This window comes from Lysinibacillus sp. NPDC047702 (genome assembly GCF_050272555.1).
Classification (GTDB): Bacteria; Bacillota; Bacilli; order Bacillales_A; family Planococcaceae; genus Lysinibacillus.
In genome coordinates, this window is record NZ_JBNNMG010000033.1 from 1 (window position 1) to 52,952 (window position 52,952).

Consider the following 52,952-nt stretch of genomic DNA (forward strand, 5'->3'; position numbering starts at 1 on the left):
TCATCGGACGCCCCCAGGAAAGCACTCAGTCGGAACGGAGATCAACCCCTCGTTTTGAAAAAGGGCTATACTTTTTAATTTGTCACCTTGATTTCGTTGACATAATAGTATTTCAACAACATGACCATAGCTCTTGCTGCTATGGTTCTTTTAAATGGGAAATTATGTTTGTAGAAATAACGCGAATTTTGTTGACAGATTATGCAAGCGGAAGGCATAATGCATAAGTACACGAACATTTACATCTATGTTACTGAGGTTGATTGGGAAATTGTGTGTAAGAGTATTAGGATAATTCACTTTTATAACACTTTATTGCCATGAAACGTTCACAATCAGGAAGGGCGCATTTTACAGTGATTTTTGGTACGATGGAGGCAGTAACTGTAAGGAGCGAATGAGAAAATATGGGAACTGATATTAACGTATTTTTAGCTTTCGGTGCAGGGTTTTTAAGCTTTATATCACCATGTACCCTTCCACTGTATCCAGCATTTTTATCATACATAACGGGTATGACTTTAGATGAGCTAAAATCTGAACGAGGCATGATGCAAAAACGTGCTGTTTTTCACACCTTGTTCTTTTTACTAGGATTTTCAATTATCTTTATTATGATAGGACTAGGAGCATCATTAGCAGCAGAGTTCTTCCTTAATTATCAAACCTTATTACGTCAGGTTGGTGCTATTTTAATCGTCGTATTTGGTTTAATGATTGTAGGTTTACTACAAATTGACCTTTTAATGAGGGATCGTAAATTCCAATTTAAAAATCGACCATCTGGTTATCTGGGGTCTGTTCTAATCGGGATAGCCTTTGCGGCTGGCTGGACACCATGTACAGGTCCAATTTTAGCGTCGATTATTATGTTAGCTAGTACAAACCCTGGTGCAGGCTTTAGCTATATGCTTGCTTATTATTTAGGCTTTGCGATTCCATTCTTCGTGTTATCGTTCTTTATTTCACGTATGACTTGGATTCGTACACACAGTCAAAAAATAGTTAAAATCGGTGGTTATATAATGATTGCCGTTGGAATATTGTTATTCTTTGATGGGTTAACGTATATTACACGCTTGTTACAGCCTATTTTCGGTGGATTTACAGGCTTCTAATCTGCTAAACTAAAGAGGCATACCGTACTTTAACGTGGAGGGAGATGAACAGATGCCTACAGTTTTGGTAGTGGATGATACGCTATTTATGCGTGTTGCAATAAGTAATATGTTTACCGAGTGGGGTTATGAGGTAGTCGGTAAGGCAGCCAATGGTAAGGAAGCTGTAGCGATGTATCGAGAGTTGCAACCAGATCTTGTCACGATGGATGTAACGATGCCCGTTATGACAGGTATTGCGGCAGTAAAAAAAATCATCCCTGAATTTCCAAATGCAAAAATAATTATGATTACTGCTTTAGGTCAACAAAAGTTAATTGTGGAAGCGATTGAAAGTGGTGCGAAAGATTTTATTACAAAACCATTTGAGCCAGAAAGATTGAAAGCTGTAGTAGATCAATTGCTTGGACAAAATTGTTAAATTGACATTAGAGGAGGATTTTTTATGTTAAGCAATATCCCTTCTCACTATTATGTTATAGGTTCGACCATAATGGCCATTTTAATGGGTAGCTTTGTCATGGTAATACGTATGAGAGCATCCAAAAAACCAACAAATGAGAAGAAAATTATCATTCCACCTATCGCAATGTCTTCAGGTGCGTTAATGTTTTTATTTGAACAATTCCGTGTGCCGCCTATGCAAATTTTAGAGGCATCAGCAGTCGGGATGGTGTTCTCAACAATACTAATCGCCACTTCAAAATTTGAAGTAAAGGGACAAGATATTTATTTAAAACGTTCAAAAGCCTTCGTTTTTATTTTAATTGGGCTATTAGTGTTCCGAGTTGTGGCGAAAATGATATTAAGTAGCTCCATTGATGTTGGTGAGCTAGCAGGAATGTTTTGGATTTTGGCCTTTGCTATGTTAGTTCCTTGGCGAATTGCCATGCTTGTTCAATTTATCAAAGTTAAAAAAACCATTCCTTTTAAAAATTTGTAATGGAAAGCCTACACTAGTGTTTAGTGCAGGCTTTTTATCGTTTTTGGGGGACGGATAGAATCATTGAAATGTTTGATAGCACTACCGATACATAGGATAGAACATCAAAAGTGATGGATAGCTCCACTAATCTTTATAGGTGAAGTCTAAGAAACCTTTTTTCTTTTGTAATCATCGTTTTTTCCTCGATTCCTTCAAATAATACAATATATGAATTCTTCGCATAGAGAGAAGTTTGTTACAAAATGAATATTAATAATTGCAAGTAAAGCATAGATGAAACGTCCTTTTCAATACACTGTATAATGGAAAGAGATTGCTTCATCATTGTACAGCATTTAATCAACGAAGTGTCTGGTATACGTGCCATTTTCCAGACACCTTTTTATGTTTGAGTGGAAAACTAGTTAATTTTGTTGACCGTAGATAAAAAATGAGTTTTCAAAAAAGTTACTTGTATGTTATTCTCGAAACAGAACGTATATTCTTATCGAGGTGGGAATTGTGAGTTATGATTTAATGGTTTTTGATAAAGAGAAAAATCCGAGCAACAAAGAAGTATTTTTGCAATGGTTTGATAAATCATTAAATCATATGTCGAGAGGTGGATGGAGAAATGACAGAAAATCTTATGGCACAGTGGCGAGTACAAAGAAAAGCATTTGATGTGAAGAATGCCAAAGCAATTAATGCCATGCATGAATTAAAGGAGCAAGTTCAACAAGCAGAACCAACAGAGATAAATTTACGCTTGCTTGTCGAAATCTTCTGTATGTTGCACATGTATGATGAGGCATACAAAATTTTTATATCTGTTATGGACATGCACAGTAAAAAAGACAAGAAAAAATACAGTACAATTCTCTATTGGATGGACAATCCACAAAATGTAAAGCCTTTATTACCATGTCTTATTCAGGAAAAAGTTCAGATGAAAACACCATTACCAACATTTAAATATATGCCAAACCCAATCCAAGCCAACATTTTTGAAACAGGCGAAATCGTTGTTTGTGATTGCTGTGAGCAGGAAGTGGAGATTTATTATACAGGTGGAATTTATGCGGTGACAGAAGTAGAGTATCTTTGCCCAAGCTGTATTCATAGCGGGCAGGCTGCCGAAAAATTCGATGGCGAGTTTCAGCAAGATTTGCTCAATTCAGAGCTTGTTAACAATGAGACCTACACGGATGAGATATTACATCGAACACCAGGTTATGCTAGTTGGCAAGGCAATAATTGGGTAGCCCATTGTACGGATTACTGTGCGTTTATTGGCTATGTCGGGTGGGATGAGCTTGTGGAAATGGGTGTTACGGAGAAGTTGGCGCATTTTGATGGTGATACAAATGAAGAGTTAGCTGCTACTTTACGCAATAATGGTTCACATCAAGGCTATTTGTTCCAATGCTTAGAATGCCAGCAATACATTGTTTATTCTGATTTAGATTAAAGAGAGTTGGAAAATCAAAAAGTTCTAAATGACAATATAGGGGGCGTCTAGTTACGCCAATCATTGAAGATTGCTCAGAAGAATTACGAGCTTTGCTTGAATCGATCTCCATTCCTTTTGTTGAGAAGGACAGTTTTTTTGTGATTTATGGACATGCGAAAGAGGTTGATTTTTAGAAGATAAAATGTCGTGTCTATCCTTTGAGCAGGGAATATATTGCTAGTATTCTACAAGTGGGTTATCGCAAAAATAGGGGGGAATGCGTTGGTTAAATGGGAATTAAAAAATTTACATTTACAAGGTTTTATTGAATATCCTGATAGTTTGGAGCAAGTTTTCTTTCAAGTGGCATTGGAGCTTGGATTTGTAGGCGAAGCACGCTCTATTATAGGTCAGAATGTTGTAATGGTTGCTACCCCTGAGGCATTGAGAAATAGTTTTCGTCAATATAATCATTATATGATAAAGAGAATTTTAGTTATTGATGAATTTGATTTCAAAAAGATCAATGATACCATTAAAGAAATATTGCAAATTTGTTCTAAATCATCAAAGGAAGAATCATATAGTTACTTGAGAAGATTGGTTCAATGGGAGTATGAAGGTTACGATATAGAGGAAGGCAATAAAGTGGTTGAGCTAGAATTAAGAGATTTTTCCTCATCAAATTTTGCCTCTATTGACAAGTGGCGTCCTGATAGTTTGGAGCAAGTTTTCTTTTCTTTGGATTTGGAGATTGGACTAAAAGGCGAGACAGCTTCCAATATGTTTTACGTTAAGGTAGCTACTCCAGAGGCATTGAGAAGTCGCCAACATGAATTTGTCATTGCAAGAAATAGAACATTAATTATAGATGAGTTTGATATTAAAAAATTAAGAGAAGCCATCCAAGAAATTGTGCAAAACTGTTCCAAGCAGACTTGGGAAGAATCGTGTATATGTTTGCAACGATTTTTTCAGTGGGAATATGAGGATTATAGATGAAAACGAGGCATGTAAAAATTGATATGATGAAGTGTTTGGGTATAAAAAGATTTTATCTTTTCGACAGGAAACATTGTTCGTCATACGAGATATTTGTATGGAAAAAGGACTAGCAAAGGTGAGTGCAATATTTCATTATATTTATTCGTAGCTTACAATGATTAATAAAAATAAACTGTACAATGGCTTAGTATATATAGGGGAATTTGAGACATATTTCATTTAGTAGCTTTCTTACCATTGATAATCATAGATGGCAATATGTATTATTCAGGAAGAAGTTGAGATGAAAACACCATTACCAACATTTAAATATATGCCCAACCCAATCCAAGCCAACATTTTTGAAACAGGCGAAATCGTTGCTTGTGATTGTTGTGAGCAGGAAGTGGAGATTTTTTATAATGGATATAACACAAGATTTCATTGATGAGAACTTTAAAACGTATGTACTTGAAACGTTTTGTAACAATCGTAAAACTATTTTATTTAGCGATGTGAATCAAATTGAATCCTTACAACTGAGGAATCGCAATTACACTAGTCTACAAGGTATTGAGCATTTTATAGCGCTCAAAGAACTAGATTGTGCATTCAATGATTTAACTGAACTGGATACTCGTTATAACTATCATTTGCAAACTCTTATTTGTTGTACAAACAAAATAACGTCACTAGATATAAGTAATCAGTCAAAATTAGAAGAATTGTCTTGTAGAAATAATGAGCTAACGCAACTAGATGTAAGCTATAACCCTCTCTTGAAAATACTAAATTGTACTGTAAACCAAATCACGTCTTTGAATTTGATGAACAATTCTTTCTTGGAAAAGGTCGATTGTGGCTTTAACCGAATGCGAGAGTTGGATGTCAGTCACAATGTCAAACTTGTTTCTTTGGTGTGTTATCAGAATATGCTTTCGGCGTTGCATTTGGAGCAAAATCACCATCTGCAAGAACTAAACTGTGGGTATAATTCTTTATTAACACTACATTTAGAGCATCATGCCGAGCTCACCCACCTTGACTGTGGAAACAATTATTTACTTCTTTTAGATATAACGAGTTGTCTAAAATTAGAGAGTGTTCGTTGCAATCATAACCACCTTAACTATTTGGATGTCAGTCAAAATCCAATGTTGCAACGATTAAGATGTTTCAACAATCATATTACAGAGCTAGATATTCGCCATAATGTGCAATTGGTCGAGCTATATTGTTCAGAAAATAAACTAACTCAGTTAGATACGACATATAATCTATTGCTAGAAGAGTTGAATTACGCTGACAATCTAATGATGGAGCCAATGTACGTTATTCAAGGTGTTGGAACGTTTCAATATGATAATGGGGCAACTTTTTATCGGTCGACATGGAGTTATAAGGAACAGGAAATTTTTGTTCAAACGACAGCAAGAACAGAAGCAATGATTAAACGGTTATCGCCCACTATCAAAAAAGTGTGGAATCACTTGGATACACTAAACAGCAGTGCGCTAGACTTGATTACTGAAATACATGCTGAGGAAGATAAAAGCAATTTACTATTAGTTGAATTGATTTTTAACACAGATGATACAACAATACAATTAGGCTATGATGTAGGTGACTCTCCAGCGGGACAACTTTATATTTATGTATCTTTTGATGAGAAATTCAATATAGACAGCAAACTGGTTTATGAAACATATTAGGGCTGTTAGAATCCATTCTTAACAGCCACGACAAAAGCCAAGGGAGAAAAGTTCAAGTTTGTCGTGAACTAGAAAAAAGAGGTGAATGTTTAGATGACTTTAGCGGAATTGGCTGCTTTTTTGAAAACCAAACCCACTTTCCTAGATTATAAAGATGAATTGGTACTGATTAAAGCATTACCGAAACTATCCACCCAGTCAGTACATGAACAAAAGGAACTCTTTTTACAAGTGCTCGATACGTTGATGGACTCGCATACGTTTGGCGGTGATTACTTGGAAAAGGAAGCAAAAGACCAGCCTTATTTTGATACGTGTTTGGCTTTTCTTGAAAAATTAGATGTGCCAGTTGTGATAGAAGATTTGCGTTTGTGAGGGATAGAAAATGACTTTACAACGACTTATGGCTTTGCGAGATACTTTAGATGACATTGGATGGATGATTATAGAACCAGCATCCAATCCTTTTCGTATACATCATAATTGTATAGAGTTATTACTAGAACAAGATACGACGCAATTGCAGATACGGTTTTCAACTATATTTCAGTTTGGGCGATACATGATGGAAGATTGATGTTGGTCAGTAAAATTGAACTGAATCGCAATTTCATTGTTCTCATGAATCTAAATTGTATCAATCAGCTCAACCAATAAACCTCCGTCAAGTACTTGAATATTTTATGCTTTAAAAATGTTTTATCACGAATAATTGGACAAAAAGTTTATATGTAGCACCCGATTTTTTAATTTTTAGACACGGCCTAGTAGAAATGTTCAATTTATTACCTGAATCCGAACAAGATTTAACATATTATATAATATAACGTCTTGTACTTGCTTGGGATAATGATTATACCAAACTAACACCTGTAGAACGTACAAGTCTTGAAGAATCAATTCAAGATTTAGAGCTTGGTGAAGTAAGTAAGTAATTATACAGACATTGTTTGGAACTGAATAATGACATAAAGAAGCACCCATTCAACTAAATAGGTGCTTTTTTCATAAATTTCAAATTGGTATCATATGAAATTATTGATTTTTCTTTACTTTCTATAAGGTGGTGTACTCTACTTCCAAACTCTACATGAGAATTATTTACTTGTGAAACATTTTGGTTTTGAAATGATTGATTGCTGTTACCTGTTATAAATATTGGCACAATACATAACGGACAACTACCATCATTTTCAATCATAGAACCACATAGCGAGCAATACTTGTCTTCAAGCTCAACTGTTTGATTAACTTTGTCTTCCAGAAGATCTAATTCCAATGAAGACTTCAAATCGCTAGGATTAGTTATTGCTAATGATTTTTCTTTCAAAAAGTCATTAAATACGGTTGCAAATAAAGAGGTTTTTATTGGAACAGTAACTACATTATTCATTTTGCGATTTGTAATAGTATTAAATGTACTGAGATCATTAATGTCCATAAAATCCTCCCAATAATTTTATTTTCATGGTGCAACTAAGAACGATTGTCATTAGATTGGTTATGGCATCTCCATAGCTTTGTATAACTCGTCACTACAATCCACCTCATATTCCGCACCCTTGAAGTAAATTTTGGATGCATATAAAGCCATGGTATCATTCAGATTGACATACGTGAAAATACGATATTTTTGGTAAAAATCCAGTTTTGAAAACCTCAGATGCTGATGCTTTCCCCATGATCACGTGATTTTTCAACAATACCTCTCAATAAAGTCTTATAAAGTGCAGTATATATTGCCAGTTAATAGTAAAGTATGCTCTTTTCTAAATTGAAAAACGGTGTGTTCTCAACTGCTCAATCCAATCTGTTCTCCCTGTTCCATAGCTTTCGCGTTGTCCTACATCATGGAAAGAGCCATTTTCATAGTCAATAGACAAGATTAAATCAGGTATCGAGTCAAATCCCTGTTTAGCAAGGTCTGCTAACTGTGAACCGTAATGACTATTCCGTACTCCTCGTTCCCAATCCGATACATAGGAATTTTTTTTCAAATTGTTTTGGTAAATTTCAAAAATATCTGTTCCATCCTCCGTTACAAACTTGTTATCTACTACCTGTAAATCTTTCAAATTATAACCCGTCACATTTTGAATCTCACGGACAAGGTTATATTTGTCATATTTTTTTTGTGTAAATTGTGTCGAATCATCGGAACGGCTTTTGATAATATGGGCAAATAGTTGCTTGGCATTGTTCGCGGAATTGAGTGCTTCTTCTAATAATCGAGCAAATTCTGAATCCTTTGTCCCGCTAACACCCAATTTATAAGTGTTAGGGTCAATGGTAAATGTTAATTTTGCATCTTTAGGTATCGTCAGTTGATACTGACTCAATAGTTGTTGGAATTGCCCATTTATTTGTTGGCGATTAAATGCTTTTTTGGTCGCTACCTCAACATCGTCATAAATGGGTGGCTTGTCACGAAAGATTGCATCAAGGTGTGACATATTTGCCTTACCAGCCCTTAGCCAAGTCAATTCGGTACTAGAAGCAATATCCCTTTCTTGAGCAGTCAAGTCATGTCTAAAGTAAGATGAGAGAGGATTATGATACTTATCCATGATATGTTGTTTGGGATCTTGAAACATTTTATTTTGCTCCGTTACTTTTTGATAATGTTCTGTGTGTAATTGTCTACGTCTATCTGACTCGCTTTCATACTCATTTCGGCTTTGAATAACCGTTGTATCTTTTTCAATTGGAGTTGTTTTAGTAGCCGTATTTGTTGGGACAAATGGTGGATTTGAACTTATTTTCATACAAATCACTCCTGTTTTTATTTTATAGTGTTAGTATCGGCTGGATATAAAAATAAATAATGGGTTTATTAACCTTTTTCAAAAATAAACTTTACATAAAATTCAATTTATATGAAAATAATAGGTAAAATAACAAAAGGAGGATTTGTTATGTTGAAAAATATATCAAAGCATTTACTAGGATTCACCGTAGCTTTGTTTGTTGTCTTGTCCTTAGCTACAACTACATCAGCAGCGGGTACAATTACAGGAAATAATAGTTTTGCCACTGCTTATTCGGTGGGTTATTGGAAATATAGTAATATAGATACAACTATTTTACCAGAAGACGAGGAGGCAGCTTATTTTAAATTTACACTAAATGCTGGTGAAAAAGTGTATGTGAAAAGCTCCTATCAAAGCCAATATCAAGGGATGAAGATTGAATTATTTAATACTAATCAGCAACCAATTGATGAAGGAACTGCTGTAGTCAATCCTGCTTCATTAACACCATTTATTTTTGCAAAGGCAGATGCTGCTAGCGCTCAAACAGTATACGTGAAGGTAGGTAGAGGAAATTATACGGGCAATATGTATTTTACAATTTCAATCTTAGAGCGTACCAAATCAGGTAGCGGTATATTTAATTTTTCTGGTACAGCTACAAACTCAGGGAATACAGGTTTAAATCTAAATGGCGTAGACTCTACTGTGATCACAATGGATTTAAGAAATAATGCAACAATCCCAGATAAAGCAGTTGTTAAGTCAATCACGACATCAAGTACGCAAACACCGAGTCAAGGAAATATATTGCATAAAATTAGTTCAGAACAGACAAATGTTTGGTATACAGCTATTGTTTCAAACGCAACAAATGGACAGTATACAATATCTTTACAAGACCAATTAATGGCAGCTCAGAAATGGAATTTCAAATATAATGCCAAAGCAACAGCTTCCTCTAAAATGACTAATGTACGAGCGACTATTAATTATGAATATGATGTGACAGACCAATTTCAATATTAATGAAATGGGTTTGAAATGGTAAAAACCAAGCCGTGTGAAAAGAAGGGCACTGAAAAACTAAAAAATTCACTTATTTATATTAGAAATTTGTCTTTTGTTAGATTTGAAAATTTGAAAAAGTCGATTTGCATCACAATTTTTGTGGCAAATCGACTTTTTCAGTCCCCTCTGTGAAAAGCGGCTTGGTTTTATTTTTCTTTCTATTTTGAACAAAAAAATTTAACGATGCTTTCTTTTAAAATGAACGCAGACCATATGAATAAATACATCATCCATTGTACCTTGACATCATGAATAAAAGCTTATAGAAAAGTACCAATTGTCTTTCCAATAGAGAGCCTTTAATCAAAGTTATCTCCGAACAGGACCGTCGCTTTCCTATCGGCATTTATTAAACTACATACAGAATCACCATTTATTTTTTAAGAATATTCATAAGTCAAGTGATTATTTATTTTCGTAGAAAAACGCTGCACAAAATCATTGTGCAGCGTACCATTAATCAAATAGATGTTCATAGGGGGTAATGTCAATTTTCATTTCCGCTAATTTTTTGCGTAAAAATTTATGATCACGCTTAGGGGTTGCTTGAATATAACCACGAATAATTAAGTCATTGTTAATGGCAGGCGCTTTTTCCTCTAAAGCGAGCTCGCCAATTTTCCCTGCAATTTTCTCCTTTGCTACTTGTCTAAACAGCTCAGGGACAGGGCTAACAAGTTCATATAAAAGCTCTTTCTCAGGTTGTCCCCATAAATGAATGGTTTTATCTAAATAAAACTCTTGCCAATCTAAATCCGATTTACCATCCTGCTTTGGTAAAGCCTTTAAAAACTTGCGGAACATAAAAAATCCACCTATCCCCATAAAGGTAATCAATACGACTACCCAAAACAAGATAAACCATAAAAACCAGCCTGTTAACAAATCGTTCACCTCTTTGCTTTCTCTCACTCTATTATAAAAGCTAGTAAAAAAAAATTCATCCTTAATGTCCCTCTTTTAGCAATAAGTCCGTATATATTGTGTAAGAAAGGGGGTGACATCTATGACAAGCGTAAATTTTGTTAATGCAACACTTCGTTTAAAGTATGTTACTGGCTACAATGCACAAAACGAGCCAAAGTTCGCAACGAAGACATACCGAAATGTAAATGGTTCGCATTCAACAGTGGATTTATTAGCCGTGGCGAATGCCATTGCAAGTCTATCTACACATCCATTGGACAGCATTTCCAAAGTAGAAACAACAGATTTATCCTAAGGAGGGAAAAAAGATGACACAAGTTTTAGAACTGCAATTTGAAACAGCCATTGGGAAGACAACTGTGCTTACGATTGATGCACCGAAGCCAACAATTACAACTGCGGAGATTCAACAAGTTATGCAGACGATTATCGCTAAAAATGTTTTTGAAGGACAAGCGGGTACTCTAGTTAGCATAAAAGGAGCACGTATCATTGATCGCCAAGTGACGGAACTTGAATTAGTGATGGCATAATGAAGAAAAGGTCTTTGTGGGATTATACTACAAAGACCTTTTTTAACAGGAGAATACTCAATTTTAATTTGTGAAGGAGGAATTTAAAAATGGAGCAGTGGTTAAACATGATATCGGATATAGGCTTTCCGATTATGGTGTCGTTTTATTTGTTGCACCGAGTAGAGGTAAAGCTGGATGCGATTCATGATGCACTTATTTCCTTAAAGTGAAATCTATTTCACAAAGATGTCCGAAAGCTGTCACTTGGGAGTCCTTGTCAACGTTATGATCATACGATAGGATGAGGGTAATGTAGGTAGGGAGCGTGTTAAGATGAAAAATAAAATAATTGGATTTATACTACTTTTGATACTAACAACTGTACTTAGTGCATGTGGAAATGCAAAATTTAAGGCAGATTATGACTTAGCACTGCCAGATTTTGACCATGTCAACCAACGTGGTGAAGCTGTTTCTTTAAAGAGTTTAAAAGGAAAACCATGGATTGGGATGTATATTTTCACTAATTGTACTTCTATTTGTCCGCCAATGTCCTTTAATATGGCGCAGGTTCAAGAAAAGCTGAAGAAAAAAGGTGTGGAAGATTATCAGATTGTTGCGTTTTCAGTGGATCCTGATGTTGATAAGCCAGAGGTACTTGCAGATTATCTAAGCAAATATAATGTACCTGATGAGTCAAAGTGGAATCTCCTTACTGGTTATTCACAAAAATATATTGAACAATTCGCAGTAAAATCAACTAAAATTATGGTAAAGGATGATCCTAATTCCGATCAAGTGATTCATGGTAATCAATTTTTCTTAGTGGATAAAGACGGGGTTTTAGTAAAAATGTATACTGGATATGCCAAAAATATTGAGGATGTACCCATCGATACAATGGCGTCTGATATCGAAACATATATTGATGAAAATTTATAATAACTAGAAGGAAACCGTCTCGACATGAAGAGATGGTTTTTTTTATGGAGAAAAATAATCTTTTATAGTTGAGCTTCGTTTATGGATCTATTAATGGTTATGTTTTTCAAGTCGGCTATCTAATTATACTTGGTCGTAATTAGTCAACTTAATTTATGTAAAAAAGTCTATTTTCTTCGTGTTAAATATTGTAAAATATAGCTAACTTCAAGAAATAGGGAGGTTCGTTGTTGATAGCTAAGTGTAAAGCATGTGGAATGGAAGTAACTAGAAGTTTGAAGGAGTTGACGAATAATAAATTATTGAATAATAATGATGCACAGAATTATGTACCAAAAGGATATTATGTAAAAAGTGATGGTGTGTTTATGGATCAACAAGAATCCATCATATTGATTCATAAGGAAGATTTAATAAATAGTAACTATCATTCTAATGAAAGAAGATTAAATGGCTGCTGTGGATACGATGGGCTTGATGGAATGAATCGTATTTGTCTTCAAGAACATGAAATTGGGACAGAGTACTCTGATTGTTGGATGTCACACAAAATTGCATTAAATCTTGACTGTATAGACATCATTTGAAGAAGGGAGAATATTTATGAACTTCGAACAAATCTATTTAGATGTGATTAGTAAAAGGTTTAAAAATCTCAAAGAGCAAGGGGACAAAACACTTTCTCAGTTAAATTATGAGCAATATCATTGGACTATTAATGAAGAGTCAAATAGCATTGCTGTTATAGTCAAGCATATTAGTGGCAACATGATATCCAGATGGACTGATTTTTTAATAACGGATGGCGAGAAACCAACGAGAAATCGAGACGATGAATTTATAGACAGTCTTACTACTGTTGAAGAGATCTTGACAACCTGGGAAAAGGGATGGCAAGTTTTTTTGGATGCCATTGAACAATTAACAGAAGCTGATTTAGAGAAAGTTATTACAATCAGGGGGGAGCAGCATTCGGTGATTGATGCTATTGAAAGACAAATGTCACATTATGCTCAGCATGTCGGACAAATTATTTACATCGCGAAGCAAGTAACTGGTTCACAGTGGCAAACATTAAGTATACCAAGAGGGCAATCTCAGGATTTCACAGATACGATGGTAAAAAAACATCAATAAAGAAAATCGTAGCTGTTTATCGCTACGATTTTTTGATATTATGAAGAATAAAGCTGATACATGGAGGTTTCTGTATCTATAGATTTAGCGATATCATATGCCTCCTGCTGTGTTTTCCCATGCGCTATAATTTCATACATAAACCTAATTAAAAACATTAAATTTGCATTGCCATCTATGTAGTCATCTGGACCTAAATAGGAGTGACAGCCTCTTTCTAAAAAGACAGAAGCTAATTGCTTTTCACCTAATGTACAGCCAGAGGCAATCACCTTCACATCATGAAGTTGACAATATTGCAAGACTTCTTGTGAACTAAAAAATGCTCCTCTTGGTTCATTTAATTCATAAATATCTTCCCCTAGCTCTGGCATGCAAAAGCGCCCCTCGTCACCATGAAAATTAAGAATTAAATAATCTAGCTTTTGATCAAGATCTTGACCTGATAGTACATCTATGAAATCATTGGGTCTTCCAATTAAGTGAAGCGTCACTCTTGCACCAAATGACTCCAAGACAGATCTTAAAGCAATGGATTCTATATCACAATCTGGACCAACTACTAAGCTCACATATAAATCTGGTTTACTCATATTGATGACCTCCCATATCTAGTCATCGTTAGTATAAGTCATTCCATCAAGGAAAGGGAAATAAAACCATTAAAATATCACGGAATTCCTTTGGTGTAATAAACCGTATATAACAATAGTTTGATGTGAATATAAAAGCTTGTATTACACTGCTATCTAGTTATCCGCAAACATAGCACTAAAATCATTAGTCAATATTTTTAGCATGGTAGTTGATTGAAACGTTGAAAAGTCAAGAAATTTTAAAATGTGTTTATTTATTGTAAAAAATTAGTTTTATATGAAGATTTTCGATTTACTTCATCTAGGATAATAGTTATAGATAGGCTATACTCAAGAGAGCTTATGACAATAGCAGAATAGAGGGAGCTTTATGAAGATAACGGTAGAAAGAAAATTGCAGTTTGCTTTTGGGCTAGTGTTGATTTTTCTATTATTAATTACAGGTATTTCTATGTACTATTTAAATGAAAATCGACACACGCTTAAAGAGATTCAAGAAAAAACAGAACTGATCGATTTATATCAGGATATTTCATTTCAAACAGTTCGAGCAAACGCAGCCATAAGAGGCTATATGCTGTATGGAAAGGAAGAAATGCTTAACAATCATTTTGAAATTCGTGATACCTTACATAAATCCATTCGTCGTATTGAAGAACTTGGCTATAAAAATGCAGACTTCGAACAGTTTTTAAAGCAATTAGATGAATGGGAAAAGCCAATTGATGAAAAAATAGTCCCACTATTTCAAAATGGTGAGCATCAACAAGCACAGCAGCTTGCGTTACCAATATTAGGAGAAGGCTCGCAAAAATTAGTTGTCTTTGGAAAAACAATGGCAACAGCGCAGCAAAAAGATATGCAGAACCTTATAGAGGTAACAAGGCAAGGTGGAGACAGAAGTGGTAAAGAAATTGCTGCATTGGCAATTATATCACTGCTTATCAGTATTATTATTGCAACTGTATTTGGCAGAAGGGTTGCAAAAAATATTCAACAAACCGTTGTGGAAATGGATAAGTTTTCAAATGGTGATTTACAAACACACCTTCAATTTAAAACAAAGGATGAGTTTGCTCAACTGGCGAATTCCTTTAATATAATGTCAGAAAAATTGAGACATACGATGAAGCAAGTTGGACAATCCTCTGAACAAGTAGCAGCAACCTCTGAGCAATTGACAGCAAGCAGTATTGAGGTAACGCAGGCGACTGAAGTGGTGACAGAATCCATTCAAGATATTGCACAGGGGATTGAACAGCAGGACTCTCTAACAAGTGATGTTCGAAATTTATCCTCACATATCTTGAAAAAAATGAATGAGATTTCTTCAAGTATTGATAATGTTAATAGTGCCACGGTGGAAACGAAAAGCATGGCGAGTTCAGGGCGTTCCTCTGTACAGGATGTTATTGAACAAATGAATGAGATTTCAGATAATACGGCAGAGCTAAGCACACGCGTTAATGATTTAGATGAAAATACGGCAGCGATTGTTTCAGCGGTGAATGTTATTAAAAATATTGCCACGCAAACGAATTTATTAGCCATCAATGCCTCTATAGAAGCAGCACGAAGCGGTGAGCATGGTAAGGGCTTTGCAGTAGTTGCAGAAGAGGTTCGAAAACTAGCAGATGAATCGAATTTAGCTGCTATAGATATAGAAAAAGTCGTTGCACAAATTACAGAAAGCACTCGAATAATCGAGGAAGACATGGGTAATAGTAATGAATCTGTAACGGTTGGCAGGGACAAAGTGAATGTGGCAAGAGATAATTTCTTAACAATTGATGAGGCTATAAATGACGTGCAGGCACAAACACAGGCTGTCACGGCAGCTATACGAGCAATTTATCTAGATATTGAAAAACTAGTGAAAGAAATTGACTATATTAGCGAGGTATCCATGAAATCAAGCGGCAATGTGCAAAGTGTCGCTGCATCATCTGAAGAACAAAACGCGGCGATGGAAGAAGTTGCAGCAGCCTCTTCTCATCTGGCTAAAATGGCGATTGACCTACAAGAATCTATTCAGGCTTTTAAATATTAACCTTCCTCTCATCTTTGACGTGTCAAGAAGATAAAGGAGTTATAAAAAAATAAATTCAATCGTCTAAATGAAGCGTATTCGATATATCAATCGAATACGCTTAAAATTTTTTATCGATTAAAATTGTGAATTTATCGAAAGTTTTATATGATTTATCGAAACTTTTTTGCGATTTATCGAGAGCTCCTGACTCAACAATTAACTGGAATATTTCAGGAAAAAACTAATTTTTAAAAATTTTGTGCCGACTGAAAAATATAATCCTACTACTAATAATAGTATGATAAGAATATATGTCCATAATATTGTGTTTGTGTTATCGACAATAGTAGATAACCATTCCATCAGCTTTCCTCCTTTCACAATACCTATTTGTGATTAAATTAATATATAATGATAGAAAAGGAGAGAAGTATATGAATACAATTGGACTGATTGGTGGTATGAGCTGGGAATCTTCTTCGGAGTATTATCGACTACTCAATGAAGAGGTAAAAAGGCAGTTAGGAGGTTTACATTCAGCAAAGTGTATATTGTATAGTGTAGATTTTCAGGAAATTGAACATTTTCAAGCGAGGGGCGAGTGGGACAAGGCTGGTGAGGTGCTTGCGGAAGCCGCTTACTCTTTGGAGAATGCTGGCGCAAGTTTTATTGTTATATGTACCAATACCATGCATAAGGTAATTGATACAATTCAGCAGAGGATTACGATTCCTATTTTACATATAGCCGATGCAACAGCACATAAAATAGTAGAGACGGGTTTACAAAAAATAGCTCTTCTAGGGACAAAGTATACGATGGAGCAGGATTTCTATAAGGCTCAAGTGGAAACCTTCGGAATTACAGTACTTGTTCCACAGGCAGAGGAGCGAGCAGAGGTCAATCGAATCATCTATGATGAATTGTGTTTAGGGGAAATTAAGGATTCTTCAAAAAATTATTATTTACAAGTAATTGATAGCCTTGTGCAGTCAGGTGCGCAAGGAGTAATTCTAGGCTGTACAGAGATAGGATTATTAATCAAGCAGAAAGATGTAGATATTCCTGTTTTTGATACAACGATGATACATGCCCAAGCTGCTGTAAATCAAGCTATTCAAAAGGGGGAATAAAATTGCCTGGTAAAATTCGGGATAGGGGCATATCAATTGGGACGCTGCCCGTTGGCGAAAAAAATTGCATTACAGATGTAGCAGACGTATGTGTGGGGCATATGACAATTGATGAAGCATTAACACAAGATGGCGCATATGCATGTACAGGTGTAACCGCCATTTTACCGCATAAGGGTAATTTATTTCAGCAAAAGATTACAGGAGCAAGCTATGTTTTAAATGGTTTTGGAAAAACAACGGGACTAATACAGGTAAATGAGCTGGGGGTTATTGAAGCACCTATTATGCTTACTAATACATTTGGTGCACCCGCTGTTACACAGGGAACATTGCAATATATGCTTGACATGAATCCTGATATAGGGCAATCAACAGGAACGATTAATATTATCGTGGGCGAATGTAATGATAGTTATTTAAATTCCATACGTGCCTGTTCAGTAACACCGGAGCATGCTATAGAAGCGATTCGCATTGCAACAAATGAGGTTGCACAGGAAGGAGCAATTGGGGCAGGTAAAGGAATGATGTGTTTTGGCTATAAAGGAGGAATTGGCTCCTCTTCTCGCATTGTCAACTATGAGACAATCACCTATACCATAGGCTGTATGGTGCTTAGTAATTTTGGGCAAAGCACAGAATTTTTAGCGCAACGTTATGTTGAGACATTTGTATCTCCTCAATCGACTATACCTCCAACAGATGGCTCCATTATCATTGTACTGGCAACGGATGCCCCACTTAGCAGTCGTCAATTAACTCGTGTTATCAAACGCTGTGGTATTGGACTTGGTCGAACAGGAAGCCATTTTTCCAATGGTAGTGGTGATATTGTTATTGGCTTTACCACTGCACATTGTATTCCTCATATATCAAATCTACTTGTGGAGACACGTACACAGCTTCGCGAGGATCACCCTATTATGAATCAACTATTTACGGCAGCGGCAGAGGCAACAGAGGAAGCCATTTTGAATTCCTTATCACAGGCAATAACTACAGTAGGCAGAGATGGGCATAAAGTAGAAGCCTATCCATTTTTCAAAAAGTAGTAGCTCATAAAAGTTATTGAGTCATGAAAATGGTTCAATAGCTTTTTTTGTTTCATCAATTTTATTTTTTCAGTTATTATTAACCCTAACTACGAATAAACTCCATAAAAAAGTGAAAAAGAATAAATTTTGACTATTAGTGGTCATTTTTGTCGTCCATTGTTTGATGATAAGAAAATAACCATTATTATGTATTTGTTCACTATTTATCTAGTCACCGGCATATAGGTAATAAAACTGAATTATCTGAAAAATATTTAGTTTTTTGCTTGATTGGAGTGATGCATATTAAGAAAAGCGTTTTTCATCCGATTACAGCTAATAACGCTTTATTTCATTCATCGAAAATTGCTGTGGGTGAAAGCTTTGAGCCGCTAATTAAAATCGAAGGACAGCATCCTAGAATTTTTACCAAGCCCATTTACCATCAACAAAAGATACCTAATAGCCTACAGGTGATCTATGTACGTGAAGGTGTCTATGAGCGATTACAAGAAGCGCTTTCGGTATTGCCAAAAATATATAGTTTAGTGTTATATGATGGCTATCGTCCCTTCCAAGTACAGCAGTATTTGTTTACACATTTTGCACAGGAGATTGCACAACGATTTCCGCATTTGTCTGAACAAGAAATTGACAGTGAAACGCGAAGATATGTTGCTTTTCCAAGCCTTGATTGTGCTCATCTTGTTCCCCATTTAACAGGAGGTGCTGTCGATATCACATTGGGGGATATAAATGGTCATGCATTGAATCTTGGCACAGCTTTTGATGAAATCAGTGCAAAATCCGTGACACGTTATTTTGAACAATTTCCAAATGAGAATCACAAAGCCTGCATCTATAGAAGGCTTCTCTATAATTGCATGACTATGGCGGGTTTTACCAACTACTCAGAGGAATGGTGGCATTATGATTACAACAATATTGCTTGGGCTAGGAGAGTTCAAGCACAGTCAGCGATTTACGGAGCAGTGCAGGCAGTTATTCATAATCATTATGTAAAGGAGTTTAATTTTATATGAAGGTTTATATAAGCGCAGATATTGAAGGAATTACGGGGACTACAGTATGGAGTGAAACGGAGCTAAATGCCCCAGATTATCAGTTTTTCCAAAAACAGATGACACTGGAGGTTGAAGCTGCGATTGAGGGAGCAATTGCTGGCGGAGCTACTGAAATATTATTAAAGGATGCACATGATTCAGCTCGAAATTTAGACATTTCAAATCTACCCAGTAATTGCAAGATTATTCGTGGATGGACCTATGACCCAATGTGTATGGTCGCAGGATTAGATAAAACGTTTGATCGAGCCATTTTCATTGGCTATCACAGTAAAGGGGGAAGTGAGCGCAATCCTTTGGCCCATACACTGTGTTTGTTTGCAGATGTCAAAATTAACGGGGAGTATGCCAGCGAATTTCTCATTAATACGTATGCAGCAGCATTACATGGGGTTCCAGTTTCGTTTGTTAGCGGGGATGTTGGGCTAACAGAAGAAATTCAGACCATAAATGAAAACATTGTCACTTTTGCCACGAAAGAAGGAATCGGCAATGCAACGATTAGTGTCAGTCCTAAATTGGCCATTCAGGAAACAAAAAGACTAGTGGAGGAGGCTATGACAGTTCCACGTAATTCCTTACAAGTTTCCTTACCTGAACACTTTAAATTAGAAATTATTTATCGTGACCATACACGCGCATATCGCAATTCCTTTTACCCTAATGCTACATTTAAACCTCATAATACAGTGGAATTTATCACAGATGATTTTTATGAAGTGCTTCGAATTTTACAGTTTCTAACATAAGCAAATTTATAGAGAGGAGAATAAATTCTGGCAATTTGTCGAGCAATTGGACACGCTCTTCAATTAGGCAAGCAACTGTTTTTAAAATAGGGGCAAAAATCAAATAATCCAAGATATCAACAATAAAATAATGTGATTATGATGAAAATTTAGGTGCTATTATGAGCAGTTTTATCGCTCCATTTTAACGGCTTACCTATAACGTGAAGGTGGAGTGAATCTAACTGCTTATTTATGCGAGACGAAAAAGAAACTAAGGGGGATGCCTATGATGAAAAGGTATTGGTGGCTTTTGGTATGTCTTGTCGCATTGCTTTGTGCAGCCTGTAGCGATGATTCTTCAAGTGAAAAAAAATCAGAGTATCGCGTTGTCTATTCAGGGGAAATAAAAACGTTAAATTACTTAAAAACCTCTGAAACCAATGAGTTTGCGGTGGCAGCGAACTTAGTCGATGGATTAATTGAATATGATAAATATGGTGTCGTACAGCCTGGCCTAGCGAAGGAATGGTCTTCCAATGATGATGCCACGGTATGGACATTTAAGCTTCGTGAAGATGCAAAGTGGATTACCCATGATGGGAAGGAATATTCGAATGTTGTTGCCCAAGATTTTGTAGATGGCTTACATTATGTTCTGGACGCAAAGAATGAATCATCAACAGCGTGGATTGCTACGGTTGTTAAAAATGGGGAAGCCTTCTATAACGGTGAGTTAACGGATTTTAAGCAGGTTGGCATAAAGGCAACAGATGAACATACAGTAGAATATACTTTAGAAACACCTACTCCTTATTTTCTTTCTATGTTGAATTATGTTTGTTTCTTCCCAGTAAACGGAAAGTTTATTGAGGAAAAAGGGGATAGCTTTGGAACAACACATGAAAATTTCCTGTATAACGGATCCTATATTTTAGACAAATTTGAACCGCAAAATGAGCGTGTACTTGTAAAAAATGAATTGTATTGGGATAAGGACAATGTGCTTATTGATCGTATACGTTATAAATACAATAAAGAAGCGGCTACGGTTGCACCTGAATTATTTTTACGAGGGGAAATCGACTCGGCTAGTATTCCAACATCCATTATTGATGAATGGTTCAAAGATGAAAAGAAAAAATCACAAGTTCGTCAAACGCAAAATAATTTCTATACGTACTTCTATGCACTAAACTTCAATCCTCAATTTGATGCAGAGTATGAGCCTAACAACTGGAAGGTCGCAGTCAACAACAAGGATTTCCGTAAGTCCTTATTCCATGCTCTTGATCGGGTTTCTGCCATGTTAACTTTAGAACCATATAATCCAAAAGATTTGCTTAGCAATACAATTACACCTAAAAATTTTGTTGATGTAGATGGCCTTGATTATACACAACTAGCACCGTTAGCGGATATTGCTAATCAGGATTCCTTTATAAAAGATCAGGCATTGGCATACAAGGAAAAAGCAATGACTGCACTTGAAGGAAAGGCAACATTCCCTGTAAAAGTGTTAATGCCATATAATGCTGGTAGTCCAGATTGGGCTAACCGTTCTCAAGTGGTGGAACAGCAAATTGAGAAATTATTAGGAACAGACTATATCGATATTATTGTAGAGGCAGGACCATCCACAGGCTTTTTATCGGAAGTTCGTCGCCCTGGTAAATTTGCATTGCTAGAAGCCAACTGGGGACCTGATTATGCTGATCCATCAACGTATACGGACCCATTTACTGTAGATGGAACTTACAATAAACCAGAACTAGCGGAAGGCTATATGGAAGCTAATGGCAAATCAAAATATCAAAACTTAGTGGACGAAGCAAAATCGGCAATCGATACAGCAAAACGATATGAATTGTTTGCGAAGGCTGAGGCTTTCATAATTGATGAGGCATTTGTCATTCCTTATTCAGTAGGAGGAAGCGGCTATGTTGCCTCTAAATTAAATCCTTTCGAGGCTCAATATTCCCCATTTGGAGTGACAGCAGAGAAATTTAAGGGGCAACAGCTTTTAGATAAACCAATGAGCAATGATGAATTTAAAGAAGCGCTAGCAAAGTGGGAGCAGGAACGTGCGAATGCCTTAGCGAAAGCAGCACAGTAGGATCAACGTTGGGTAGTAGTATTAACAAGGAGATTCCGAATAAAAAATATCGGCATCTCCTTTCATCTTTCTGAAAAAGGAGGATAATTCCATGCTGTGGTATATAGTGAAGCGACTCTTACAATCTGTGGTTACTCTTTTTATCATCCTAACAATTGTTTTTTCATTATTACGATTAATGCCAGAGGAAGGCTATTTAGGAGCAGCAGCTGATAAAATGTCGCCTGCGCAACAAGAAATCTATTTAACAAATTTAGGATTACGTGATCCTTTATTGGTGCAACTAGGTAACTTTTACAGTAAATTGTTCCAAGGAGATTTGGGGAAATCTGTTACCTACAGGACAGATGTACCAGTCGTTACAATTATTGCAGATAAAATTATGTATTCCTTGGCTTTCGGTTTAGGGGCTGTTGTGTTATCTCTAATGCTTGGTGTTCCGCTTGGTATTTTAATGGCTCAAATGAAAGGGCGTTGGCTGGATCGATTGGGGACTGGCTATATAGTGATTGTCGTTGCAGTGCCAGCTGCTGTTTACTATTTAGTTATACAAATGTATATTACGGAAATTTTTCATTTGCCAATGCTTTTTGATGTGTATAAGCCCATTACTTGGATTTTACCACTTGCTTCAATGGCATTAGCACCAACTGCCTCCTATGCCATGTGGATGCGACGTTATATGGTGGATGAATTAAACAAGGATTATATTAAGCTAGCACGAGCAAAAGGCATGAAAGAGCGGACATTAATGTTTAAACATGTTTTACGAAATGCCTTTATCCCTATGGCACAATATTTACCTGCAACGATTCTTTTTACAATTACCGGCTCCATTTATATTGAATCTCTGTACTCTATTCCTGGAATGGGTGGCTTACTCGTTGATGCGATACAGCGCCAAGATAACACCATTGTACAGGGCTTAGTCCTTGTTTTTTCTTCACTTGGGATTATTGGATTGATTTTAGGGGATATTGCCATGGCACTTGTTGATCCACGGATTAAATTGGGGAAAGGGGAGAGTGTACGCTAATGGGTATGTATTCAGAGGAAATTAATAATATTTCTCAAAGATCACGTGAAGCATTATTTGAATTTGCAGTAACGGATGAGCGTCAGGCAGAAGAAACAGCCTACTCAAACTATTCCTATTGGCGTTCAACCTGGAAATCCTTTTTAAAAAATCGAATTGCCATCTTTTTGTTAGTCGGCGTGCTAATGATCGTAACCTTCACAATTCTTCAACCGTATCTACCAGCGCAAAAGTCTCCTACTGAAATTTATTTAGATGAACAAACAGGCCTACAGGCACGGAATATTGCTCCAAATACTGAATTTTGGTTTGGGACAAACTCCATTGGACAGGATTTATGGTCTCGTATTTGGGCAGGGACAAGGACCTCTTTATTGATTGGCTGCGCCGTAGCCATAGTAGAAGCTATTATAGGAATAACAATTGGTACACTTTGGGGCTTTTCGCGTAAATTGGAATTGCCAATTACACAACTATACAACATCGTTGATAATATTCCGACAACCATTGTATTGATTTTAATGTCATATATTTTACGACCTAGTGTTTCCACCATTATTATTGCGATGTGTATTACAGGCTGGGTTGAAATGGCAAGGTTTATTCGCAATCAAATTGTCATTTTGCGTGATCGTGAATATAACTTAGCGTCAAAATGTTTAGGGACACCAGATTATCGCATTATTTTAAAAAACCTATTACCTTATCTGATTTCAGTCATAATGCTACGCATGAGTCTGGCAATTCCATTTGCTATTGGTGCTGAGGTTTTTTTAACCTACATTGGATTAGGCCTACCAATTAGTGAGCCGTCTTTAGGGAATTTAATTAATGAAGGACGGGTGCTAATGATGTCTCCAGAATTACGATATCAGCTTATATTTCCGAGTATCGTTTTAAGTGTGATTACAATTGCATTTTATATTATAGGAAATTCATTTGCAGATGCAGCAGACCCCAAAAATCACGTATAAAGGGTGAGGATATTGACACAAGCACTATCTCGTATTTTAACTATGCAAAACCTAGTGATTAAATTTTCGCTTCGTGGCAGGGTGCTAACAGCCATTCGTAATATCTCTCTTGATTTGTACAAAGGTGAAAGTATGGCAATAGTGGGTGAATCGGGCTCGGGAAAATCGGTGCTAATGAAATCAATCATGGGCTTGCTTGATAAAAATGGTTACATCGATCAGGGGCAGATTATCTACAACAACTGGGATTTGACACAATTTAACACTGAGCGGGATTGGGAAGCTATTCGAGGAAAAGAAGTGGCGATGGTGACTCAGGACCCAATGACATCATTAAATCCGCTGAAAACGATTGGCAAGCAAATCGAGGAATGTGTTATTTTACATCAATCTCTAAGGGGGAAAGCGGCATATGTAGAAACCTTGAAATTATTAAAGGATGTTGGCATTCACGATGTGGAAAAACGTTTCAGGCAATATCCACATGAATTTTCTGGTGGAATGCGTCAACGAATAGTCATCGCTATTGCATTAGCTTGTAAACCCAAAATATTAATTTGCGATGAACCGACAACAGCCCTAGACGTTACAATACAAGCGCAAATTTTACAGCTTTTAAAGCATCTCCAACAAAAATATGAGCTAACAACCGTCTACATCACACATGATTTAGGTGTTGTTGCTAAGGTAGCCGATCGAATTGCCGTTATGTATGCAGGAGATATTATCGAAATTGGTAAGACACATGAAATTTTCTTTTATGCTAAGCACCCCTATACATGGGCACTCATTTCCTCATTACCACAACTAGGCTCAAAGGGCGAGCAGCTTTATTCCATTAAGGGCACACCGCCAAATCTGTTCCAAGATATTAAAGGAGATGCCTTTGCACCACGCAATCCATACGCGTTAAAGATTGATTTTGTGGAACGTCCTCCATTTTTTCAAGTAAGTGATACACATTATGCCCGTACATGGCTGTTAGATCCTCTTGCTCCTAAAGTACAACCTCCTGAAGCACTGCAATCATTTTTTGAAGAAGGGAGACGATACGCACATGAGTCATAAGGAGATTCTAGTTGAGGTTAAAAATTTAAAGATAGCTTTTGGTAAGGGTAAGCATAAATTTATGGCAATCAATGATGTTAGCTTTACTATTTTTAAAGGTGAAATATTTGGCTTAGTGGGAGAATCAGGCTCAGGGAAAACTACAATAGGTCGAGCCATGATGCGTATCAATGATGTGACTGAGGGGGAGATCATTTATCGTGGTCGGAACATTCATGGGAAAATTACAAAAAGCTGGGATCGGGAAATTACCCAGAAAATCCAAATGATTTTTCAAGACCCTATGGCATCCCTTAATGAACGGGCAAAAGTTGATTATATTATCTCTGAGGGATTGCTCAATACAAAAAACTATAACAATGATGCGGATCGCCAACAAAAGGTGCGGACTGCACTTTTAAATGTAGGATTATTACCAGAGTTTTCAAGTCGCTTTCCACATGAATTTTCAGGAGGTCAACGTCAGCGTATAGGCATTGCACGAGCTTTGGTAATGGAGCCGGAATTTATTATTGCAGATGAACCCATTTCGGCCTTAGATGTCTCTATTCGTGCACAAGTTTTAAATTTATTAGCAAACCTACAGCAGCAAAAAAATTTAACCTACTTATTTATTGCACATGATTTGTCGGTAGTCCGCTTTATTACGGACAGAACAGCAGTTATTTATAAGGGAAGAATCGTTGAGCTAGCAGAAACTGAGCGGCTGTTTTCTAATCCTATTCATCCCTATACGCGAGCATTGCTATCAGCCGTACCAGAGCCTAATCCCTATAAGGAGCGTAATAAAATCGTAGAAATCTATGATCCAGCACAGCATTGTTATGATAGAAATCCTCCGACGTTTAAGGAGGTAGAAGAAGGGCATTTTGTCTTGGCAAATGAGCAGGAAATGGCAAAATATCAAGCATCTCTACAAATGGAGGTATACAAATGATATTTCCAAAAGCTTTAAAAATAGGGGATACAGTAGGTCTTATTAGTGCTTCAGGGGTCACTCCACCTGACAAATTAAAGCCAGCTATAGAAAGTGTTGAAAAGCTTGGATTAAAGGTTGTTGTTGGAGAAACATGTCAGGCAAGGCACGGTTATTTAGCGGGAACTGATCAACTTCGTGCGTTTGACGTAAATCAAATGTTTAATGATTCAACGATTGATGGTATCTTCTGTATTCGTGGAGGTTATGGGGCTACAAAAATTCTACCACTTTTAGATTTCGATGTAATAAGAGCCAATCCAAAAGTCTTTGCTGGTTATAGCGATGTTACAGCTTTACACATCGCCATTAATCAGAAATGTGGCTTTGTGACCTATCATACGCCGATGCCATCAACGGAATTTATTCAGCAGGGTATGGATGAATATACATGGGACTCTTTTAAACAACTGGTGATGGCAACAACTTGTCATGATTACCTGCTTAAAAACCCACTTGGTCGCAGTATGACAATGCTTGCTGCTGGTCAAGCAACAGGACAGCTAATTGGAGGAAACCTAACACTAGTAACAGCCTCACTTGGCACCCCATATGAAATAGATACAAAGAATAAAATATTATTTTTAGAGGATATTGATGAAACTGAACATCGGGTAGATCGAATGCTCACACAGCTTAAATTAGCGGGCAAGCTTGATGAGGCTGCGGGCATTTTATTAGGAGCTTGGACTAATTGCGGGCCAGATAACCCGAAGCATCCAGAGTATAGTTTATCGTTACAGACTATTTTTCAAGAGATTTTAGTGCCACTAAAAAAGCCCATTATAATGGATTTAACGTGTGGTCACTGTTTACCTACAATGTCTTTACCTCTTGGTAGCACCATCTCCTTTAATACAGAAAACCAACAAATAAGAGTTATTGAGTAGGTATGCTATATGGAACGTGCTATTCAAAGAATGCTAGAAGAAGCTCCATATAACGTACATTTATTTGTCAAAGACCCAAATACAAATCACTATTTCATACAGGAAAAGCTACATTCGGTTTTTTCCAGTGCTAGTTTAATTAAAGTACCTATTTTACTTGGGGTGTTGACCCATTTAGAGCGCTACAATCAAGATGTCCATCAAGAGATTAGAATAGCACCAGAAGAATGGGTTGACTATAGTGTTATCAGTGAACAGCAAATTGAACGAAGTACTATCTATGAGCTATTGGTGTGGATGATTATTACCAGTGATAATGTAGCTACCAATGTCCTGATTGACTTTATCGGAATGGATGTCCTCAACCATTATTTTCGACAAATTGGTCTTCATCAAACGAAATTGCAAAGGAAGATGATGGATTTCGAAAAGTTAGAAAGAGGAATTGACAATCTCACTTCAGCAAATGATATGGCCCATCTTTTTTCACGTATCTACCAACAAGACCTTTTATCTACAAAATTTAGTAAGTTGACAATTGATATCTTAAGTCGCCAGCGTGTCCATGAATCACTAAAACGTTATCTAGTAGATGATGTGAAAATGGCTCATAAAACAGGTGGTCTTGAAACAGTCGATCATGATGTTGGAATTGTTTATAATGGCTCAAATGATTATCTGATAGGTGTTTTTATAACTGAGGTAACAAACAATGAGTATGCAAAGCAGCTTATCGGTCGGATATCAAAAATTGCGTATGAGCATTTTGTGAAGCGAAGGGGGTGATCAAATGAATGCTGTTGTGACAGCAATGATTGCAAATTTACATGCTATACCACAGGAAGAATCCGAACTGGTGGACGAGGTACTTAATGGCATGCCTGTACAGATCATTGCCAACATAGATGCTAATTGGGTACGTGTACAAACAGCCTATCGATATGAGGGGTTTTGCCAGAAAAAATGTTTAATTGCGGACGAGGAAGAAACAAACGCTTGGCTACAAGAAGCCAACCATTACATTATTCAAAACTTCGCAGATATTCTACAATATCCGCGAATTCAAAGTAGCAAAATAATGACGCTCGTAAAAGGTTCAATTGTACGATCTTTATCAATAGAAGTAAACGACCCAGAGTGGGTGGCTATACAAATAGCGTCTGGTGAAATTGGATATGCACGAAGAAAATGGCTTCAACCAAAAGTTGCTAAAAATAAATTACCAGACTCGCAATTCCGAGAAAATGTTGTGCAAACAGCGCTTAGCTATTTAGCTACTCCCTACCGCTGGGGAGGTAAATCACCTTTAGGCATTGATTGTTCAGGGCTTTGTTCAATGGCTTATATGCTAAATGGAGTACTGATTTACCGAGATGCTAAAATTGTTGATGGGTTTCCGATTAAACAAATATCTTTTGAGAACCTGCAAAAGGGCGATCTATTATATTTTCCAGGACATATGGCCTTATATATGGGGGATAGTCTTTATATTCATTCTTCACTTGGTGGGAGTGAGGTAAGTATAAATAGTTTGGATAGCAAACATCCACTTTATCGCAAAGACCTAGCTGTTTCTACACTTACGGCTGCGGGAAGCATATTTATTTAATTATATTTTAATGAATGTGGAGAAGCGAATTGGTGCAATTGTTTATTTCCAATCATTTCGAGAATACCTTTGTTGAGGAAGATGCTTCTGTATAAAAACAGAGTGCATCTTTTTTGTTTTCATAAAACTATGGGGGTAAAATATGCAATCGTCATAGGTGAAAAGGGGATGGAAGACCATGAAATTTCTTACTGGTAAATAGCAGATAAAATCGATGTATATCCCCTATGATTTGTTAATAATAGATAGTTAGAATGGGATTATATTATGCTATAATAAATCAAAAGTAAAAGGATAGGAGGGGATGTATTGGACACTGATTTAAAAGAATTATTACGTTCCGTTTTAAGGGAAGAGTTAGCACCGATTAATCAACGATTAGAGGGCATGGATAAACGATTTGACGGTATTGAGCAGCGCTTAGATAAAATTGAAAGTGATGTACAGGAGCTAAAAGCTGGACAAGCTGAGCTTCAGAAAAACATTGTTGAAAATTTAGGGAATTTCACTGAAAAAATTGCTCATCAAGTAGAGGATAGGACGGGTGCATTAAATAAACGTGTTTTTGAAGTTGAGACAGTGATTCAAAGATTGACGAATCAGTAATTAATTGAAAGATACGATTTGGATTGTTGCTATAAATGTTTGTAAAAGAAGATATTAATATTAAAAATCTCCATGCCACAAAGGGGTTTCCCAAAGTAGCGTGGAGATTTTAATATTGAAAAATATTTAATTCTTGGCCTGCTTCGATTTTATCAGATCGGAGCTGATTCCATTGTTTAAGGGATGTTACTTTCACTTTATGTGCCTCTGCAATATGCGTAAGAGAATCACCGTCTGTTACGGTAATCGTTTTTTTATTTTTTACAGGACTATCGTATTGATTTAGATCATATTTTGCAATGACAGTATTGAGTTTTTCATTGTATTTGGAATCTGTTGCATAAGAACCTGTTAAAAATTTAGTAGCATCTGTATAGGATTTTGTATTGCTTTTAAATACTCCTGCATAGAAATCATTATTCCAGGAGACACCGTTACGCAATAATTTTACATAGTCTTTCATGGATTCTTCATAGGAAGGATATTTGCGAAATTCAGCCATCACAGTTGTCATGTTACCAGAACCATCGTCCTCAGATGTTTCAAGTGTTACCGAGTTATTTTGGTAACGACCTTTCATCCCAAATAAATTGTTATTAGGTGCAGCGCCAAGTCCACTTTGACCATGCTCACTTTCTAAAATGGCTTGTGCAATCATAACAGATGCGTATAAATCATTATCAGCTCCAAGTTTTCGTGCAGTTTCTGCAATAGAGCCAATAAATTCTTCTACGCTTGGACGATCATCCACAACTTCAGGAACTGTGGTTTCATGCGTATTGAACAGCTGCGTTACCATAAAAAACGAAATACAGATAACGATAGTAGCAATCATTAGACCTTTGAAGAAATTTATGACGTATTTCATGGTTTCATTGATGTTGGTGGATTACAACATCTCCCTCCTTTCTATCAAAGTTTAACTATCTCTAATTATTGCAAAGAGTGCAAGAGAAATAAAGAGATGTTTAGTTGCATAGATTCCATCATTAATAGAACGTCATTAACATCAATTAGTTCCTAATTAAGTTTAACTTCTTTCAGCAGAAGTCACCACCTCTATAGGTGGTGAGATGAATGTGAATTTAAGCTACTTTTTAGAGGGTGTCCAAACACCCGCTGAAAGAAGTTAAAGCCTCCGGCGGATGTCACGGAATCGGAAAGGAGTACTTTGTGTAAGCACAAAGCCGATTCCGGACGCAATTATGCCGAGGCATAATTGATCAAAATTGATTGGACATAAACTGTTTGAAGCCCTCGAAATATTGTTCAGAAGCTTCCCAGAGTCTAGCATCCAAATAAGATATATCTAGGCAGCCATAATGGTTAGGAGGTTGATAGTATCGAGAAACATAGGAATGATTGTCAAGTGTATAAAAATAATATGTTTCGTCAGGAGTCATAATTTCAACCCGAGCGTGTATAATGTCACCATCTTCATCTATATACGATTGACGGAAGCTGTAATATTTGGAACCATCCCAGAAACCATCATTTTCCTCATCTAGTGCTTGAATTTCTGGATGCTGCAAAATATCCTTCACATATTGGATTTCAATGTCCCGTAAATAAAGCTCTGCTACATTTACACAGGTCAACAGCAAAATCCAGTGAGCATTCAGATCCGATAAATACTCCTGTGACACTTCTGTAATATCCCTCCACTCGGCTCCTTCGTCTAAGGTTTTTCTCAATAGAGAAATGGATTGATCTTCATCGAGCCAAATAAAATAATGGTACTGTGAAGTCTTTATGTACACACTGTTGTTGCATTTGTCACCATCTGCATCAATATGCTCCCGCTGAACAGTGAAATGCACATCTCGCTCCTCAAAATTAAAAGCTGTCTTATCTTCTATCATAAGAATAGATTGCGTCAGCTTCAGAATATTTTCCAAATCTATGTTGCTATGCGTAAAATATAAATGAGCTGCTTTCTTTCTTTGGTAGATTCCATTTAAATTAGTAAGAGGGGAACGTCCTTCTTTAAGAATTCTGACGAGTGTATCGAATGAAAAACCAATCTCATCGTCATCCTCATCATCGTCATCGTCATCGTCATCCATGTTCAGAAATACCTCTTCGGTTAACACATCCTGAATCTTTACGGGAAGGTCCTGAAAAACACCGTCTCCATGCCAAATGTTTACTAGACACATTAACTGCTTCTGTCCATCTACTTTGATGCGATACTCGTCATCCTGAACTAAAACCGTTGCATTAAGATTGCCTTTCACAATGGTTTCTCCGTGATTATAGGAGCCGCTCAAAATATCCCCAACTGTCAAATGACCGTGTACATAAATTTCTTGACCGCCTACAGCTATATTTTTAGCTGCTAAATTGCCCATCACGGTTAGCCCTATAGCACCATCTGTTTCTGCATTGTAGAGATTGTCTACCGTGAAATTACCATCAATAAAAATGGTGATTGTATTTTCTTGTTCTGGGAAAGGCTTGCCCCAATCCAAATCTAGGAAAGGGAGTGTCAAATCACCCTCATAATAAGCAGCAATCTCATTATCGCTAAAATCCTTGTGAAATTTTGCCCACCAAGAGTCTTCTGGAAATCTTTCAGCTAGTTGGCTGATAGGCATAAATTGAAATCCATTGTTCATACTTCACTACCTTTCGATTTCTATTTTCTTCATCTTCTCATAAGTGGCAATTAACAGTCAATTTCATAGATTGTTAGATACAGGCACAAAATTAAAAAAGAAAATGGTATTATTAACCTTTAAAGCTATTAACTGTTGAAAAGAAACATTTTTAAATAAAGATAAACAGGGGAAGTACAGATAGATTTATAGCTTGGCATAAGCTTAATAAAAAAAGTATAGGAGGGAGAGGTACTCAGGATGAAATGTTAAAGTGGTAAATGTTTGAAAAGGCTTTAGATTGTGAAATATATAGAAGTGAAATAATGTCACTAGTACTACGCTTTCATTAGCAAATTCAAAGGAGATGAAAGATGATAACATTTGACAATGTCTCAAAAAAATATGGCAATGACCATACGGCTGTTAAAGCACTGAACATAGAAATAAAGAAGGGTGAATTTTTTGTTATTATCGGCCCAAGCGGATGTGGCAAAACTACATTATTAAAAATGATTAACCGATTAATTTCTTTAACTGAAGGAACTATCTGGATAAATGGCAAAAGAATAAGTGATTATAATATTCATGAGTTACGCTGGAATATTGGCTATGTATTACAACAAATTGCCCTTTTTCCACATATGACGATAGAAGAAAATATTGCGGTTGTGCCTGAATTAAAAAATTGGGGCAAAACGAAAATCCAAAAGCGAGTTGAAGAATTATTAAAGATGGTTGGGCTTGAGCCTGAAAAATATCGTCAGCGTAAGCCAAAGGAGTTATCTGGCGGTGAACAGCAAAGAGTTGGAGTTATTCGCGCCTTAGCGGCTGACCCTGAAATTATTTTAATGGATGAGCCATTCAGTGCGTTAGATCCAATAAGCCGTACAAAGCTGCAGGACGATTTATTGGATATGCAGCGTTCTATACAAAAAACAATTGTTTTTGTATCCCATGACATGCAGGAGGCACTTAAATTAGGGGATCGGATCTGTGTGATGAAGGATGGTGAAATTGTTCAAATTGGTACACCTCAGGAAATTGTCCAAAACCCTGTAAATAACTTTGTCCAACAGTTTATTGGCTTAAACACTATGTACAAGCCTTTTGATATTCATACAGTCATGCAGTCAATTACTGCGTCCAGTAAGCTAGGTGGTACCATTTTTAGCAATGATTCGTTCGCTACAATTCTTGAAAAGTTAGCACAAGATGACTGTTTAGGTGTTCAAGAGGATGGAAAATTGATTGGTATGGTATCTAGAGCTTCCATGCTGCAGTATTTAGCGAAGGATTCTTTGGAAAGAGGTAATGGAAATGGCTAATTTTTTTGAGATGTTTCTTGAGCGTAAAGGACAGTTAGTGGCAGCATTACTGGAACATATACAAATCTCCTTTATAGCGCTATTTTTTGCCGTGATTATTGCCATTCCACTAGGGATTTATTTAACAAATAAAAGGAAAATAGCAGAAACTATTATTGGGGTAAGTGCGGTCCTTCAAACTATTCCTTCATTAGCTCTACTTGGCTTATTAATACCTCTGTTCGGCATTGGAAAAGTACCTGCCATTATTGCCTTAGTGGTCTATGCTCTTCTTCCAATATTACGAAACACATATACGGGCATTAATGAGGTAGAGACATCTTTAAAAGAAGCAGCGATGGCGATGGGTATGAATACAAGAAAACGGCTATTAAAAGTAGAATTGCCACTTGCCATGCCTGTTATTATGGCAGGGATTCGAACAGCAATGGTTTTAATCGTTGGAACAGCAACATTAGCGGCCTTAATTGGTGCTGGAGGATTAGGGGATATTATTCTCCTCGGTATTGACCGAAATAATACATTTCTTCTACTTTTAGGTGCTATTCCCGCAGCAATTTTAGCACTAGTTTTCGATTTTTTACTAAAAAAATTAGAATTTTTGTCATTTAGAAAAACGATGACAGCCTTAACTATGATTAGTATTTTGGCATTATTCATGATCATTTTACCATTGCTAAACAACACAGAAAAAGAGGAGATTGTGATTGCTGGAAAGCTGGGATCAGAGCCTGAAATACTCATTAATATGTATAAATTGCTTATAGAGCAGGAAACAGACCTGAAGGTACAATTAAAACCTGGTCTTGGAAAGACTTCCTTTGTATTTAATGCACTGAAATCAGGTAGTATTGATATCTATCCAGAGTTTACAGGAACAGCTATTTCAGAATTTTTAAAAGAGGAAGCGATCAATAACAATCAAGAAGATGTCTATAATCAGGCTAAAGAAGGGATGATGAAGCAATTTGAAATGGTGATGTTAAGTCCGATGAAATACAATAATACGTATACATTAGCAGTTTCCAAAGAAATGGCCGAAGCCTACCATTTGCAAAAAATTTCTAATCTTAAGCCGATTCAAGGGTCTATAAAAGCAGGCTTCACATTGGAATTCAATGATCGAGAAGATGGCTATATAGGTATTCAAAAGCGCTATGGCATCACACTTTCGGATATTACAACAATGGAGCCAAAGCTAAGATACCAAGCAATTAAATCTGGGAATATTGATTTATTAGATGCTTATTCAACAGATAGTGAAATACGCCAATACAATTTGCATGTGTTGGCAGATGATAAAGAGCTATTCCCGCCTTATCAAGGAGCACCTCTGCTTAGAAAAGAAACAATTGAAAAATATCCTGACATCGAAAAAGCTTTAAATAAGCTGGCAGATCACATCACTGATGATGAAATGCGCGAAATGAATTATCAGGTCAATGTAGAGGGTGAAAATATTGTAGATGTTGCACGGGACTATTTAATAAAGGCTCAATTACTAAAACACAAATAATCATAAAAGCTAGAAAAGACAGTGTATTTCTTTTCTAGCTTTTATGCATTATTAAGTTAAATAATAATTAATTAATGATAAACATTAAAAAATTATTGAAAAAGATAAAATAGTATGTATACTAAATAATAAGAAAGGGGATGCTTTATCATGGAGCAAACAATCCAAAGTAAGGAATTTCGATTGTTAACTAAAGGATTACGTACAATTTTCACCATTATAATGGTTCTGATGATTTTTGCATTAACAATACTGGGTGTTCTTTTGGTAGCAGTAATTGTAGTGACGGAAAAGGAAGTAAATAATATACTGGTACATGGGCAGATTGCTGCGTCTATTCACTTTGTAGGCTTGGAAATCGTATTATCCAATAAAGTAGCAGATGATATTCAATTTTCCAAATTGAATGTCGTAAAATTACTATTTACTGCTACAATATACATAGTTCTTTTATTATTTATCGTTGTGCAAGTCAGAAATGTCTTAAGTAACTTAAGCAAAGGAATTATTTTTTCAGCAAAAAATAGTAAAAAAATGGAATGGATTGCTTATGCTATAGTTTTTTTAAGCTTAACAGTTGAAACATTCCGCACGTATGTAGCCTATACCATTTTTGAACAATTTAAGTTAGCAGAATTGCTTATCGATACAGGATTAATCAAAGGGGTGGTCTACCAATTTACTGGCGTTAATTGGACCCTTCTACTATGTGGATTAGTCATTTGGACGATTGCCCGTGTGTTCCGTTATGGAGCGTTTTTACAAGATGAATATGATGCAACAGCTTAGGAAGTGAAAAAATGACAATAATTATTCGATTAGATCGAATGCTTGCAGATCGAAAAATGCAGCTAAGTGAGCTAGCAGAAAAAGTAGATGTATCAATTGTCAATCTATCCAATTTAAAAACAGGAAAGGTTCGTGCCGTGCGTTTCTCTACATTAAATGCAATCTGTAAGGCACTGGGGTGTCAGCCAGGAGATATTCTAGAATATGTAGAGGATGAGGAATCATAGAGACCCTAAGAGTAGAATGCTCTTTGGGTCTCTTATTTACGAATAAATAAGGTATAACAGAGAAAACAGTGGGTTAGGAGGGACAATCAAACATGAATACTTTTGGTTTTCTATTTATTGCAATCATCTCAGAGGTTTTTGCCAGCTCAATGTTAAAACAAACAGATGGCTTTAAACGTATACTACCGTCTATCGGTGTTGTAGTTGGATATGGTACAGCTTTTTATTTTCTTTCCCTAACATTGCAATCCTTAGCCATCGGTACTGCATATGCGATATGGGCTGGAGTGGGAACAGCACTAACAGGCATAGTTGGTGTAATCTTTTATAAGGAATTAATGAATCGAAAAAAACTTTATGGAATGTTATTTATTATTATTGGTGTAATTGTTCTTAATCTTGCTGGTGGCGGTCATTAAGGAGGAATAAACAATTGAGAGGTTATCTGTTTTTAACGTTATCGATTATTAGTGAGGTATTTGCGACAACAATGCTTAAGCTTTCAGAGGCATTTACAATTTTAGGTCCATCAATAGCGGTTGCATTCGGATATGGGCTTTCGTTTTTCTCATTATCACTATGCTTGAAAACATTACCACTGAGTCTGGCATATGCGATATGGTCTGGAGTAGGAACCGCGCTTACCGTAATTGTGGGAATCGTTATATGGGGAGATTTATTTAATCTAAACTCAGCTATTGGAATTGTCTTGATTATTGGCGGCGTTATTCTGCTAAATCGTGGAGATCAACAACAAACAACACCATAGTGTCTCAACAAGAAAACGCCCAAATGTATGGACGTTTTTTTCTATTTGGAAGAATCTTTAAACTTGTAAAAATTAATAGCGAATATAACTGTTAATAATACGATTACATAGCTTGTTGGAATAACGCTATAAAATCTGCGGATATTTTCAATTGATTGATCAAATATTACTTGACTACAGTAGAAAATGGGCACGAATAATACAATTGAAAAAATGGTATGGTAAAAGCTTATTGTTTTACGCGAGTTAGGAAGCACAGCATGTACAATAAGCAGTGCTATTAGATGCATGATTACAAAGAGAGCAGTCATTTGTATGAATCGACTTGGTAGCTGATGATGAATAATAAAATAGGGAGATACTATTAAAAAGAAAAGTATAAATAGATAACTAAACAATCTCATAACCTGTACCTCCTTAGTATGGTAGAATAACACCTACGCTTATATGGTGTACAACATCCTTTTCTAAATAGGGCAGGATGTTTTCAATTGTACCTGTTAAGACGGCACCACTAACCTTTAGAGAATGTGCATCTGTATCACCAATAGTCTTATTTAAAATCTCTGCTTCGTATACTTTTTCATGGTATGGAAAACTTAATCCTGTTGCATCTTCACCTCTCTCTTTTATTCTCTCTTTTAAAATAGCAAGTGCTTCTTGTTCATCGTTACCATATGTAGCTACTTCATCTAAAAAATTTTGCGCGGACTGAAATGGTTGATCGTTTAAGATGTGAAAGCCATACGCTGAATCTCCATCTACTAAACCATAATTTGGGGATATAAAAGTAGGCATTTCTTTTTTCATTTCTTCTGCATGTTCTTTTTCTTCCTCTATAGATTCAAATAGTCCATTTTGAATAATCCATGCCCATTGAGCAGTTGGAAATTGTTTAATCATCTCTTCAAACGTTACTTCTTTTGTGAAAGATACAGCAACCTCTACATTATAGAAGGGTGGTAAAGTTTTTAAATAAGCCAGATCGTCTTCAATTTTTGGCTCTTTGTATGGATAAAATTGAAATACTCGATAATTATTATTGTATCCATTTAGATAGCTATTATTTTCAACATACGCCTTTGTTCCTAAGATTGTATAAAAATGTTCAATGATACCCCATTTTATTTGATGACCATTAATATCCTTAAACTGATTGGATTTTGTCGTACCTGCTAAGAAAAAATGATCGTAGTTAGTACTATTTGTTTGAATATTTGCGCCTGTGAATAGGCTGTTAGTATAATTCTGCAAAGATTGCTTATCCATTTCCTTATACATAATATATTGTCCCATGGCAATTAATCCCCATAAGATAAGAACAATACTTATAAAGACACTTATTGAAACAATAATAATCCGTTTTACTGATTTTCTTTTAGCGCTCTTCACTAAATGTTGAAATGATTCATCGCTATTAATAATTGATATTTTCTCCATAATTACCAGTCCTTTCGAAAATCTCACTAAATTTTTTGCGTGCTCGGGCAAGCTGAGTTTTAATGCTTTTATCTGTCGTTTTAAAAAGAATAGCAATTTCATTTAATGTTAATTCAGCGCTATATTTTAATAATAGTAACTCCATTTCTTTAGGCTGAAGCATGCTTAACGTTTGTTGAATGGTAGTCTGTAGTTCTTTTTGTAAAACATATAATTCTGGTGTTTGTTCATCTAATAAATCCTGCAAGTGAAACGTGAGTACATAGTTGTTCGCATGCTTTTTCTTTCGTAAGGCATCATAATATTTGTTTATCGCTACACGGTAAAGCCAAGCTTCCGCATAATTTGCATCAATCCCGTCTATGTATTTGATGAACTGATAAGCTGTCTCCTGCAATATATCCTCAGCATCTTGCTTATTAGCGCCCATTTTGAGCAGTGTAAAGTATACTGCTTTTAATTTTTCATGTAATTGAATACCAAATTCCTCATTCATATCAACCCTCCTAATTAGATAACGATTCATTTGGAAAAAGGTAAACAACAATGTAAAAATTTATTTATGCTTTGAACAATAAGATAGATGAAAAGCCATAACAACAGTGTAATGCTATGGCACGATATTATTTGTTTAGTTATCCATTTTTTGTTAGAGCTGCAATTGTTTTTTTGAAATATTCTAAAAGAGGAAGTTCGAGTTTTACATGAGGAAAAAAGGCGTCATATTCTTACATTCTACATATGATATCGAGAGGGGTTGAATCATTTGTTATGGCTTCAATGTTACAGATGGCTCAAAAAGCCGTGGGAGGGGCTGGAGAAAATTGAATCATGAAAAAAGAAGAAATCATTTTCTAGGTGAAGCACTAAACGATATAAAGGTTCTACAGGATGTTATGAAGGATTTTCATTCTAAATACTTTGGTCAATTGCTTTTGAAAATTGTTGGAAGTGATACAATTCCCTTCTTTCTAATAACACATGATGGCTCACATTTACGATTAATGGATACTGTCAAGCAGTTTGAAACAGAGTATTTTCGTATAGAGGCTGTTGATATCGAACGTTGTCGGGGGACGGTCTCATTGCTGCGAGCCTATGATTATGAAGGAAAAGATTCAAATTTAATAGCGGATGTTGTGAGGTTAGAAAAAACAGCCACTGAAAAATCCATTGAATTAAGTGGTATATCAGCTATCCAATTATTAAAACCTGACATGCTAAAAGGAAAATTTATCATTGAACCAAAATGGTAATGAATTTAAACCTACAAATCATGTGATATGTAGAGTATCTGTCTTTATGCTCATTGCATTGGCTGAATTAATTAGAGAGAGAATCATATGAAAGGAAGAGGTAAATGACAATTATTGGAATGTTGCATCATCGACTAGACCCAACAACCGTTATTAAGTCATATGCATATGCAGCCGTTGCAAAAGCAGAAGGGGCTCAATTTTTTTATTTTACACCAAAAAGTGTAGATTTTAATAAACGATCCATAAGAGCAAAGGTATATGAAAATGGTGAATGGCACGAGAGAATAATGCCTTTCCCAGATGTAATTTATAATGCAGGTAGTCCAGAAAAATTATCGGTTTCAAAGGAAATTATTGATAAACTAAAAGAAGAAATCCCATTTACAACACATTCTATAGGGAATAAATGGAACGTAATGAAGCGTCTTAAGGAAGCAAAGGAATTTGATAAGTATTTAATTCCAACAGAAATTGTAAAGAACGCTGAATTATTTCATAAGTTTGTTACTTACTATAAAAAAGTCGTATTTAAGCCGATAGACGGCCGCAAGGGAAAAGGAATTTATTTTATAACGAAAGCAGGTAATGCGAATTTTGAGGTAAGGAAGGATAGCGAAAATCGGGTATATACAAAGCACCAGCTAGATGAATTAATTAAAGGGCAACTTGTTACAGGAACCTTTATCATGCAGCCTTATATCCAATCTAAAACGAAGGCAGGTCAGGTTTATGATTTCCGTCTTCACGTGCAAAAAAATGGCGAGGGTAAATGGGTTATCACAACAGTCTATCCGAGAATAGCACCACCTGGTTCGATTATTCCGAATATTAACAATGGTGGATTTACGAATTATTTAGATCCTTTTTTGGAGCAGGAATTCAAGGAAGAGGCCTTTGATATTCGACGTATGCTAGAGCATTTCTCCTTAACATTAGCTAAACATCTAGATGAAATTCAGATGGTGCAGTTTGGGGAGGTCATTGATGAAATTGGTATTGATGTGGGCTTAGATGAGCAACAAAAAATTTGGATGTATGAAGTAAACTGGCGACCAGGTTGTCCTCCCGCTTTTTATTTAGAACTAGATGTTGTTATTAATTCTATTCGATATGCGATGTATCTTGCGAAAAATCAAAAACAAGTGAAAAAGGCAATTAGACAACAAAAATCGCAACCGCAACCGCAACCACAACCACAACCACAACCACAACCGCAACCACAACCACAAGAGCAGCAGAAGCCGATTATTGCAATAACAGGAAGTGCAGGGAAAACAACATCTAAAGCATTTCTAGGCTCTATATTATCGAAGAAATGGAATATTTTTGAGTCAAAAGATTATTGGAATACGACTGAGCATACAAAAAAACATGCAGAGGAAATTAATACTTCTCATAAGGCGGTAGTGCTAGAATATGGAATGGCTTACCCAGGCATCATTACCAATCACTGTAGTATTATTCAACCGAATATTAGTATTATTACAAATATTGGATTAGCGCATGTTGGTAATTTTGATGGAGATATTAAGGGAGTGGCAAAGGCAAAATCTGAATTAATACACGGAATGGATCAAAGTGGGTTACTGATTTTGAATAAGGACGATGATAACTCTAAGTTTTTGGAAACCCAACAATTTAATGGGAAAATTATAACTGTTGGTATTCATCGTCTCGCAGACTATAAAGCCTATGATATTCAATATAAGGATGTTGGAATGACCTTTAAAATAAAGCTGCAGGGACAGGAAATGACAATGTATATTCCTATTTTAGGAGAACATCATGTTTATAATGCCCTGAATGCAATCGCAGTTGCGGATAGTTTAGGTTTTAGTCCAACTGATATTCAAGCAGGGCTGAATTTCAAAAAACCGCCTAGACGACTAACGATTTATAATTGTCGTGATAACATCACTGTTATTGATGATACAGTCCATTCTCATCCTCAGGGTGTACGTGCGGCGATTGATGTTCTTACTAATATTGCAGAGAAACGGAAAATTGCTATCATTGGTCAAATGCGGGAATTAGGGGATTTGCGAGAAGAGGAGTATCGTAAGTTGGGTGAATATGTTTATGAGCAGGATATAGATCTTTTTATCACATATGGTTTTAGAACAGAGGAGATGGGCGCTGCTGCGAAGGCAAAGGGAATGGACCCAGCGAAGGTTTATCATTTTCTTAATAAAGAAGAGTTGCATGCACTGTTAGAGAAAATAATCAAACCACATGATACCATTTTAGTTAAAGGTGCTAGTAAAACGAATATGTTTGAAACAGTTAAATTTTTAGATGAAAACTATAAGGCGTAAAAAAGCCCGAGTAATTGTCCAATGATAAAAGGACAATTACCCGGGATATTTTTACTATTTAACAGCACATTCTTATTACTAAACAGTGAGGGATAATGTACCCCCACAGTTTTTTACGCGACCTTTAAGATGAATTTTATTTCCTTGGCTGCATTTACAGCGTTGTTTTTAGCCTCAGCTAAGGTTGCGCCTTCTGCGATAACATATGCATAGCGATGACCCATGGATAGAGGAGGGGTTAGCAATGTTCCTCTTCTTGGTTTCACATAGACATCTACAACACCTGATGATTTAGATGCCCTAGTTCTACCAATAACTCTCTCTAAAATGCCTTTACTTTCAACAATGACATATTTCGTATAGACAGATTTTTTATGTCTTGGGTGAATATTTGGAGGCTCCCCTAAGAATAGCTTTAGTGTTTCTTCCACTAAATTAAAGCCAAATGCTGCAAAAATCATATTATTCATAGCGCCACCTGAAATTCTTGGATTAATCTCAATAAGCTTCCAACCGTTTTTTGTTAAGCGAAGCTCTAAATGCAGCGCACCATTTTCAATGTCAAATGTTTTAACAATGGATTGAAGTACTTCTTCAAGACCCGCTTGTATTTCTGGAGGAGCTTTTACAAGAACACCATAGCCTGTGATGATGAAACGTTTACCCTGAGTTATCTCTTGCTCAATAATACCGATTATATGAGGCTGTCGCTTATAGACAATTGCCTCTACTAAATATTGAGGACCATCAATATATTCTTCAACCATAATGGTTTCTCCTGAATTCTTATTTCGAAGATAACGGAGGTGATCGTTAAGTTGACTTGAATCTTTGGCTAATAAAACATCTTTTGAGCCAGTTGATTTTGGAGATTTGACAATGAGCGGGAATTCTAGGTCTGTCGCAACGGATTCATGTGGTTTGATAAGAAGGAACTTTGGCGAATAGGGTTGATTTTTTAAATAATTTCTAGTTTTTTCTTTATCCTCCATCATTTCAATGGCAGTCGAAGATGTATAGTTGTCACAGAATTCATCGCATAAGGTGGAAGCAATATGGACATAAGGATCGACAAAGCTAACAATCGTTTTTATCTCTAATCCAGATTTTTTTAATTGATAAATTTCATCCTTCATATTTTCTATATTTGACGTATCAATAAGAATCATTTTATGGATATCTGGATAGGCTCTTCTCTGCTGTAATTGCTTTTCATTGTTTGTAAAAAGTACAGTAAAATAACCCATTTTTTCTGCTGCTCTTGTGGCTTCACGACTGGACCCGGATTTGTTTGTACCGATAAATATAATCGTTTTCAGATATATCACTCCTTCTAGTTGTACTTAGATACTTAATCACATTTATATATATGCAAAGAAATAGATTTCCTCTAGTTATGTATCTTGACTACATCCAAGCAACTTTTATGACCTGACATATACTAGTGTGGAAAGGAGGGAAATTGATATGAAGCCTCTTACGGTGAAGAACTTAACAGTGATAACTGCAGGCGATTTAGTGCAAGGGTCCGAGGAAACATTGATTCAGCACGGGGCTTATCGGCTTAAGCAAGTGAAAAAACCAAATACTGCTCTTTTTACAAATAAACGTATTGTCAATTGGAAAAGTCTTGAGCCACTTTATCCACTAGTACTAGTTACAGATTGGTCGTACAGTCATAATGAGATTCCTAAGCAGATTATTACTATAAAAGTAGCAGATGCAGATGAAGCTTATTGGAAATTTGTAAACTTTTATCGAGATCAATTTAATATTCCGATAGTAGCAATTACAGGTACTTCTGGTAAGACCACAACAAAAGAGATGATTAAACATATACTTTCAGCAGAGAAAAAAGTATCTGCTACAACCTTAAGCAGTAATTCTAGAACAGCATCTTTACAGTATTTACTAAGCATTGATGAGGAAACAGAGGCGGCTGTTTTTGAGACTGCCGTTGGAGAACCAGGAGATGTAACAAAGGCAGGTAGATATTTTAAGCCGAAAATTGGTATTATCACAAATATTGGGGCACATCATTTAAATTATTGTAAAACGTTAGAGGGGTATATTCAGGCAAAGGGAGAAATGTTAGATATTGTTCATCCAAAAGGCACATTAATTATTAATGCTGAGGATAACAACACTAAAAAAATAGATTTTTCAAGATTTCAAGGCAATATTATTAAAATAGGAAAGGATAAATCTTGTGATTTTAGAGCCACCAATATTCGCTATCATAATCATGGTATGCTATTTACTATTATTCACAAAAACAAGAGCTTTGCGATTTTTGTACCGGGATATGGTGAGCATCAAGTATATAATGCATTAGAAGCAATTGCAGCTGTTTGTGAAATGGGTATGACAATTCCAATGGCAGCGAAACAACTGCAATCCTTTCGGCATCTGAATAAGCAGCTTCAGTTATTTGAGGGCATTAATCATTCCATGCTTTTAGATGACACTTGGAGTATAACAACGACTTCGTTGGAGGCAGCTTTAAAGGTTTTACAGGCGCTCGGTGAGGGCAAGCAAAAGATTGCGGTTATTGGAACAATTACCGATTTAGGTGCATGGGGATATATCATTCATGAGCAGGCAGGAGAATTGATTCATCAAATTGGTGTAGATGTCCTCATTACTGTCGGAGAGCATGCTCGAATTATGGCAGACCATGCCGTTGACTTAGGATTTAGTTCACCAGTTTATACATTTAAAAATAGTTTGCTTGCCTATAAACTATTACAAGATATCGTGGATGAAAATACGATTATTCTTATTAAGGGAGATATGTATAGTAAGCAGGTTTCTAATTTGGCGGCAGATCTAAAAAGAAAAAAAGAATTACCACCCGAATAGTTTGGCTATCAATTCTAGTTACGAAATTACTATATGTTAATGAATTTGTTTGTTTCGCTAGTTTAAGCGGTGTATTTCAAAGAAAGGGGGCAGAGTAAATTTGCAACATATACAAGTAAAAGATCTAAGGAAGGTACTGCAAGGGAATCTATTGTGTGGTTCTGACCAATGGGCTGTGAAACAGGCGATTTATTATAAACGGCATGATTTGACTCAAAGTCATACACTCATGTTTGTAAGCAGGGGAGATACTATCAATTGGCAGGAAATAGATCGCAAAGGCCCAGCACTAGTTATTTCAGATAAATCGTCAGCAGAATTAAAAAATGCATTAGCCAATACAACTGTTATCCAAGTGAAAAGCGTTGTGCAGGCATATTGGAAATTCATTGAATATTATCGAAATCTATTTCAAATACCAGTGGTTGCTTTGACAGGAACCTGTGGAAAAACAACAACAAAAGAAATGATTAAGCATATAGCTAGTAGAGAATGGAATGTTCAAGCATCTGTCAGCAGTAAAAATGAACCACGCCAATCCTTACCATATTTAACGGGGATCGATAAGTCAACTCAAGCAGCTATTTTTGAATTAGGTTTAGGGAATACAGGGAATATTAAGCATCAATGTATGATTTATCAGCCTACCATTGGCATTATTACAAATATTGGAGTCCATCATCTTGATGGATGTAAAAACCTTGAAGGCTATATAAAAGCAAAAGCGGAAATATTAGAGGGCATTTCAGAAGGTGGCACATTAATTATTAATGCAGATGATGAAAACACCAAAAAAATTCCCTTGCATACTTTCAAAGGAAAAATCCTTACCGTTGGTGTACACAAACAGGCAGACTATCAAGCCACTTCCATGCAATTTATGAGAAATGGCATGAAGTTTGTACTGCAGGTATCAGATGCAAAGTATAATGTATTTGTCCCTGGCTATGGAGAACACCAAGTATACAATGCTTTAGCGGCAATAGCTGCGGCAAAGGAAATGGGATTATCCATTAATACAGCCATCGCTGGTTTAAGAACATTTAAACCAATGGCCAGACATCTAGAATTTTCAACGGGCATGGGAGAAAGTACAATAGTAGATGATACATGGACAAATAACCCCACTTCTGTTGAAGCAGCCTTAAAGGTATTAGATACAATAGGTAAAGGAAAGAAAGTTATTCTTATTTTAGGAGATATTAAACGATTGGGTATGTTCGAAGAAAAGTATCATCGAGAAATTGGCTCGTTGGTTGCAGAAAGAGATATTCATACGCTTATTACGATTGGCAGTCGAGCAGAGCATATCGCAAAGCAAGCGATAAAGGAAGGCACAAAGGCAAATGTTCATATTTTTAAAGAAGTTGCAGGTGTTTTAGATGTACTAAAACCGCAGCTTGATTCTGACACGATTGTATTAATAAAGGGACCAATGTCTAGTCGATCAATGATAGAATTTGCCAATCAATTGAAAGAAAAATAGAAGCTAGAATACCACTATGTCAAAACGGAGCCTAAGCAATGAAATTTTAATGAAGCTGTAGCATCAAATATTTTCTGTGCGAAAGAGGAATAGCAATGAGGCTAACACGTTGTTACTATCGCTACATTTTCGCACAGATATCTTGCCACAGAATATCATTCATATTTACTCATATGACCAGTTAAGCCATAAATATTTTACTACTCACAATCTATTACAGTCATCCTATTAAGTATAAGTAGTCTTCTATCTAGCATAAATACTAGTCAATCATGCACATAATCTCATCAATTCAGCAATCCTATCCTCAAAACCAAAATTTCCTTATTCAAGGATTTGAAATTTATGGTATTTCAGAACGGAAATTACCTTCAAATAATACCTCGACCATTAAATACTATGAAAAAGAAGTACCCTCATGGAGGAATACTTCTTTTCATGTTGTTGAAATACTATTATGTCAATGAAATCAAGATGACAAATTAAAAAGTATAGTCCTTTTTCAAAACGAGGGGTTGATCTTCGTTCCGACTGAGTGCTTTCCTGGGGGCGTCCGATGAGCCGCTTCACTCGCGTAGCTCGCTCCAGGGTCTCATCTGTGACGCTGAATCCCCGAGGAGTCACTCAGTCTACACTCCAATCAACCTTTGCTCATCGTATTTTCTTCTGGCAATTCACACAAATATATAGTGATACATTTGGAGTCTTAGCCATCATTATATTGTGCAAAAATGGAGCTTTGATAACATTTTACTATGCGAAAACAGAGGAGTACTTTATGTAAAGTTACAAAGTAGTTTTACGCATAAAATGTAGGTTAACAGCTGTAGAATTTGTACCAATATTCTATCCATTTAATGATGGTGAGTAACATGCATTTACTTTACTTTTCTTTTGAGGGAAGAAAATATTTAAAGTTCTACACTATTGCTGATTGGAGTGCAAGGCTACTCGACTCCCGTGGGATAGCGAGACAAACGAGAAACTGAGGCCAACACGATGTTGGTCACGAAGGCGTTGTCACAGGACGTGACGCACTTAGTCTTCGTTCCTCCAGCGCAGGAAGCCTAGCTCTGCGCGAAAGCGAAGCGTCAGCGGCAAAGCGAGTAGCCTGGAACGGAAATCACCTTCATTTTGACTAAATATTCACAAAGAGTCCCTTGACTATTTAATTTTTCAACACTATGAAAAAGAAGTACCCTCATGGAGGAATACTTCTTTTTCTAATTTTATAGTATGCAACGTGTTGTTAAATTAAAAAACTTTAAACCTTGTTTCAAAATCAATATATTGATTGTCCATGATTAATAGCTGTTTGTTGTAATCTTTTTTCCGCCATAAATGGTGTGAGGAAGATTGCAAGCTTTCGTCATAGGTATAGCCAAATCGGTCTTTCTACTCAAATTGGATTTGTGTTAATTTGAAAAAACACGTTTTGCCGTAATATAATGTTTATCATAATAATCGACAAACATTACTCTAGTAATAATTCCATTTGAATTTGGAATCATAATACGATGATCTCCTGCATATATGCCTACCATTGAAGGTGTTTGAGATCCCGGAGTACTATTAAAGAATACTAAATCGCCCTTCTTTAAATTTGCACGTGAAACTGTAGATCCTAATTTCATTTGCTCTTTTAAGTTTGTTGTACCAAGTTTTACACCACTTTTACGATAAACATACTCGACAAAACCAGGGCCTGTAAAACGCAGGTTTTGTTCATTAATCGTTGAACTCATCGTCACTTTATTTTTATAGCTATAAGCGTTTTCGACAATTTTATCACCTTTTGTTGCTGGGTTAGCGGAAAGTAAAGTAGGTAATACTCTACGGGCTGTTACATAATTATCAGTATAATATGGCTTACTACTTAAATCAGAAATTACGATGTTCTGTTTAGAATCAGCCATATGAATGATTTTATTATTCCCAATATACATACCTACATGGTCAGGATCTGTGCCAGTTTTTTTACTTCTAAAGAATAATAAATCACCTTTTTGTAGTTGATTTTTAGCTACATATGTTCCTTGCTTCATCATATAATCTTCATTGTACGTTGCAAGATCAACACCATTTTTCTCGAAAATGTACATCAAAAATGAAGCGCAGGAAAATTTATATGGATATGTAGGCTTGTATACCGTATTGCTGTATGTTGCCTTTCCAATTAAACTTTTACCAGTTTGAATTAGTTGCTCTGCCTTTGCGGCAACAGCCTGTTGATTGTTGAAATTATTAATAGTTGCAGCTTCTACCTCTATTGGCTGAATAGCTGGCTGTACCATTCCTAATGTGGTAAAACCTATTGACAATGCTAATGTTGTGCTTAAAAATCGTTTACGTTTGTTCATGTTGTTAGTTACCTCCTAAAGTCAATGCTAGGATTAATCCTATTTTGGCTCGCCATTGGAATTAATCGTAGCATGAAAAAGTAAGGCTTCTTCGAGGTAAATGTTACCACGAGTTGCTGGAAATTGACCTAATTGCTTGATATAAAAGGCTTCATCGCCGGAATTTACAGTTTCATTACAAATGTTTCAATAGGATGTAATTGTTTTAATTTAGAATCGATTGACAGTACCATATAGAGAACAGCCAATTGCAAACTAGCGTTATGATTGTGGAATGATTTCTACGAGATTACCGAATAATACCAAAAAATATATGGATTGACAAGTGGATAGAACCTTAAATGTGAAGGATAGATCAGCCAAGATGACGGATAGAACTACAACATTAGAGGATAGAATCAAAAAAATCTGAAAATAATGCTACTTTTCAGAAAAATATATGTTATAGTAAGAGCATAATTGAATACTGTGTAAGAGTTGGTGCCAAATGAGAATTTGGTTTAAAAGGGAAGTCGGTGCAAATCCGACGCTGTCCCGCAACTGTAATTCGGAGCAAATCATAAATACCACTGGGAAACTGGGAAGGTTGTGAGGCGTGTTGATGAGAAGCCAGGAGACCTGCCAATGTCTAGTACACACCAAATACCTACGTGGAAATAGGCGGTGAAATGTGACCAATCGGCACTGTGCGACAATGAATCCTACGATTTTAAAATAAATCGTATTATTTCTGTATGTCTGTATGTTTGATAAACAATGTCAGCCATTTTCCAATAACGGGAAATGGCTTTTTTTATTTTACGAATTAAGGAGAGAGTAACATGACTTATACAAGTACAGCAATTGGCTATCCATATATTGGAGAGGATCGAGAATGGAAAAAGGCATTAGAATTATTTTGGAAAAAGGAATTGACAGAGGAAGCGTTTCTGCAGCAGCTGAAGGATATACGATTAGCACGTATTGAAAAGCAACTTCAACTGGGGCTAGATGTTATAACAGTCGGAGATTTCACATTGTATGACAGAATGCTGGATACTGCTATCATGTTCGGATTGGTTCCCAAACGCTTTCAATGGCAAGGCGGAAAGGTCGATTTACAAACATACTACGGCATAGCTCGTGGCAATAAACAGGCAGTGGCTAGTGAAATGACAAAATGGTTTAATACGAACTATCACTACATTGTGCCAGAATATGAGGGACAACCTTTACAATTAACAGAGAATAAAATAGTTGCTGATTTTTTAGAGGCGAAGGAAGCGTTTGGTATAACAGCAAAGCCGACATTAATTGGTCCTTATACATTTTGTAAGCTGACAAAAGGCTATGACAAACTTTCTCAGGTAGCCTTCATTTTAGACTTAATACCACTTTATACGCAGGTGTTAAAGGAGTTAGTGGTTGCTGGAGCTAATTGGATTCAAATAGAAGAGCCAGCACTTGTAACAACTTTAGATGACGCAGAGATCAAGCTTGTCCAAGAAATATATACACAGCTAGCTGCATCAGTACCGGAAGCGAAAATTATGCTACAAACATATTTTGAATCCTTGTCAGCATATGAATCATTGGTGACTCTTCCTGTACAAGGGATTGGCTTAGACTTTGTGCATGGCTATCACAAAAATATGGAGGCACTTCGTCAATACGGTTTCCCGCAGGATAAAGCATTAGCCATTGGTATTATTAACGGTCGAGATATTTGGCGTGCAAATCTAGCAGAAGTGGGTGCCACTATAAAAGCAATTGAACAATTAAGTAAATCAAAAGACATTTGGATTCAGACTTCCTGTAACTTACAGCATGTGCCGATCACTACTGCTCTAGAAACCAAGCTTGATCCTGTCCTTCACAATGCACTTGCCTTTGCAGATGAAAAAATAGTGGAATTGGTTGAAGTGACTAGTTATATTCAAGACACAAATGGTGCAGCAAATCATAAGCTATCAGACAGCATGAAGGCTATTGAGGCATTAAAAAACCATCAAATTCGTCAAAATAAAGCGATTCAACAGGCAATTCAAGAGGTATCGACACAAGACTTTGAACGCCACAGTAATTTTAAAACAAGACAAACAATTCAACAGCAAGCATTACAATTACCACTATTTCCAACGACGACTATTGGAAGCTTTCCACAATCTGATGAAGTTAAACGTACACGTCAGGCGTGGCGTAAGAAGCAGCTTACAAATGATGAGTATAATACATTTGTTGAAAAGGAAACAAAGCGCTGGATTGCTATTCAAGAGGAATTAGATATAGATGTTCTTGTGCATGGTGAATTTGAGCGAACAGATATGGTCGAATATTTTGGCGAAAAACTAACGGGCTTTGCTTTTACAGAAAAGGCTTGGGTTGTTTCGTACGGTTCTCGTTGTGTGAAGCCACCTATTATTTATGGCGACGTAGCATGGGAACTACCAATGACTGTGACAGAAACAGCCTATGCACAGAATTTAACAAAGCGCTATGTTAAAGGAATGCTTACAGGTCCTGTAACAATTTTAAACTGGTCCTTTGTGCGTGATGATATTTCAAGAAAAGATGTAACCTATCAGATTGCCATGGCCCTTCGACAGGAAGTAGAGGCATTAGAAGCTGCAGGAATTTCCATTATTCAGGTTGACGAGCCGGCCTTACGAGAGGGACTGCCGCTTCGTAAAGAAAATTGGGGAGCGTATTTGGAATGGACAGTAAATGCCTTTAAACTTGCCACATCTAGTGTGAGGAATGAAACGCAAATTCATACTCATATGTGCTACTGTGAATTTAATGATTTTATCGAACCAATTAGTGCATTGGACGCGGATGTTATTTCAATTGAAACATCACGTAGCCACGGTGAGCTGATTTCTTCACTAAAAGTCAATCCGTATGAAAAAGGCATTGGTTTAGGTGTATATGATATTCATAGTCCTCGTGTACCAAGTGAGGAGGAAATGTTAAACATTATGCAGGATAGCCTACAAGTATTAAAGCACAATCAATTTTGGGTGAATCCTGACTGTGGTTTAAAAACAAGAAAGGAACCAGAAACGGTAGCAGCATTAGCTCATATGGTTGCAGCGGCAAAAAACCTTCGTCAACAGGTGCAACAATCTGCATTGTAATCAAAAACATGACTTCCTAGAGAGGTCATGTTTTTTCTTTTAGGTCATTTATTGGCTTTCATTAAGCGTAACTGCATGAATGCCCTCAATAAAGGTATTTAGTAAGATTGAAAAGCTTTCATTAATATCAAGAGGCATCCCGAATCCCCCTAACTGTTCGATGGAGGTGAATCCATGGAGAATACTTCGTAATCCTCTGACCATATGAATCGCCATTTCTTCTTGCAAATTATAGGCATCTAGCACTTGAAGGACAAGTTGCACGACAGATTCTTGGGCCTGCTGCAATTCTTGATCGTTAGCATCAGGAAAGCGTGTGCTAGCATCATATAGTCCGGGATGCTCTCGAACAAATTGAATATATGCTTGACTAATTGCTCGAATAGCATCATCACCTGAACGTCCCACTGCAGCTTGAAGCATATACCCATGAAGGTTTTTAACACCTTGAATGGCTAACTTCTGCTTCAATTCATGTAATCCATCAAGATGGTTATACAAGGAAGGCGGTCGCACGCCCAATTTTTCTGCTAATAGTCCGATTGAAAGTTGGTCTAAGCCTTGTTCATCCACTATCTCCGTTGCTTTTTTAAAAATAATAGGTAAATCTAACTTCATACGACGGGACATTTTATTTTCATCTCCTATTTTGTTTATGAAAATTTTTTTCTGCTTCTGTTATCGCTATTTTCAAAAGCTCCTGTGGTTGCATCAACATCTTTCCATGCCCCACAGCAAGTAAGCTTGGATTTAATTCGCTTAATTTTTTTACGCTTTCAAGAGCTGTGCTTTTATCCCATGTAGCTAGAGCAGGAAACGGAAATAACGGATACATAATGCCTGATACTACTAGCTTTCCTCTAGATGTAAGGGCATCCCCAGCAATTAAACTACTATTACGTGTGTCGAAAAGTGTGATGGAGCCAGGGGTATGACCTGGTGTTGCAATCACTTCTAATGAACCAACACGATCACCTTCTTCAAGCAATAAATCCGGTTTGGTTTTAATATTTTTGGGAAGGCCTCCTCGGATAGGTGTGTTTTTTTCATTTGGTAGCAAGGTACTATTCCCTTCCAACAATAGGGCATCTCTTGAAGAAATGCATACCTGACTAGCAGGTAATAATTCTTTTAACGTGTCTAGTGCTCCTATATGATCACTATGTGCATGGGTAATGATAATTCTTGTAATCGGTTTTCCGATTTTTTTAGCTGCTTTGATTATACTTTTTGCACTATAAGGTAGTGCTGCATCTATAAGTGTAAGCTCGCTTTCTTCTTCTACAAAATAACAATTAACAGGAAATATTCTTGGCATAAATGACAATTGGAATATTGTACCAATTTTCGAAACTTGCATGTCTAAACTATACCTCCCTCTATAAATGTTGATATATCAATGGTTCACGCCACTTTTACGTGTCAAAAAAATTTTTTTCGACACATCCATCTATCGTTATTTTGTATT

General features: G+C 36.3%; 57 protein-coding genes, 1 pseudogene and 1 riboswitch. Of the genes and pseudogenes, 44 read left to right on the forward strand and 14 right to left on the reverse strand.

Features of this window, described 5'->3' with window-relative positions; all coding sequences use genetic code 11:
• From ACQKIM_RS15795 to ACQKIM_RS15845, 11 genes and pseudogenes are all read left to right on the forward strand, one after another.
• Positions 1 to 227 (forward strand): hypothetical protein (locus tag ACQKIM_RS15795; protein ID WP_427545543.1); only part of this gene is annotated, 227 nt, incomplete at its 5' end.
• A gap of 180 nt (positions 228 to 407) precedes the next feature.
• A complete protein-coding gene (locus ACQKIM_RS15800; RefSeq protein ID WP_427545545.1) occupies positions 408 to 1,118 on the forward strand; it encodes a cytochrome c biogenesis CcdA family protein in 711 nt (236 codons plus the stop codon).
• A gap of 52 nt (positions 1,119 to 1,170) precedes the next feature.
• Positions 1,171 to 1,539, forward strand: a complete 369-nt coding sequence (locus ACQKIM_RS15805) for a response regulator (RefSeq protein WP_427545547.1) — start codon at positions 1,171 to 1,173, stop codon at positions 1,537 to 1,539.
• Positions 1,540 to 1,563: 24 nt separating this feature from the next.
• Positions 1,564 to 2,061, forward strand: a complete 498-nt coding sequence (locus ACQKIM_RS15810; protein ID WP_427545549.1) for a CcdC family protein — start codon at positions 1,564 to 1,566, stop codon at positions 2,059 to 2,061.
• 616 nt (positions 2,062 to 2,677) lie between these two features.
• A complete protein-coding gene (locus ACQKIM_RS15815; protein WP_427545551.1) occupies positions 2,678 to 3,514 on the forward strand; it encodes a CbrC family protein in 837 nt (278 codons plus the stop codon).
• Between the two features lie 47 nt (positions 3,515 to 3,561).
• Positions 3,562 to 3,690, forward strand: a pseudogene (locus tag ACQKIM_RS15820) (hypothetical protein); the annotation flags it as partial.
• Positions 3,691 to 3,778: 88 nt separating this feature from the next.
• Positions 3,779 to 4,498: an Imm8 family immunity protein gene (locus tag ACQKIM_RS15825; RefSeq protein WP_427545553.1), complete on the forward strand. Its 720-nt coding sequence runs from the start codon at positions 3,779 to 3,781 to the stop codon at positions 4,496 to 4,498.
• 286 nt (positions 4,499 to 4,784) lie between these two features.
• Positions 4,785 to 4,928: a CbrC family protein gene (locus ACQKIM_RS15830; protein WP_427545555.1), complete on the forward strand. Its 144-nt coding sequence runs from the start codon at positions 4,785 to 4,787 to the stop codon at positions 4,926 to 4,928.
• Positions 4,903 to 6,192: a leucine-rich repeat domain-containing protein gene (locus tag ACQKIM_RS15835; RefSeq protein ID WP_427545557.1), complete on the forward strand. Its 1,290-nt coding sequence runs from the start codon at positions 4,903 to 4,905 to the stop codon at positions 6,190 to 6,192. The genes ACQKIM_RS15830 and ACQKIM_RS15835 overlap by 26 nt, the downstream gene beginning before the upstream one ends.
• Before the next feature lie 93 nt (positions 6,193 to 6,285).
• Positions 6,286 to 6,567, forward strand: coding sequence for a hypothetical protein (locus ACQKIM_RS15840; protein ID WP_427545559.1), 282 nt, complete (start codon positions 6,286 to 6,288; stop codon positions 6,565 to 6,567).
• A 10-nt stretch (positions 6,568 to 6,577) separates the two neighbouring features.
• Positions 6,578 to 6,769 (forward strand): hypothetical protein, encoded by a 192-nt coding sequence (locus ACQKIM_RS15845; RefSeq protein WP_427545561.1) that lies wholly within the window; start codon positions 6,578 to 6,580, stop codon positions 6,767 to 6,769.
• A 411-nt stretch (positions 6,770 to 7,180) separates the two neighbouring features.
• Here ACQKIM_RS15845 and ACQKIM_RS15850 read toward each other — a convergent pair whose 3' ends face one another.
• Together ACQKIM_RS15850 and ACQKIM_RS15855 are read right to left on the reverse strand one after the other, a co-directional pair.
• Entirely contained in the window at positions 7,181 to 7,633 is a 453-nt protein-coding gene (locus ACQKIM_RS15850; protein WP_427545563.1) for a hypothetical protein, read from the reverse strand.
• Between the two features lie 328 nt (positions 7,634 to 7,961).
• Positions 7,962 to 8,957 carry a DUF4885 family protein gene (locus ACQKIM_RS15855; protein WP_427545565.1) on the reverse strand — a complete coding sequence of 332 codons (996 nt, stop codon included), beginning with the start codon at positions 8,955 to 8,957 and terminating at the stop codon, positions 7,962 to 7,964.
• Between the two features lie 150 nt (positions 8,958 to 9,107).
• Between ACQKIM_RS15855 and ACQKIM_RS15860 the strand changes: the two genes are divergently transcribed.
• Positions 9,108 to 9,971: a hypothetical protein gene (locus tag ACQKIM_RS15860; protein ID WP_427545567.1), complete on the forward strand. Its 864-nt coding sequence runs from the start codon at positions 9,108 to 9,110 to the stop codon at positions 9,969 to 9,971.
• Between the two features lie 498 nt (positions 9,972 to 10,469).
• Here ACQKIM_RS15860 and ACQKIM_RS15865 read toward each other — a convergent pair whose 3' ends face one another.
• The gene (locus ACQKIM_RS15865) at positions 10,470 to 10,898 is read right to left on the reverse strand and encodes a DUF2621 domain-containing protein (RefSeq protein ID WP_427545569.1); all 429 of its coding nucleotides are present in this window, start codon (positions 10,896 to 10,898) and stop codon (positions 10,470 to 10,472) included.
• 121 nt (positions 10,899 to 11,019) lie between these two features.
• On the opposite strand from ACQKIM_RS15865, the gene ACQKIM_RS15870 reads away from it, so the two are divergent.
• The 6 genes from ACQKIM_RS15870 (at position 11,020) to ACQKIM_RS15895 (ending at position 13,534) form a co-directional block, all read left to right on the forward strand.
• Positions 11,020 to 11,235: a DUF1659 domain-containing protein gene (locus ACQKIM_RS15870; protein ID WP_427545571.1), complete on the forward strand. Its 216-nt coding sequence runs from the start codon at positions 11,020 to 11,022 to the stop codon at positions 11,233 to 11,235.
• Positions 11,236 to 11,248: 13 nt separating this feature from the next.
• Positions 11,249 to 11,473 carry a DUF2922 domain-containing protein gene (locus ACQKIM_RS15875; RefSeq protein WP_427545573.1) on the forward strand — a complete coding sequence of 75 codons (225 nt, stop codon included), beginning with the start codon at positions 11,249 to 11,251 and terminating at the stop codon, positions 11,471 to 11,473.
• An 89-nt stretch (positions 11,474 to 11,562) separates the two neighbouring features.
• Positions 11,563 to 11,685 carry a YvrJ family protein gene (locus ACQKIM_RS15880; protein ID WP_427545575.1) on the forward strand — a complete coding sequence of 41 codons (123 nt, stop codon included), beginning with the start codon at positions 11,563 to 11,565 and terminating at the stop codon, positions 11,683 to 11,685.
• Positions 11,686 to 11,788: 103 nt separating this feature from the next.
• Positions 11,789 to 12,397 (forward strand): SCO family protein, encoded by a 609-nt coding sequence (locus tag ACQKIM_RS15885; RefSeq protein ID WP_427545577.1) that lies wholly within the window; start codon positions 11,789 to 11,791, stop codon positions 12,395 to 12,397.
• 230 nt (positions 12,398 to 12,627) lie between these two features.
• Positions 12,628 to 12,984, forward strand: coding sequence for a hypothetical protein (locus ACQKIM_RS15890; protein ID WP_427545579.1), 357 nt, complete (start codon positions 12,628 to 12,630; stop codon positions 12,982 to 12,984).
• Between the two features lie 16 nt (positions 12,985 to 13,000).
• Positions 13,001 to 13,534, forward strand: a complete 534-nt coding sequence (locus ACQKIM_RS15895) for a DUF1572 family protein (RefSeq protein ID WP_427545581.1) — start codon at positions 13,001 to 13,003, stop codon at positions 13,532 to 13,534.
• 38 nt (positions 13,535 to 13,572) lie between these two features.
• Here the strand turns inward: ACQKIM_RS15895 and ACQKIM_RS15900 are convergent, their stop codons facing one another.
• Positions 13,573 to 14,127 carry a delta-aminolevulinic acid dehydratase gene (locus ACQKIM_RS15900; protein ID WP_427545583.1) on the reverse strand — a complete coding sequence of 185 codons (555 nt, stop codon included), beginning with the start codon at positions 14,125 to 14,127 and terminating at the stop codon, positions 13,573 to 13,575.
• A gap of 373 nt (positions 14,128 to 14,500) precedes the next feature.
• Here ACQKIM_RS15900 and ACQKIM_RS15905 point away from each other — a divergent pair, with 373 nt between their 5' ends.
• Entirely contained in the window at positions 14,501 to 16,180 is a 1,680-nt protein-coding gene (locus tag ACQKIM_RS15905) for a methyl-accepting chemotaxis protein (protein ID WP_427545585.1), read from the forward strand.
• A 198-nt stretch (positions 16,181 to 16,378) separates the two neighbouring features.
• Here ACQKIM_RS15905 and ACQKIM_RS15910 read toward each other — a convergent pair whose 3' ends face one another.
• Positions 16,379 to 16,525, reverse strand: coding sequence for a hypothetical protein (locus tag ACQKIM_RS15910; protein ID WP_427545586.1), 147 nt, complete (start codon positions 16,523 to 16,525; stop codon positions 16,379 to 16,381).
• Positions 16,526 to 16,596: 71 nt separating this feature from the next.
• Here ACQKIM_RS15910 and ACQKIM_RS15915 point away from each other — a divergent pair, with 71 nt between their 5' ends.
• The 13 genes from ACQKIM_RS15915 (at position 16,597) to ACQKIM_RS15975 (ending at position 29,420) form a co-directional block, all read left to right on the forward strand.
• Complete coding sequence (locus tag ACQKIM_RS15915) at positions 16,597 to 17,295, forward strand: aspartate/glutamate racemase family protein (RefSeq protein ID WP_427545588.1); 699 nt, start codon at positions 16,597 to 16,599, stop codon at positions 17,293 to 17,295.
• 2 nt (positions 17,296 to 17,297) lie between these two features.
• The gene (locus tag ACQKIM_RS15920) at positions 17,298 to 18,350 is read left to right on the forward strand and encodes a P1 family peptidase (RefSeq protein ID WP_427545590.1); all 1,053 of its coding nucleotides are present in this window, start codon (positions 17,298 to 17,300) and stop codon (positions 18,348 to 18,350) included.
• A gap of 281 nt (positions 18,351 to 18,631) precedes the next feature.
• Positions 18,632 to 19,375, forward strand: a complete 744-nt coding sequence (locus ACQKIM_RS15925) for a M15 family metallopeptidase (protein ID WP_427545592.1) — start codon at positions 18,632 to 18,634, stop codon at positions 19,373 to 19,375.
• Positions 19,372 to 20,166 carry a M55 family metallopeptidase gene (locus tag ACQKIM_RS15930; protein ID WP_427545594.1) on the forward strand — a complete coding sequence of 265 codons (795 nt, stop codon included), beginning with the start codon at positions 19,372 to 19,374 and terminating at the stop codon, positions 20,164 to 20,166. The genes ACQKIM_RS15925 and ACQKIM_RS15930 overlap by 4 nt, the downstream gene beginning before the upstream one ends.
• Before the next feature lie 271 nt (positions 20,167 to 20,437).
• Complete coding sequence (locus tag ACQKIM_RS15935; RefSeq protein ID WP_427545648.1) at positions 20,438 to 22,261, forward strand: peptide ABC transporter substrate-binding protein; 1,824 nt, start codon at positions 20,438 to 20,440, stop codon at positions 22,259 to 22,261.
• Positions 22,262 to 22,352: 91 nt separating this feature from the next.
• Positions 22,353 to 23,297 carry an ABC transporter permease gene (locus ACQKIM_RS15940; RefSeq protein ID WP_427545596.1) on the forward strand — a complete coding sequence of 315 codons (945 nt, stop codon included), beginning with the start codon at positions 22,353 to 22,355 and terminating at the stop codon, positions 23,295 to 23,297.
• Positions 23,297 to 24,271, forward strand: coding sequence for an ABC transporter permease (locus ACQKIM_RS15945; RefSeq protein ID WP_427545598.1), 975 nt, complete (start codon positions 23,297 to 23,299; stop codon positions 24,269 to 24,271). The genes ACQKIM_RS15940 and ACQKIM_RS15945 overlap by 1 nt, the downstream gene beginning before the upstream one ends.
• A gap of 42 nt (positions 24,272 to 24,313) precedes the next feature.
• A complete protein-coding gene (locus tag ACQKIM_RS15950) occupies positions 24,314 to 25,339 on the forward strand; it encodes an ABC transporter ATP-binding protein (RefSeq protein ID WP_427545650.1) in 1,026 nt (341 codons plus the stop codon).
• Positions 25,329 to 26,276, forward strand: coding sequence for an ATP-binding cassette domain-containing protein (locus tag ACQKIM_RS15955; RefSeq protein ID WP_427545600.1), 948 nt, complete (start codon positions 25,329 to 25,331; stop codon positions 26,274 to 26,276). Before ACQKIM_RS15950 ends, ACQKIM_RS15955 begins: the two co-directional genes overlap by 11 nt.
• Positions 26,273 to 27,205: a S66 peptidase family protein gene (locus ACQKIM_RS15960; RefSeq protein ID WP_427545602.1), complete on the forward strand. Its 933-nt coding sequence runs from the start codon at positions 26,273 to 26,275 to the stop codon at positions 27,203 to 27,205. Before ACQKIM_RS15955 ends, ACQKIM_RS15960 begins: the two co-directional genes overlap by 4 nt.
• A gap of 9 nt (positions 27,206 to 27,214) precedes the next feature.
• Complete coding sequence (locus ACQKIM_RS15965) at positions 27,215 to 27,991, forward strand: serine hydrolase (RefSeq protein WP_427545604.1); 777 nt, start codon at positions 27,215 to 27,217, stop codon at positions 27,989 to 27,991.
• A 4-nt stretch (positions 27,992 to 27,995) separates the two neighbouring features.
• Positions 27,996 to 28,814, forward strand: coding sequence for a C40 family peptidase (locus ACQKIM_RS15970; RefSeq protein WP_427545606.1), 819 nt, complete (start codon positions 27,996 to 27,998; stop codon positions 28,812 to 28,814).
• 309 nt (positions 28,815 to 29,123) lie between these two features.
• Positions 29,124 to 29,420, forward strand: a complete 297-nt coding sequence (locus ACQKIM_RS15975; RefSeq protein ID WP_427545608.1) for a hypothetical protein — start codon at positions 29,124 to 29,126, stop codon at positions 29,418 to 29,420.
• A gap of 109 nt (positions 29,421 to 29,529) precedes the next feature.
• Here ACQKIM_RS15975 and ACQKIM_RS15980 read toward each other — a convergent pair whose 3' ends face one another.
• Both ACQKIM_RS15980 and ACQKIM_RS15985 read right to left on the reverse strand, forming a co-directional pair.
• Positions 29,530 to 30,288, reverse strand: a complete 759-nt coding sequence (locus ACQKIM_RS15980; protein ID WP_427545610.1) for a glucosaminidase domain-containing protein — start codon at positions 30,286 to 30,288, stop codon at positions 29,530 to 29,532.
• 355 nt (positions 30,289 to 30,643) lie between these two features.
• Complete coding sequence (locus ACQKIM_RS15985; RefSeq protein WP_427545612.1) at positions 30,644 to 32,038, reverse strand: hypothetical protein; 1,395 nt, start codon at positions 32,036 to 32,038, stop codon at positions 30,644 to 30,646.
• A gap of 353 nt (positions 32,039 to 32,391) precedes the next feature.
• Between ACQKIM_RS15985 and ACQKIM_RS15990 the strand changes: the two genes are divergently transcribed.
• The 6 genes from ACQKIM_RS15990 (at position 32,392) to ACQKIM_RS16015 (ending at position 36,646) form a co-directional block, all read left to right on the forward strand.
• A complete protein-coding gene (locus ACQKIM_RS15990; protein WP_427545614.1) occupies positions 32,392 to 33,345 on the forward strand; it encodes an ABC transporter ATP-binding protein in 954 nt (317 codons plus the stop codon).
• Entirely contained in the window at positions 33,338 to 34,861 is a 1,524-nt protein-coding gene (locus ACQKIM_RS15995) for an ABC transporter permease/substrate-binding protein (protein ID WP_427545616.1), read from the forward strand. The genes ACQKIM_RS15990 and ACQKIM_RS15995 overlap by 8 nt, the downstream gene beginning before the upstream one ends.
• A gap of 150 nt (positions 34,862 to 35,011) precedes the next feature.
• Entirely contained in the window at positions 35,012 to 35,650 is a 639-nt protein-coding gene (locus tag ACQKIM_RS16000) for a DUF2975 domain-containing protein (protein ID WP_427545618.1), read from the forward strand.
• 11 nt (positions 35,651 to 35,661) lie between these two features.
• Positions 35,662 to 35,877: a helix-turn-helix domain-containing protein gene (locus tag ACQKIM_RS16005; RefSeq protein WP_283871906.1), complete on the forward strand. Its 216-nt coding sequence runs from the start codon at positions 35,662 to 35,664 to the stop codon at positions 35,875 to 35,877.
• Positions 35,878 to 35,969: 92 nt separating this feature from the next.
• Entirely contained in the window at positions 35,970 to 36,296 is a 327-nt protein-coding gene (locus tag ACQKIM_RS16010; protein WP_427545620.1) for a DMT family transporter, read from the forward strand.
• 14 nt (positions 36,297 to 36,310) lie between these two features.
• Entirely contained in the window at positions 36,311 to 36,646 is a 336-nt protein-coding gene (locus tag ACQKIM_RS16015; RefSeq protein ID WP_427545622.1) for a DMT family transporter, read from the forward strand.
• A gap of 41 nt (positions 36,647 to 36,687) precedes the next feature.
• Here ACQKIM_RS16015 and ACQKIM_RS16020 read toward each other — a convergent pair whose 3' ends face one another.
• The 3 genes from ACQKIM_RS16020 to ACQKIM_RS16030 are packed head-to-tail and all read right to left on the reverse strand — an operon-like array spanning position 36,688 to position 38,582.
• Positions 36,688 to 37,050, reverse strand: a complete 363-nt coding sequence (locus tag ACQKIM_RS16020) for a hypothetical protein (protein WP_427545624.1) — start codon at positions 37,048 to 37,050, stop codon at positions 36,688 to 36,690.
• Positions 37,051 to 37,063: 13 nt separating this feature from the next.
• The gene (locus ACQKIM_RS16025) at positions 37,064 to 38,086 is read right to left on the reverse strand and encodes a hypothetical protein (RefSeq protein ID WP_427545626.1); all 1,023 of its coding nucleotides are present in this window, start codon (positions 38,084 to 38,086) and stop codon (positions 37,064 to 37,066) included.
• Positions 38,064 to 38,582: an RNA polymerase sigma factor gene (locus tag ACQKIM_RS16030; RefSeq protein ID WP_427545628.1), complete on the reverse strand. Its 519-nt coding sequence runs from the start codon at positions 38,580 to 38,582 to the stop codon at positions 38,064 to 38,066. Before ACQKIM_RS16030 ends, ACQKIM_RS16025 begins: the two co-directional genes overlap by 23 nt.
• Positions 38,583 to 38,910: 328 nt before the next feature.
• Between ACQKIM_RS16030 and ACQKIM_RS16035 the strand changes: the two genes are divergently transcribed.
• Together ACQKIM_RS16035 and ACQKIM_RS16040 are read left to right on the forward strand one after the other, a co-directional pair.
• Positions 38,911 to 39,342 (forward strand): hypothetical protein, encoded by a 432-nt coding sequence (locus ACQKIM_RS16035; protein ID WP_427545630.1) that lies wholly within the window; start codon positions 38,911 to 38,913, stop codon positions 39,340 to 39,342.
• Between the two features lie 104 nt (positions 39,343 to 39,446).
• Positions 39,447 to 41,660 carry a YheC/YheD family protein gene (locus tag ACQKIM_RS16040; protein WP_427545632.1) on the forward strand — a complete coding sequence of 738 codons (2,214 nt, stop codon included), beginning with the start codon at positions 39,447 to 39,449 and terminating at the stop codon, positions 41,658 to 41,660.
• A 113-nt stretch (positions 41,661 to 41,773) separates the two neighbouring features.
• Here the strand turns inward: ACQKIM_RS16040 and ACQKIM_RS16045 are convergent, their stop codons facing one another.
• Positions 41,774 to 42,979, reverse strand: coding sequence for an ATP-grasp domain-containing protein (locus ACQKIM_RS16045; protein ID WP_427545652.1), 1,206 nt, complete (start codon positions 42,977 to 42,979; stop codon positions 41,774 to 41,776).
• A 148-nt stretch (positions 42,980 to 43,127) separates the two neighbouring features.
• Here ACQKIM_RS16045 and ACQKIM_RS16050 point away from each other — a divergent pair, with 148 nt between their 5' ends.
• From ACQKIM_RS16050 to ACQKIM_RS16060, 3 genes are all read left to right on the forward strand, one after another.
• Positions 43,128 to 44,522 carry a Mur ligase family protein gene (locus tag ACQKIM_RS16050; protein ID WP_427545634.1) on the forward strand — a complete coding sequence of 465 codons (1,395 nt, stop codon included), beginning with the start codon at positions 43,128 to 43,130 and terminating at the stop codon, positions 44,520 to 44,522.
• Between the two features lie 100 nt (positions 44,523 to 44,622).
• Positions 44,623 to 46,008, forward strand: a complete 1,386-nt coding sequence (locus ACQKIM_RS16055) for a Mur ligase family protein (RefSeq protein WP_427545636.1) — start codon at positions 44,623 to 44,625, stop codon at positions 46,006 to 46,008.
• Between the two features lie 556 nt (positions 46,009 to 46,564).
• Positions 46,565 to 46,792, forward strand: coding sequence for a hypothetical protein (locus ACQKIM_RS16060; RefSeq protein ID WP_427545638.1), 228 nt, complete (start codon positions 46,565 to 46,567; stop codon positions 46,790 to 46,792).
• A 631-nt stretch (positions 46,793 to 47,423) separates the two neighbouring features.
• Here the strand turns inward: ACQKIM_RS16060 and ACQKIM_RS16065 are convergent.
• Entirely contained in the window at positions 47,424 to 48,368 is a 945-nt protein-coding gene (locus tag ACQKIM_RS16065) for an NlpC/P60 family protein (RefSeq protein WP_427545640.1), read from the reverse strand.
• A gap of 461 nt (positions 48,369 to 48,829) precedes the next feature.
• Positions 48,830 to 49,008, forward strand: a riboswitch (cobalamin riboswitch).
• 181 nt (positions 49,009 to 49,189) lie between these two features.
• Here ACQKIM_RS16065 and metE point away from each other — a divergent pair.
• The gene (gene metE, locus ACQKIM_RS16070) at positions 49,190 to 51,484 is read left to right on the forward strand and encodes a 5-methyltetrahydropteroyltriglutamate--homocysteine S-methyltransferase (RefSeq protein ID WP_427545642.1); all 2,295 of its coding nucleotides are present in this window, start codon (positions 49,190 to 49,192) and stop codon (positions 51,482 to 51,484) included.
• A 48-nt stretch (positions 51,485 to 51,532) separates the two neighbouring features.
• Here metE and ACQKIM_RS16075 read toward each other — a convergent pair whose 3' ends face one another.
• Positions 51,533 to 52,114 (reverse strand): WHG domain-containing protein, encoded by a 582-nt coding sequence (locus ACQKIM_RS16075; protein ID WP_427545644.1) that lies wholly within the window; start codon positions 52,112 to 52,114, stop codon positions 51,533 to 51,535.
• A gap of 7 nt (positions 52,115 to 52,121) precedes the next feature.
• Entirely contained in the window at positions 52,122 to 52,844 is a 723-nt protein-coding gene (locus ACQKIM_RS16080; protein WP_427545646.1) for an MBL fold metallo-hydrolase, read from the reverse strand.
• Positions 52,845 to 52,952: the final 108 nt, after the last annotated feature.

Coding starts and splice junctions, on each gene's coding strand:
- ACQKIM_RS15900 (WP_427545583.1), bottom strand. CDS start 14,127: ATGAGTAAACCAGATTTATATGTGAGCTTAGTAGTTGGTCCAGATTGT.
- ACQKIM_RS16060 (WP_427545638.1), top strand. CDS start 46,565: ATGAGCCGCTTCACTCGCGTAGCTCGCTCCAGGGTCTCATCTGTGACG.
- ACQKIM_RS16005 (WP_283871906.1), top strand. CDS start 35,662: ATGACAATAATTATTCGATTAGATCGAATGCTTGCAGATCGAAAAATG.
- ACQKIM_RS15800 (WP_427545545.1), top strand. CDS start 408: ATGGGAACTGATATTAACGTATTTTTAGCTTTCGGTGCAGGGTTTTTA.
- ACQKIM_RS15940 (WP_427545596.1), top strand. CDS start 22,353: ATGCTGTGGTATATAGTGAAGCGACTCTTACAATCTGTGGTTACTCTT.
- ACQKIM_RS15830 (WP_427545555.1), top strand. CDS start 4,785: ATGAAAACACCATTACCAACATTTAAATATATGCCCAACCCAATCCAA.
- ACQKIM_RS15810 (WP_427545549.1), top strand. CDS start 1,564: ATGTTAAGCAATATCCCTTCTCACTATTATGTTATAGGTTCGACCATA.
- ACQKIM_RS15870 (WP_427545571.1), top strand. CDS start 11,020: ATGACAAGCGTAAATTTTGTTAATGCAACACTTCGTTTAAAGTATGTT.
- ACQKIM_RS15850 (WP_427545563.1), bottom strand. CDS start 7,633: ATGGACATTAATGATCTCAGTACATTTAATACTATTACAAATCGCAAA.
- ACQKIM_RS16020 (WP_427545624.1), bottom strand. CDS start 37,050: ATGAGATTGTTTAGTTATCTATTTATACTTTTCTTTTTAATAGTATCT.
- ACQKIM_RS16065 (WP_427545640.1), bottom strand. CDS start 48,368: ATGAACAAACGTAAACGATTTTTAAGCACAACATTAGCATTGTCAATA.
- ACQKIM_RS15855 (WP_427545565.1), bottom strand. CDS start 8,957: ATGAAAATAAGTTCAAATCCACCATTTGTCCCAACAAATACGGCTACT.
- ACQKIM_RS16080 (WP_427545646.1), bottom strand. CDS start 52,844: ATGCAAGTTTCGAAAATTGGTACAATATTCCAATTGTCATTTATGCCA.
- ACQKIM_RS15955 (WP_427545600.1), top strand. CDS start 25,329: ATGAGTCATAAGGAGATTCTAGTTGAGGTTAAAAATTTAAAGATAGCT.
- ACQKIM_RS16050 (WP_427545634.1), top strand. CDS start 43,128: ATGAAGCCTCTTACGGTGAAGAACTTAACAGTGATAACTGCAGGCGAT.
- ACQKIM_RS16075 (WP_427545644.1), bottom strand. CDS start 52,114: ATGTCCCGTCGTATGAAGTTAGATTTACCTATTATTTTTAAAAAAGCA.
- ACQKIM_RS16025 (WP_427545626.1), bottom strand. CDS start 38,086: ATGGAGAAAATATCAATTATTAATAGCGATGAATCATTTCAACATTTA.
- ACQKIM_RS15880 (WP_427545575.1), top strand. CDS start 11,563: ATGGAGCAGTGGTTAAACATGATATCGGATATAGGCTTTCCGATTATG.
- ACQKIM_RS15885 (WP_427545577.1), top strand. CDS start 11,789: ATGAAAAATAAAATAATTGGATTTATACTACTTTTGATACTAACAACT.
- ACQKIM_RS15965 (WP_427545604.1), top strand. CDS start 27,215: ATGGAACGTGCTATTCAAAGAATGCTAGAAGAAGCTCCATATAACGTA.
- ACQKIM_RS15845 (WP_427545561.1), top strand. CDS start 6,578: ATGACTTTACAACGACTTATGGCTTTGCGAGATACTTTAGATGACATT.
- ACQKIM_RS15805 (WP_427545547.1), top strand. CDS start 1,171: ATGCCTACAGTTTTGGTAGTGGATGATACGCTATTTATGCGTGTTGCA.
- ACQKIM_RS16030 (WP_427545628.1), bottom strand. CDS start 38,582: ATGAATGAGGAATTTGGTATTCAATTACATGAAAAATTAAAAGCAGTA.
- ACQKIM_RS15935 (WP_427545648.1), top strand. CDS start 20,438: ATGAAAAGGTATTGGTGGCTTTTGGTATGTCTTGTCGCATTGCTTTGT.
- ACQKIM_RS15980 (WP_427545610.1), bottom strand. CDS start 30,288: ATGAAATACGTCATAAATTTCTTCAAAGGTCTAATGATTGCTACTATC.
- ACQKIM_RS15895 (WP_427545581.1), top strand. CDS start 13,001: ATGAACTTCGAACAAATCTATTTAGATGTGATTAGTAAAAGGTTTAAA.
- ACQKIM_RS15970 (WP_427545606.1), top strand. CDS start 27,996: ATGAATGCTGTTGTGACAGCAATGATTGCAAATTTACATGCTATACCA.
- ACQKIM_RS15990 (WP_427545614.1), top strand. CDS start 32,392: ATGATAACATTTGACAATGTCTCAAAAAAATATGGCAATGACCATACG.
- ACQKIM_RS15860 (WP_427545567.1), top strand. CDS start 9,108: ATGTTGAAAAATATATCAAAGCATTTACTAGGATTCACCGTAGCTTTG.
- ACQKIM_RS15985 (WP_427545612.1), bottom strand. CDS start 32,038: ATGAACAATGGATTTCAATTTATGCCTATCAGCCAACTAGCTGAAAGA.
- ACQKIM_RS16000 (WP_427545618.1), top strand. CDS start 35,012: ATGGAGCAAACAATCCAAAGTAAGGAATTTCGATTGTTAACTAAAGGA.
- ACQKIM_RS15815 (WP_427545551.1), top strand. CDS start 2,678: ATGACAGAAAATCTTATGGCACAGTGGCGAGTACAAAGAAAAGCATTT.
- ACQKIM_RS15835 (WP_427545557.1), top strand. CDS start 4,903: ATGGATATAACACAAGATTTCATTGATGAGAACTTTAAAACGTATGTA.
- ACQKIM_RS15930 (WP_427545594.1), top strand. CDS start 19,372: ATGAAGGTTTATATAAGCGCAGATATTGAAGGAATTACGGGGACTACA.
- ACQKIM_RS16040 (WP_427545632.1), top strand. CDS start 39,447: ATGACAATTATTGGAATGTTGCATCATCGACTAGACCCAACAACCGTT.
- ACQKIM_RS15840 (WP_427545559.1), top strand. CDS start 6,286: ATGACTTTAGCGGAATTGGCTGCTTTTTTGAAAACCAAACCCACTTTC.
- ACQKIM_RS15925 (WP_427545592.1), top strand. CDS start 18,632: ATGCATATTAAGAAAAGCGTTTTTCATCCGATTACAGCTAATAACGCT.
- metE (WP_427545642.1), top strand. CDS start 49,190: ATGACTTATACAAGTACAGCAATTGGCTATCCATATATTGGAGAGGAT.
- ACQKIM_RS15875 (WP_427545573.1), top strand. CDS start 11,249: ATGACACAAGTTTTAGAACTGCAATTTGAAACAGCCATTGGGAAGACA.
- ACQKIM_RS15950 (WP_427545650.1), top strand. CDS start 24,314: ATGCAAAACCTAGTGATTAAATTTTCGCTTCGTGGCAGGGTGCTAACA.
- ACQKIM_RS15905 (WP_427545585.1), top strand. CDS start 14,501: ATGAAGATAACGGTAGAAAGAAAATTGCAGTTTGCTTTTGGGCTAGTG.
- ACQKIM_RS15995 (WP_427545616.1), top strand. CDS start 33,338: ATGGCTAATTTTTTTGAGATGTTTCTTGAGCGTAAAGGACAGTTAGTG.
- ACQKIM_RS15945 (WP_427545598.1), top strand. CDS start 23,297: ATGGGTATGTATTCAGAGGAAATTAATAATATTTCTCAAAGATCACGT.
- ACQKIM_RS15960 (WP_427545602.1), top strand. CDS start 26,273: ATGATATTTCCAAAAGCTTTAAAAATAGGGGATACAGTAGGTCTTATT.
- ACQKIM_RS15910 (WP_427545586.1), bottom strand. CDS start 16,525: ATGGAATGGTTATCTACTATTGTCGATAACACAAACACAATATTATGG.
- ACQKIM_RS15915 (WP_427545588.1), top strand. CDS start 16,597: ATGAATACAATTGGACTGATTGGTGGTATGAGCTGGGAATCTTCTTCG.
- ACQKIM_RS16010 (WP_427545620.1), top strand. CDS start 35,970: ATGAATACTTTTGGTTTTCTATTTATTGCAATCATCTCAGAGGTTTTT.